The organism is Streptomyces sp. NPDC021356 (assembly GCF_040641015.1).
Lineage (GTDB): Bacteria > Actinomycetota > Actinomycetes > Streptomycetales > Streptomycetaceae > Streptomyces.
Genome location: NZ_JBFACU010000043.1, coordinates 1 through 54,411, shown reverse-complemented (window position 1 = coordinate 54,411; position 54,411 = coordinate 1). Strand labels below are relative to the sequence as shown.

General features: G+C 72.0%; 59 protein-coding genes, 5 tRNA genes, 1 other RNA gene and 1 pseudogene. 38 read left to right on the top strand and 28 right to left on the bottom strand.

The window, feature by feature from the left end:
• Nucleotides 1-57: 57 nt before the first annotated feature.
• From AB0G56_RS36660 to AB0G56_RS36630, 7 genes are all read right to left on the bottom strand, one after another.
• Complete coding sequence (locus AB0G56_RS36660) at nt 58-897, bottom strand: RNA polymerase sigma factor SigF (RefSeq protein WP_360978819.1); 840 nt, start codon at nt 895-897, stop codon at nt 58-60.
• A 187-nt stretch (nt 898-1,084) separates the two neighbouring features.
• Nucleotides 1,085-1,378 (bottom strand): Dabb family protein, encoded by a 294-nt coding sequence (locus tag AB0G56_RS36655; RefSeq protein ID WP_360978794.1) that lies wholly within the window; start codon nt 1,376-1,378, stop codon nt 1,085-1,087.
• Nucleotides 1,378-1,554 (bottom strand): hypothetical protein, encoded by a 177-nt coding sequence (locus tag AB0G56_RS36650; protein WP_360978791.1) that lies wholly within the window; start codon nt 1,552-1,554, stop codon nt 1,378-1,380. The genes AB0G56_RS36655 and AB0G56_RS36650 overlap by 1 nt, the downstream gene beginning before the upstream one ends.
• Nucleotides 1,555-1,687: 133 nt before the next feature.
• Nucleotides 1,688-1,772 (bottom strand) — tRNA-Ser (locus tag AB0G56_RS36645).
• A 190-nt stretch (nt 1,773-1,962) separates the two neighbouring features.
• On the bottom strand, nt 1,963-2,394 hold the full coding sequence (tadA, locus tag AB0G56_RS36640) for a tRNA adenosine(34) deaminase TadA (protein WP_360978816.1): 432 nt from the start codon (nt 2,392-2,394) through the stop codon (nt 1,963-1,965).
• 170 nt (nt 2,395-2,564) lie between these two features.
• Complete coding sequence (locus AB0G56_RS36635) at nt 2,565-3,101, bottom strand: hypothetical protein (protein WP_360978788.1); 537 nt, start codon at nt 3,099-3,101, stop codon at nt 2,565-2,567.
• Nucleotides 3,102-3,443: 342 nt separating this feature from the next.
• Nucleotides 3,444-3,647 (bottom strand): hypothetical protein, encoded by a 204-nt coding sequence (locus AB0G56_RS36630; RefSeq protein WP_360978812.1) that lies wholly within the window; start codon nt 3,645-3,647, stop codon nt 3,444-3,446.
• Between the two features lie 417 nt (nt 3,648-4,064).
• Between AB0G56_RS36630 and upp the strand changes: the two genes are divergently transcribed.
• Nucleotides 4,065-4,700 (top strand): uracil phosphoribosyltransferase, encoded by a 636-nt coding sequence (upp, locus tag AB0G56_RS36625; protein ID WP_037862716.1) that lies wholly within the window; start codon nt 4,065-4,067, stop codon nt 4,698-4,700.
• A gap of 69 nt (nt 4,701-4,769) precedes the next feature.
• On the opposite strand, the gene AB0G56_RS36620 is transcribed toward upp, so the two are convergent.
• On the bottom strand, nt 4,770-5,399 hold the full coding sequence (locus AB0G56_RS36620) for a LytR C-terminal domain-containing protein (RefSeq protein ID WP_360978809.1): 630 nt from the start codon (nt 5,397-5,399) through the stop codon (nt 4,770-4,772).
• Nucleotides 5,400-5,608: 209 nt separating this feature from the next.
• A complete protein-coding gene (locus AB0G56_RS36615) occupies nt 5,609-5,905 on the bottom strand; it encodes a type II toxin-antitoxin system VapB family antitoxin (RefSeq protein ID WP_003986294.1) in 297 nt (98 codons plus the stop codon).
• Nucleotides 5,906-6,020: 115 nt separating this feature from the next.
• Here AB0G56_RS36615 and AB0G56_RS36610 point away from each other — a divergent pair, with 115 nt between their 5' ends.
• On the top strand, nt 6,021-7,643 hold the full coding sequence (locus AB0G56_RS36610; protein WP_360978785.1) for a helicase HerA-like domain-containing protein: 1,623 nt from the start codon (nt 6,021-6,023) through the stop codon (nt 7,641-7,643).
• A 48-nt stretch (nt 7,644-7,691) separates the two neighbouring features.
• On the opposite strand, the gene AB0G56_RS36605 is transcribed toward AB0G56_RS36610, so the two are convergent.
• The 4 genes from AB0G56_RS36605 to AB0G56_RS36590 all read right to left on the bottom strand — a co-directional run bounded on the left by AB0G56_RS36605 (nt 7,692) and on the right by AB0G56_RS36590 (nt 10,102).
• Nucleotides 7,692-7,877 carry a hypothetical protein gene (locus AB0G56_RS36605; RefSeq protein ID WP_360978822.1) on the bottom strand — a complete coding sequence of 62 codons (186 nt, stop codon included), beginning with the start codon at nt 7,875-7,877 and terminating at the stop codon, nt 7,692-7,694.
• 91 nt (nt 7,878-7,968) lie between these two features.
• Nucleotides 7,969-8,511 carry a hypothetical protein gene (locus AB0G56_RS36600; protein WP_360978782.1) on the bottom strand — a complete coding sequence of 181 codons (543 nt, stop codon included), beginning with the start codon at nt 8,509-8,511 and terminating at the stop codon, nt 7,969-7,971.
• A gap of 92 nt (nt 8,512-8,603) precedes the next feature.
• A complete protein-coding gene (locus AB0G56_RS36595; protein ID WP_360978779.1) occupies nt 8,604-9,431 on the bottom strand; it encodes a DUF308 domain-containing protein in 828 nt (275 codons plus the stop codon).
• A 77-nt stretch (nt 9,432-9,508) separates the two neighbouring features.
• Nucleotides 9,509-10,102, bottom strand: coding sequence for an HhH-GPD-type base excision DNA repair protein (locus AB0G56_RS36590; protein WP_360978776.1), 594 nt, complete (start codon nt 10,100-10,102; stop codon nt 9,509-9,511).
• 676 nt (nt 10,103-10,778) lie between these two features.
• Between AB0G56_RS36590 and AB0G56_RS36585 the strand changes: the two genes are divergently transcribed.
• The 3 genes from AB0G56_RS36585 to AB0G56_RS36575 all read left to right on the top strand — a co-directional run bounded on the left by AB0G56_RS36585 (nt 10,779) and on the right by AB0G56_RS36575 (nt 12,372).
• Entirely contained in the window at nt 10,779-10,997 is a 219-nt protein-coding gene (locus AB0G56_RS36585; protein ID WP_360978773.1) for a hypothetical protein, read from the top strand.
• A gap of 124 nt (nt 10,998-11,121) precedes the next feature.
• Nucleotides 11,122-11,385 (top strand): hypothetical protein, encoded by a 264-nt coding sequence (locus AB0G56_RS36580; RefSeq protein WP_360978770.1) that lies wholly within the window; start codon nt 11,122-11,124, stop codon nt 11,383-11,385.
• 12 nt (nt 11,386-11,397) lie between these two features.
• Complete coding sequence (locus AB0G56_RS36575; protein ID WP_360978767.1) at nt 11,398-12,372, top strand: DUF2637 domain-containing protein; 975 nt, start codon at nt 11,398-11,400, stop codon at nt 12,370-12,372.
• Here AB0G56_RS36575 and AB0G56_RS36570 read toward each other — a convergent pair.
• Complete coding sequence (locus tag AB0G56_RS36570) at nt 12,358-12,711, bottom strand: hypothetical protein (protein ID WP_360978764.1); 354 nt, start codon at nt 12,709-12,711, stop codon at nt 12,358-12,360. The genes AB0G56_RS36575 and AB0G56_RS36570 overlap by 15 nt on opposite strands.
• 49 nt (nt 12,712-12,760) lie before the next feature.
• On the opposite strand from AB0G56_RS36570, the gene AB0G56_RS36565 reads away from it, so the two are divergent.
• From AB0G56_RS36565 to AB0G56_RS36555, 3 genes are all read left to right on the top strand, one after another.
• A complete protein-coding gene (locus tag AB0G56_RS36565) occupies nt 12,761-12,907 on the top strand; it encodes a hypothetical protein (protein WP_360978761.1) in 147 nt (48 codons plus the stop codon).
• 485 nt (nt 12,908-13,392) lie between these two features.
• Entirely contained in the window at nt 13,393-13,854 is a 462-nt protein-coding gene (locus AB0G56_RS36560) for a GntR family transcriptional regulator (RefSeq protein WP_360978758.1), read from the top strand.
• A 1-nt stretch (nt 13,855) separates the two neighbouring features.
• Nucleotides 13,856-14,422, top strand: a complete 567-nt coding sequence (locus AB0G56_RS36555) for an HD domain-containing protein (RefSeq protein WP_360978755.1) — start codon at nt 13,856-13,858, stop codon at nt 14,420-14,422.
• On the opposite strand, the gene AB0G56_RS36550 is transcribed toward AB0G56_RS36555, so the two are convergent.
• A complete protein-coding gene (locus tag AB0G56_RS36550; protein ID WP_360978752.1) occupies nt 14,410-14,883 on the bottom strand; it encodes an NUDIX domain-containing protein in 474 nt (157 codons plus the stop codon). The two genes, AB0G56_RS36555 and AB0G56_RS36550, sit on opposite strands and share 13 nt — an antisense overlap.
• A 2-nt stretch (nt 14,884-14,885) precedes the next feature.
• The gene (locus tag AB0G56_RS36545) at nt 14,886-15,644 is read right to left on the bottom strand and encodes a helix-turn-helix transcriptional regulator (protein WP_360978749.1); all 759 of its coding nucleotides are present in this window, start codon (nt 15,642-15,644) and stop codon (nt 14,886-14,888) included.
• 451 nt (nt 15,645-16,095) lie between these two features.
• On the opposite strand from AB0G56_RS36545, the gene AB0G56_RS36540 reads away from it, so the two are divergent.
• The 16 genes from AB0G56_RS36540 (at nt 16,096) to AB0G56_RS36465 (ending at nt 27,409) form a co-directional block, all read left to right on the top strand.
• Nucleotides 16,096-16,524, top strand: a complete 429-nt coding sequence (locus tag AB0G56_RS36540; protein WP_360978746.1) for a protein kilB — start codon at nt 16,096-16,098, stop codon at nt 16,522-16,524.
• Nucleotides 16,525-16,727: 203 nt separating this feature from the next.
• Nucleotides 16,728-16,982: a DUF6284 family protein gene (locus AB0G56_RS36535; RefSeq protein ID WP_360978743.1), complete on the top strand. Its 255-nt coding sequence runs from the start codon at nt 16,728-16,730 to the stop codon at nt 16,980-16,982.
• The gene (locus tag AB0G56_RS36530; RefSeq protein ID WP_360978740.1) at nt 16,982-17,425 is read left to right on the top strand and encodes a hypothetical protein; all 444 of its coding nucleotides are present in this window, start codon (nt 16,982-16,984) and stop codon (nt 17,423-17,425) included. The genes AB0G56_RS36535 and AB0G56_RS36530 overlap by 1 nt, the downstream gene beginning before the upstream one ends.
• Nucleotides 17,422-18,273 (top strand): protein spdB, encoded by an 852-nt coding sequence (locus AB0G56_RS36525; RefSeq protein WP_360978737.1) that lies wholly within the window; start codon nt 17,422-17,424, stop codon nt 18,271-18,273. The genes AB0G56_RS36530 and AB0G56_RS36525 overlap by 4 nt, the downstream gene beginning before the upstream one ends.
• Nucleotides 18,273-18,632: an RRQRL motif-containing zinc-binding protein gene (locus tag AB0G56_RS36520; RefSeq protein WP_360978734.1), complete on the top strand. Its 360-nt coding sequence runs from the start codon at nt 18,273-18,275 to the stop codon at nt 18,630-18,632. Before AB0G56_RS36525 ends, AB0G56_RS36520 begins: the two co-directional genes overlap by 1 nt.
• Nucleotide 18,633: 1 nt before the next feature.
• Nucleotides 18,634-18,951, top strand: a complete 318-nt coding sequence (locus AB0G56_RS36515) for a hypothetical protein (protein ID WP_360978731.1) — start codon at nt 18,634-18,636, stop codon at nt 18,949-18,951.
• The gene (locus AB0G56_RS36510; protein ID WP_360978806.1) at nt 18,948-19,124 is read left to right on the top strand and encodes a pRL2-8; all 177 of its coding nucleotides are present in this window, start codon (nt 18,948-18,950) and stop codon (nt 19,122-19,124) included. Before AB0G56_RS36515 ends, AB0G56_RS36510 begins: the two co-directional genes overlap by 4 nt.
• Nucleotides 19,125-19,260: 136 nt before the next feature.
• Nucleotides 19,261-21,387 carry an ATP-binding protein gene (locus AB0G56_RS36505; protein ID WP_360978728.1) on the top strand — a complete coding sequence of 709 codons (2,127 nt, stop codon included), beginning with the start codon at nt 19,261-19,263 and terminating at the stop codon, nt 21,385-21,387.
• A 204-nt stretch (nt 21,388-21,591) separates the two neighbouring features.
• Complete coding sequence (locus AB0G56_RS36500) at nt 21,592-22,056, top strand: hypothetical protein (protein WP_360978725.1); 465 nt, start codon at nt 21,592-21,594, stop codon at nt 22,054-22,056.
• 15 nt (nt 22,057-22,071) lie between these two features.
• Complete coding sequence (locus tag AB0G56_RS36495) at nt 22,072-22,509, top strand: hypothetical protein (protein ID WP_360978722.1); 438 nt, start codon at nt 22,072-22,074, stop codon at nt 22,507-22,509.
• Between the two features lie 54 nt (nt 22,510-22,563).
• A complete protein-coding gene (locus AB0G56_RS36490) occupies nt 22,564-23,256 on the top strand; it encodes an SAM-dependent methyltransferase (RefSeq protein WP_360978719.1) in 693 nt (230 codons plus the stop codon).
• 11 nt (nt 23,257-23,267) lie between these two features.
• On the top strand, nt 23,268-24,146 hold the full coding sequence (locus AB0G56_RS36485) for a bifunctional DNA primase/polymerase (RefSeq protein ID WP_360978803.1): 879 nt from the start codon (nt 23,268-23,270) through the stop codon (nt 24,144-24,146).
• On the top strand, nt 24,143-24,499 hold the full coding sequence (locus AB0G56_RS36480; RefSeq protein ID WP_360978716.1) for a hypothetical protein: 357 nt from the start codon (nt 24,143-24,145) through the stop codon (nt 24,497-24,499). The genes AB0G56_RS36485 and AB0G56_RS36480 overlap by 4 nt, the downstream gene beginning before the upstream one ends.
• The gene (locus tag AB0G56_RS36475) at nt 24,496-25,644 is read left to right on the top strand and encodes a DUF3631 domain-containing protein (protein WP_360978713.1); all 1,149 of its coding nucleotides are present in this window, start codon (nt 24,496-24,498) and stop codon (nt 25,642-25,644) included. The genes AB0G56_RS36480 and AB0G56_RS36475 overlap by 4 nt, the downstream gene beginning before the upstream one ends.
• 169 nt (nt 25,645-25,813) lie before the next feature.
• Nucleotides 25,814-26,047 carry a helix-turn-helix domain-containing protein gene (locus tag AB0G56_RS36470; protein WP_360978710.1) on the top strand — a complete coding sequence of 78 codons (234 nt, stop codon included), beginning with the start codon at nt 25,814-25,816 and terminating at the stop codon, nt 26,045-26,047.
• An 81-nt stretch (nt 26,048-26,128) separates the two neighbouring features.
• A complete protein-coding gene (locus AB0G56_RS36465; RefSeq protein ID WP_360978707.1) occupies nt 26,129-27,409 on the top strand; it encodes a site-specific integrase in 1,281 nt (426 codons plus the stop codon).
• A 63-nt stretch (nt 27,410-27,472) separates the two neighbouring features.
• Here the strand turns inward: AB0G56_RS36465 and AB0G56_RS36460 are convergent.
• A tRNA-Ser gene (locus tag AB0G56_RS36460) sits at nt 27,473-27,560 on the bottom strand.
• A 72-nt stretch (nt 27,561-27,632) separates the two neighbouring features.
• Here AB0G56_RS36460 and ffs point away from each other — a divergent pair.
• The 6 genes from ffs to AB0G56_RS36430 all read left to right on the top strand — a co-directional run bounded on the left by ffs (nt 27,633) and on the right by AB0G56_RS36430 (nt 36,737).
• Nucleotides 27,633-27,731: signal recognition particle sRNA small type (gene ffs, locus AB0G56_RS36455), an RNA gene on the top strand.
• Nucleotides 27,732-27,789: 58 nt separating this feature from the next.
• The gene (locus AB0G56_RS36450) at nt 27,790-30,219 is read left to right on the top strand and encodes a DNA polymerase III subunit gamma and tau (protein WP_360978704.1); all 2,430 of its coding nucleotides are present in this window, start codon (nt 27,790-27,792) and stop codon (nt 30,217-30,219) included.
• Nucleotides 30,220-30,334: 115 nt separating this feature from the next.
• Entirely contained in the window at nt 30,335-31,588 is a 1,254-nt protein-coding gene (purD, locus tag AB0G56_RS36445; protein WP_360978701.1) for a phosphoribosylamine--glycine ligase, read from the top strand.
• Between the two features lie 414 nt (nt 31,589-32,002).
• Nucleotides 32,003-33,961, top strand: coding sequence for a hypothetical protein (locus tag AB0G56_RS36440; RefSeq protein ID WP_360978698.1), 1,959 nt, complete (start codon nt 32,003-32,005; stop codon nt 33,959-33,961).
• A 284-nt stretch (nt 33,962-34,245) separates the two neighbouring features.
• Entirely contained in the window at nt 34,246-35,769 is a 1,524-nt protein-coding gene (locus AB0G56_RS36435; protein ID WP_360978695.1) for a N,N-dimethylformamidase beta subunit family domain-containing protein, read from the top strand.
• A 68-nt stretch (nt 35,770-35,837) separates the two neighbouring features.
• Nucleotides 35,838-36,737, top strand: a complete 900-nt coding sequence (locus AB0G56_RS36430) for a phosphoribosylaminoimidazolesuccinocarboxamide synthase (protein WP_360978692.1) — start codon at nt 35,838-35,840, stop codon at nt 36,735-36,737.
• A gap of 53 nt (nt 36,738-36,790) precedes the next feature.
• On the opposite strand, the gene AB0G56_RS36425 is transcribed toward AB0G56_RS36430, so the two are convergent.
• The 8 genes and pseudogenes from AB0G56_RS36425 to AB0G56_RS36390 all read right to left on the bottom strand — a co-directional run bounded on the left by AB0G56_RS36425 (nt 36,791) and on the right by AB0G56_RS36390 (nt 41,934).
• Nucleotides 36,791-36,863: transfer RNA gene (locus tag AB0G56_RS36425), tRNA-Gly, on the bottom strand.
• 23 nt (nt 36,864-36,886) lie between these two features.
• Nucleotides 36,887-37,510 (bottom strand): response regulator transcription factor, encoded by a 624-nt coding sequence (locus tag AB0G56_RS36420; RefSeq protein ID WP_360978689.1) that lies wholly within the window; start codon nt 37,508-37,510, stop codon nt 36,887-36,889.
• A pseudogene (locus AB0G56_RS36415) lies at nt 37,507-38,795 on the bottom strand (histidine kinase). Before AB0G56_RS36415 ends, AB0G56_RS36420 begins: the two are co-directional and overlap by 4 nt.
• 481 nt (nt 38,796-39,276) lie before the next feature.
• Nucleotides 39,277-40,086, bottom strand: a complete 810-nt coding sequence (locus AB0G56_RS36410; RefSeq protein WP_360978686.1) for an ABC transporter permease — start codon at nt 40,084-40,086, stop codon at nt 39,277-39,279.
• Entirely contained in the window at nt 40,083-41,054 is a 972-nt protein-coding gene (locus tag AB0G56_RS36405; protein ID WP_360978683.1) for an ABC transporter ATP-binding protein, read from the bottom strand. The genes AB0G56_RS36410 and AB0G56_RS36405 overlap by 4 nt, the downstream gene beginning before the upstream one ends.
• Nucleotides 41,055-41,198: 144 nt before the next feature.
• Nucleotides 41,199-41,271: transfer RNA gene (locus AB0G56_RS36400), tRNA-Gly, on the bottom strand.
• Between the two features lie 80 nt (nt 41,272-41,351).
• Nucleotides 41,352-41,423, bottom strand: a tRNA-Gly gene (locus tag AB0G56_RS36395).
• Nucleotides 41,424-41,616: 193 nt separating this feature from the next.
• Entirely contained in the window at nt 41,617-41,934 is a 318-nt protein-coding gene (locus tag AB0G56_RS36390) for an Lsr2 family protein (RefSeq protein ID WP_037862750.1), read from the bottom strand.
• Between the two features lie 365 nt (nt 41,935-42,299).
• Between AB0G56_RS36390 and purS the strand changes: the two genes are divergently transcribed.
• The 6 genes from purS to purM all read left to right on the top strand — a co-directional run bounded on the left by purS (nt 42,300) and on the right by purM (nt 49,725).
• A complete protein-coding gene (purS, locus tag AB0G56_RS36385) occupies nt 42,300-42,572 on the top strand; it encodes a phosphoribosylformylglycinamidine synthase subunit PurS (protein WP_360978679.1) in 273 nt (90 codons plus the stop codon).
• Nucleotides 42,569-43,273 carry a phosphoribosylformylglycinamidine synthase subunit PurQ gene (gene purQ / locus AB0G56_RS36380; protein WP_360978676.1) on the top strand — a complete coding sequence of 235 codons (705 nt, stop codon included), beginning with the start codon at nt 42,569-42,571 and terminating at the stop codon, nt 43,271-43,273. Before purS ends, purQ begins: the two co-directional genes overlap by 4 nt.
• Nucleotides 43,270-45,528 carry a phosphoribosylformylglycinamidine synthase subunit PurL gene (gene purL, locus AB0G56_RS36375; RefSeq protein WP_360978673.1) on the top strand — a complete coding sequence of 753 codons (2,259 nt, stop codon included), beginning with the start codon at nt 43,270-43,272 and terminating at the stop codon, nt 45,526-45,528. Before purQ ends, purL begins: the two co-directional genes overlap by 4 nt.
• Before the next feature lie 468 nt (nt 45,529-45,996).
• Nucleotides 45,997-46,794: a sterol carrier family protein gene (locus AB0G56_RS36370; RefSeq protein WP_360978670.1), complete on the top strand. Its 798-nt coding sequence runs from the start codon at nt 45,997-45,999 to the stop codon at nt 46,792-46,794.
• A 292-nt stretch (nt 46,795-47,086) separates the two neighbouring features.
• Nucleotides 47,087-48,616: an amidophosphoribosyltransferase gene (purF, locus tag AB0G56_RS36365; RefSeq protein WP_360978667.1), complete on the top strand. Its 1,530-nt coding sequence runs from the start codon at nt 47,087-47,089 to the stop codon at nt 48,614-48,616.
• A 44-nt stretch (nt 48,617-48,660) separates the two neighbouring features.
• Nucleotides 48,661-49,725 (top strand): phosphoribosylformylglycinamidine cyclo-ligase, encoded by a 1,065-nt coding sequence (gene purM, locus AB0G56_RS36360; protein WP_360978665.1) that lies wholly within the window; start codon nt 48,661-48,663, stop codon nt 49,723-49,725.
• 107 nt (nt 49,726-49,832) lie between these two features.
• On the opposite strand, the gene AB0G56_RS36355 is transcribed toward purM, so the two are convergent.
• Nucleotides 49,833-50,084 carry a DUF3073 domain-containing protein gene (locus AB0G56_RS36355; protein WP_360978662.1) on the bottom strand — a complete coding sequence of 84 codons (252 nt, stop codon included), beginning with the start codon at nt 50,082-50,084 and terminating at the stop codon, nt 49,833-49,835.
• Between the two features lie 307 nt (nt 50,085-50,391).
• Complete coding sequence (locus AB0G56_RS36350) at nt 50,392-51,492, bottom strand: Glu/Leu/Phe/Val dehydrogenase dimerization domain-containing protein (RefSeq protein WP_360978659.1); 1,101 nt, start codon at nt 51,490-51,492, stop codon at nt 50,392-50,394.
• Between the two features lie 232 nt (nt 51,493-51,724).
• On the opposite strand from AB0G56_RS36350, the gene AB0G56_RS36345 reads away from it, so the two are divergent.
• On the top strand, nt 51,725-52,648 hold the full coding sequence (locus AB0G56_RS36345) for a hypothetical protein (protein ID WP_360978656.1): 924 nt from the start codon (nt 51,725-51,727) through the stop codon (nt 52,646-52,648).
• Nucleotides 52,649-53,194: 546 nt separating this feature from the next.
• Nucleotides 53,195-53,401 (top strand): developmental transcriptional regulator BldC, encoded by a 207-nt coding sequence (bldC, locus tag AB0G56_RS36340; RefSeq protein WP_003949541.1) that lies wholly within the window; start codon nt 53,195-53,197, stop codon nt 53,399-53,401.
• A 464-nt stretch (nt 53,402-53,865) separates the two neighbouring features.
• On the opposite strand, the gene AB0G56_RS36335 is transcribed toward bldC, so the two are convergent.
• Entirely contained in the window at nt 53,866-54,162 is a 297-nt protein-coding gene (locus AB0G56_RS36335; protein ID WP_360978653.1) for a DUF6274 family protein, read from the bottom strand.
• Between the last annotated feature and the right edge of the window lie 249 nt (nt 54,163-54,411).

Here is a 54,411-nt window from a genome sequence, read left to right as displayed (position 1 = left end):
GGCCTTTCGGGCCGAAGATGTCGGGATCCGACCTGGTGAGCGATTCGCTCGTGACGGTTACGCCTCGATCCTGTTTGCGGATCGCAGTCGCTGGAAGCTACGCGCGAGTAGGCGCGAGACATGCATCTGGGAGACGCCGAGTTCCGCACTGATCTGCGACTGGGTGAGATTGCTGTAGTAGCGCAGCAGCAGGATTCTCTGCTCCCGCTCGGGGAGTTGGACGAGGAGGTGGCGGACCAGGTCGCGGTGTTCCACGCCGTCGAGCGCCGGGTCCTCGTAGCCGAGCCGGTCGAGCAGTCCTGGCAACCCGTCGCCCTCCTGCGCGGCCTCCAGTGAGGTCGCGTGGTACGACCGTCCGGCCTCGATGCAGGACAGCACCTCCTCCTCGCTGATGCGCAGCCGCTCGGCGATCTCGGCGGTCGAGGGGGAGCGTCCGAAGGCGGTCGTCAGGTCCTCCGTCGCGCTGTTGACCTGCACCCACAGCTCGTGCAGCCGGCGTGGGACGTGGACGGTGCGGACGTTGTCGCGGAAGTACCGCTTGATCTCGCCGACGACCGTCGGCATGGCGAAGGTGGGGAACTGCACGCCCCGGTCGGGGTCGAAACGGTCGATGGCGTTGATGAGCCCGATGGTGCCGACCTGGACGACGTCCTCCATCGGCTCGTTGCGGGAGCGGAAGCGGGCGGCCGCATAGCGCACGAGCGGGAGGTTGGCCTCGATGAGCGCCCCGCGCACGCTGGCGTACTCCGCCGTGCCCGGTTCCAGCCCCTTCAGTTGGGTGAAGAGCACCTGCGTGAGGGCCCGGGTGTCGGCGCCGCGCCGCTTCTCGGGGGCCGGGGCGGAGGCAGGCGCGGGAGCTTCCTCCTGGGGCGGCGCAGTACTGGCCGACACGGTCAACGCCACCTCTTCGTCGATCAACTCATCCGTCAAAAGCGGTCATAGCATCACAAGACATGCGCTAAGTGTTCAAGCACCGCATATGCACGTGTTGAGGAATGAATTAGCTCTAAAGGTGCGTACAGCTGCGACAAAGCCCCGCACCATCCCGGTGCGGGGCCTGGCACGGCTCCGTGTGGCCGTACCTCTAGAACTCGTAGTCCGCGATCACCCAGGTGGCGAACTCCCGCCACAGGGCCACGCCCGCCTGGTGCGCCGGGTGCTCCAGGTAGCGCTTCAGGGCGTCGGCGTCCTCGACCGCCGAGTTGATCGCGAAGTCGTGGGCGATGGGCCGGTCGCTGATGTTCCAGCCGCACTCCCAGAAGCGCAGGTCCTCGATCTGGCCGCCCAGGGCCCTGAACGCCCGCACGCCCTCCTCGACCCGCGGATCGTCGCGCCGGACGCCCTCGTCGAGCTTGAAGAGGACCAGGTGTCGGATCATCACTTTCCTCCGTTCGCGGCCCACGTCATGAAGTCGCCGATGGCCTTGGCGGCGTCCGATATGCCCTCGAAGCCTATCTGGACGTAGTCGGCGGCCTTGGCCGGGTCGGTGATGATCACGTACAGCACGAAGACCACGAGCACATAGACGACGATCTTCTTGGCGTTCACCGCCATCGCGGTCTCCCCCTGTCGCTGGTTGCCCCTGTCGCCGGCCGCCCCGTCGTCGACCGCTGCGAGCCGAGCGCCGTCGATGATCGCACGATGATCGCACGAAGGGCCCCGTCCGATGGACGGGGCCCTTCACAAGCGGTAGCGGAGGGATTTGAACCCTCGGTGACTTGCGCCACACTCGCTTTCGAGGCGAGCTCCTTCGGCCGCTCGGACACGCTACCGAGACAGACCCTACAACACGGGGGGCCGTGGTCCGAAATCCGTTTACCGGCCGGTCCGGCGGCCCGTCGCCCGGCGGCCCGTCGCCCGTCGCCCGTCGCCCGGCGGCCCCGTGACCGTCGTCCGACGTTCGTGGCAGCGGTCCGGCGGCCGCGGAACGAAAACGGTCAGCGGGTGCGGAACGAAGGCGGGTCAGCGGGTGCGGAAGAAGTCGGTGAGGAGTCCGGCGCAGTCCTCGGTGAGCACGCCTGCGATCACCTCGGGCCGGTGGTTAAGCCGCCGGTCGCGTACGACGTCCCAGAGCGAGCCCGCGGCACCCGCCTTCTCGTCGCGCGCGCCGTAGACGATCCGGTCGACGCGGGAGAGGACGGCCGCCCCCGCGCACATCGTGCACGGCTCCAGCGTGACCACCAGCGTGCAGCCGGACAGCCGCCACCGGCCCACCCGCTCGGCGGCCCGCCGGATGGCGAGGACCTCCGCGTGGGCGGTCGGATCGCCGGTCGCCTCGCGCTCGTTGTGCCCGGCGCCGAGCACGGTCGTGCCGTCGCCGGACAGCACGACGGCACCGACGGGCACGTCCCCGCCCCGGACGGCCGCTCCGGCCTGCTCCAGGGCGAGCCGCATCGCGTCCCGCCAGCGGTCGCGGACCGGGTCGGGCACGCCGGACGGCCGCCCCGGCGCGCCGGGAACGGACGCGTCGGGGCCCGACGTGCCGGGGAAGGATGTGCCGGCCGGGCGGGGCGGCCCGGCCGGATGCGGCATGTCGTCGGTCGGTTCCGGGTTCGGGGCCGGGGTCAGCGGACGGTCTCCAGGACCTCCGCGGCGCCCAGGACCTCGGCGATCGCGCTCAGCGCGTCCTCCGCGTCCAGGGCGCGCAGCTCCTTCTCGCTGATGCCCAGGTCGTCGAGGATCTCGCCGTCGCCCAAGGGGCTGTGCGTGATGGCCTCGGCGGAACCGGGCTCCTCCTCGTCGTCCTCGCCGGAGGCGGGCTCGCCGTCCTCCGTGCCGTCGAGGTCGAGGGTGTCGAGATCGGGGCCGTCGTCACCGGGCTCCCGGCCGAGCAGTTCGTCGGTGAGCAGGATCTCGCCGTACGAACTGCGGGCCGCGGCGGCGGCGTCCGAGACGTAGATGCGAGGGTCGTCCTCGCCGTCCACGCGGACGACACCGAACCACGCGTCCTCCTGCTCGATGAGGATGAGCACCGTGTCGTCCTCGGCCGAGGACTCACGGGCCAGTTCTGCCAGGTCGGACAGCGTCTCCACATCGTCGAGCTCCGTGTCGCTCGCTTCCCACCCGTCTTCGGTGCGCGCGAGCAGTGCGGCGAAGTACACCGTGACTCTCCCACTGGTCTTAGGCGTGCCGGTTGGGGGTCCCCCCGGCGGAGGTTCTGGGCGGGAAGAGCTGGGCTCCGAGCCCCACCCACTCGGAATCGTGACAGAAACAAGGCGTTCAGGGGACGTCTTCGGCTCCCTGTGTCCGGCTGTTTTGCGGCTCGTCGGTAAAGGACTCACCAGCGCACTCGTTGCCGCCACCTGCGGATCGTACGCGGCTTTGCCCGGCGGCCACGCAGGCCCACCTCGGAACGTCGGCGCGGGTTTCCTTTCTTCCCCCGTCTCTCCCGCGCCCTCGGCGCCGGCTCCTCCCGGGCGCGGCTCGGGTCCCGCCGGGCCGGCCTACCAGCGGAACGTACGCATCCGCATCGCGTGCCGCAGCCGCGCGGCCTTGGCACGCCGGGGCTGGACGCGGTCGCGCAGCTCGCGGGCCTCGGCGAGGTCGCGCAGGAACTGGGCGCGGCGCCGACGGCGTTCGGTCTCCGGGTCGGTGTGGGGGTCGGGGCCCGTGCCGGTGCTCGGGGCGGGGCGGAGTCCGGTGCCGATGCGGGTGCCGTCGGGGTCGCCGGTGCCGGTGCCGGTGTTCCGGCGCAGGCCGGCGCGGCGCGTGCCGCCTGCCTCCGGGCGGCTCCTCGGTACCGGGGCCGCGGCGGGGCCGCCGGCCGTACCGGTGTCCCCCGCTCCACCGGTACGCGTGGCCGCCCCGCCGGCCGTGGTTCCGGCGGTCTTTGTGGGCGCCGTCGTCGCCGGTGTGTCCGCCGCGTCGGGCCGTGCGCCCGGCGACGGATGCTTGCGGGATTGCCGGTCAGGCATCGGTCCACCACCCCAGTCCGTCCCTACCGCTTTCCCCCGGACGGCGGGTTTGATGCCACGACGGCGCCGGAGCGGGCGGGCGCGGGCGCCGTCGCCGCGAGGACGGTGGCGGGCGGGCGGCCGCCTTCGGCGCCCGGTTACTGTTGGCACATGCGTCTCCACGTCGTCGACCACCCCCTGGTCGCCCACAAGCTCACCACTCTGCGCGACCGGCGCACCGACTCCGCGACCTTCCGCCGGCTCGCCGACGAGCTGGTCACCCTGCTCGCCTACGAGGCGACGCGGGACGTGCGGACGGAACAGGTCGACATCTCCACGCCGGTCGCGCAGACCACCGGCGTCAAGCTCTCCCACCCGCGCCCGCTGGTCGTGCCGATCCTGCGCGCCGGACTCGGCATGCTGGACGGCATGGTGCGGCTGCTGCCGACCGCCGAGGTGGGCTTCCTGGGCATGATCCGCAACGAGGAGACGCTGCAGGCCTCCACGTACGCCACGCGCATGCCGGAGGACCTCTCCGGCCGTCAGGTCTACGTCCTCGACCCGATGCTCGCCACCGGCGGCACGCTGGTCGCGGCCATCCAGGAGCTGATCAAGCGCGGCGCCGACGACGTGACGGCGGTGGTACTGCTGGCCGCCCCGGAGGGTGTCGCCGTCATGGAACGCGACCTCGCGGGCACCCCGGTGACGGTCGTGACGGCGTCGGTCGACGAACACCTGAACGAGCAGGGCTACATCATCCCGGGCCTCGGCGACGCGGGCGACCGGATGTACGGCGCGGCCGAGTAACCGCACGCCGCGGCGCGGGGCCGCGGTACGAAGGGGCCGGCCCCGTCCGCCGGTGACCGGCCGCTCGCCTCAGCAGCCCTTCTGCGGTGTGCCGGCCGGCTGCTTCGGCGCGGCCAGGGCGGCCAGCGCCTTCTCGGCGGCCGGCCGCGACGCCAGCTGCTTGAACCCGTCGCCGATGATCAGGTCCACGTCGGTGCCCTTGCGCGTGTCCGTACGGCTCTGGGCCCCCGGCAGCTGGGTGGCGAGCACGGGCAGCGAGCTGTCGAGGGCCGACGCGGGACCCAGGAGCAGCCCGGCGCCCTTGACCTTCTTGTCGAACTCCTTGGTCGCGTTGCCCACGTGACCGATGCGGAAGCCGCGCTTCTTCAGCTCGTCAGCGGTCTGCTTGGCCAGTCCGCCGCGCGGCGTGGCGTTGAGGACGTTGACCGTGATTCCGCCCGGCTTGGGCAGCGCCCGGGCCGTGGCCGCCGGGGAGGGATCGGACCTGGCCGCCGCGCCGGTCGCGCAGTGCGTCCTGGCACCGGCCGCCGAGGCCTTCGTGTCACCGCCGGTGAAGACGTCGATGAGCTGCAGCGTGCCCCAGCCGATCACCCCGAGCGCGACGACGGAGGCGGCGGCCACGAACGCGAGCCTGCCGTGCCGCCGGGGCCGGCGCATCCGCGGGTACTTGTTCCCGGTGATCCGGTACTTCCCGCCCATGCCGGGGGGAGTCAGCATGCTCATGGGCGCAGCGTAGTGCGCCGGGGCGGCGATTCCTACTAGATGATCATTGGATATCGCCCAGTAGAACCCGAAAGGTCCAAACCGTTACCCGGCAGGCCGCGGTCGGGGCCGGGTCAGGCCCGGAGCGGAGACCCGGGTCGTGGGGCCGAAGACGCGGATCGGTCCGGAGGTGAGGCCCGCCCGGCTCAGCCCAGTTCGAGCACGCGCGCGTGCAGCACCTGGCGCTGCTGCAGCGCCGCCCGCACCGCGCGGTGGAGCCCGTCCTCCAGGTACAGGTCGCCCTGCCACTTCACGACGTGCGCGAAGAGGTCGCCGTAGAAGGTCGAGTCCTCCGCCAGGAGGGTCTCCAGGTCGAGCTGCTGCTTGGTCGTCACGAGCTGATCGAGGCGGACCGGGCGCGGCGCGACGTCCGCCCACTGCCGGGTGCTCTCCCGGCCGTGGTCGGGGTACGGCCGGCCGTTTCCGATGCGCTTGAAGATCACACGGAAAGCCTACCGGCCCAGAGCTTGCGGGCGCAGCCTCGGCAGCGCAGTGCGACGCTGGAAAAGCCGCGGCAAACCGGGCGAATCAGGACCACGGGCTGAACAGGGGTTTGAGATGAGGGACAGCGAGACCGCGCCCGGGGCGCCGGGCGACGACCCGAAGCTCCCGCCTGAGGCCCGGCGGATCGCCTCCGGATACGCCTTCACCGGTCCCGCCCTCGACCTGGGCGCCCTCCTCTGGGACGGCGACTGCCTGCCCGAGGCCCAGATCCGCATCCCGCTGGCGATGCTCAACCGCCACGGGCTGGTCGCCGGCGCCACCGGCACCGGCAAGACCAAGACGCTCCAACTCGTGGCCGAACAGCTCTCGGCCCAGGGCGTGCCCGTCTTCCTCGCCGACGTCAAGGGCGACCTGTCGGGCATCTCGGCGCCCGGCGCGGCGAACGACCGGATCAGGTCGCGGGCCGCCGAGGTGCGCCAGGAGTGGGCGCCGGCCGGCTTCCCCGCCGAGTTCTACGCGCTCGGCGGCACGGGACACGGCGTACCGCTGCGTGCCACGGTCACCAGTTTCGGCCCGGTCCTCCTGTCCAAGGTGCTCGAACTCAACCAGACCCAGGAGCAGTCGCTCGGGCTGATCTTCCACTACGCCGACACCAAGGGGCTGGAGCTGATCGACCTGAAGGACCTCAGGGCGGTCGTCGCCTTCCTGACCTCCGAGGAGGGGAAACAGGAACTGCGGGGCATCGGCGGGCTGTCGGCCGCGACGGCCGGGGTGATCCTGCGGTCCCTCACCGCCTTGGAGGCGCAGGGCATGGCGGACTTCCTCGGCGAACCGGAGTTCGACACGAGCGAGTTCCTGCGCACGGCGGCCGACGGCCGCGGCATCGTCTCCGTCCTCGAACTGCCCGCCGTGCAGGACCGGCCGCGGCTCTTCTCGACCTTCCTGATGTGGCTGCTCGCCGACCTCTTCCACGACCTGCCGGAGGTGGGTGACGCCGACAAGCCCAAGCTGGTGTTCTTCTTCGACGAGGCGCACCTGCTCTTCGACGACGCCTCGAAGGCGTTCCTGGAGTCGATCACGCAGACGGTGCGCCTCATCCGCTCCAAGGGCGTCGGCGTCTTCTTCGTGACCCAGACCCCGAAGGACGTGCCCGCCGACGTCCTCGGCCAGCTCGGCAACCGCGTCCAGCACGCCCTGCGCGCCTTCACCCCCGACGACCAGAAGGCCCTGAAGGCGACGGTGAGGACCTTCCCGAACTCGGCGTACGACCTGGAGGAGGTCCTGACCGGGCTCGGCATCGGCGAGGCGGTGGTGACGGTGCTCAGCGAGAGCGGCGCCCCGACGCCGGTCGCGGCCACCCGGCTGCGGGCGCCCGTGTCCCTGATGGGCCCGGCCGACGGCCCCGCCCTGGACCGCGCGGTGCGCGGATCCCCTCTCCACCTACGTTATGCACAGGCTGTGGACCGCGAGTCGGCGTACGAGAAGCTGACGGCGGCGCAGGCGGCGCAGGCCTCGCGGGCGGCCGAGGCCGAGCGGCCCGCGCCGGCCGGGGAGCGGGCAACGGGGCGGGGCAGGGCGCCCGAGAAGGAGCACGGGAAGGGGCACGGGAAGGAGCCGTCGCTCGTCGATCAGGTCGTCAGCAGCGGGGCGTTCAGGTCCCTGGCCCGGTCCGTGGGCACCCAGCTCGGCAAGGAGATCACCCGCTCCCTCTTCGGCACGGCCCGCAGGAGGCGGTGAGCCGGGCGCCGGCACCCCGACGCCCGGCCCGCGGAGGACCCCGCGGACTCAGCCGCCTTCCCGGTCGGGGGTGGCGGTCTCGGGTGGCGGCGGGGGCCGGTGGTGGGCGTCCTGCTCGGGGCGGTGCGGTTTTCCGGCGGGTTCCCCCGGGGGCGGGCACGGGGGTTCGGGGGTGCTGCGGGCGGCTTCCGCGCGCACGAGGGCGCGCAGGACCGCGTACGGGTCACTGGGCATGGCTGCGCTTCACTTCCTCGACGGTCGTGTCGGTCTGGCTGACTGCCGGATGAGGAGCGGCCCGCGGGGGCGGCTCCCCGGTCGGCCCGGCTCAGCAGCGCAGGACCACGCAGCGCAGCATGTCGAGGGGCTGGAGCGGGCGGGGCGGCACGCGGCGGCCCCGCCCGGAGGGGCACCAGGCCGCCGCTGCCGCCGTCGGCGCGGCGGCCCGCCCCGGCGCCGGTGCGGTCAGAGGCGCGCGCCGGGACGGCGTACCGCCGCGCGCGTCACCGCAACCGTTGTCACGCCCGTCTTCGCGTCCGTCTTCGTGTACCGGCGGCCGGGGCGTGGGGGCCGCGTCGGGGACCTCCTCCTCGGCACCGGCCGCGACACCACTCTTTCCCGCGCCGGTCCAGTTCCCGCCCCCGCCTGCGGGCCCGGGGCCCGTGGTGGGTGCCGTCCCGGCACGGGAGCCCGCGGACGCCGCCGCGTACCCGCCGGGAACCAGCAGGACGAGCACCGACACGAGCAGCGAGACGAGCAGTGACCCGAACGCGGGCACGAGGACCGGCACCAGGATCCGAGGTCGGGCTCGGCAGGTGCGGTCCTCGACGCGCCGCCCAGGAGCGGCGCGCTGCGCGCGTACGGGGCTCACGCCGGTCATCTCCCCGGCGGCCGTACGCCGTTCACCGCGCCGACCGGGTAAACCGCCCGCACGGCGTAGGCGCCGGGCGCCGTGCTGACGTCTCAGACGGTGCGCGGCACGTGCTGGGCGTGGCGGCGGATGCGGAAGGCGGTGACGATCTCCATGACGCCGACCACGACCAGCCACCAGCCGCCCAGCAGGGTGAGGACGGCGACCGACGCGAGCGGCGAGTCGATCAGCACGATGCCGGCGATGAAGGTGAGCACGCCGAGGAAGATCTGCCAGCCGCGGGCGGGCGCCGTACGGTCGTGCACGGCGGCGATCGTCTGTGTGATCCCGCGGATCAACCAGCCGATGCCGATCCAGAGGGCCAGCAGCAGGATCGACTGCATGGCGCCGCGGAAACAGAACAGGCCCAGCAGGATCGACAGGGCACCGCTGGCGAAGGCCAGCACGCGCAGCGCCGTCGACTTGTGCGTGCCGAAGGCGGAGACCAGTTGGAGCACCCCGCTGACCACGAGGTAGACGCCGAAGAGGATCCCGGCGGCCAGCAACGAGGCACCCGGCCAGAGCAGCACGAGGATGCCCAGGACGAGGGCGGCCACCCCGGTGGCGAGGACTGCCTGCCAGGCGGCGCGGGAGAGCAGGTGCAGGGGCCCTTCCAGCGGTGGTTCGTAGCGGGGATCGGTGCGCGGCGGAGGCGTCGTCTGCGGGCCCCCGGCGCTCCCGGCGCCGCCGGGTCCCCCAGGGGCCTGTGGTTCACGTGGGTCGCTGGGGTCCCGGCCGCCTCGGGGGTCCTGTGGCTCCCGTGACTCCCCTGGCTCCCGTGGCTCCTGTGGTTCTCGGGGGTTTCGTGGGTCTCGCATCGCGTGGACGCGGCGGTCGTCGTAGCCCGGCCCGCCGGGGCCGTCGCTCGGTGGCTCGGTCATGGTCCATGCTGGGACCGGGCGCGGGGCGGTCGCCACCGCTGTAGGCCGTCCGGCTGACGGAGCGCCGCCTCCTCGCGTCACTTCCCGGCGGACTTCGCCGCCTTCGCCGCGGCCTTCATCTCCTGCTTGTGCGCCCGCACCTTGGCGAGCGACTCGGGGCCGGTGATGTCGGCGACGGACCGGAAGGCCTCCGGTTCGCCGTACGCCCCGGCGGCCTCCCGCCAGCCCTCGGGGCGGACCCCGAGCTGCTTGCCGAGCAGAGCGAGGAAGATCTGCGCCTTCTGCTTGCCGAAGCCGGGCAGTTCCTCCAGGCGGCGCAGCAGTTCCGGCCCGTCGGCCACGTCCCGCCACAGGGCCTCGGGATCGCCGTCGTAGTGCTCGACGAGGTAGTGGCACAGCTGCTGGATCCTCTTGGCCATCGACCCCGGGTAGCGGTGCACGGCGGGCTTGTCCGACAGCAGACGGGCGAAGGTCTCCGGGTCGAACGCCACGATCTCGTGCGCGTCCAGGTCGTCGGTGCCCATGCGCCGGGCGATCGTGGCCGGTCCCTTGAACGCCCACTCCATCGGAATCTGCTGGTCCAGCAGCATCCCGACCAGTGCGGCGAGCGGGCTGCGGCCCAGGAGCGCGTCGGCTTCGGGGTCCTGGGCGAGGTGCACGGTGACGTTCATGTCCCGATGATCGCCCGCCGGAGGACGGCCCGCACGGGCTGTGGTGAGCGATTCGCCCTACGCGTCCGTACGTCCTGGCGTCCTGGCGCCACGTCCTGGCGTCTTGGGAAGCCGGCGAGTCCGGGAAGGTGGAACGACGTGGCCCGACGGCGGGGTGAGGGGGCGAAGGGGACGGGCGGTGCCGAGTACGGGTACGGGGTGAACAGGGCCGAGTACGAGTACGGGGGGCGCTGCCGAGGACGGGTGCGGGGTGGGCGGTGCCGAGTACGGGTGCGGGAGACGTGTCACGCATGTCCGCGCGGCCGTGGTCTGCAGCGGCTGCTGTTCCCCGCTCTGTCCCTCTCCCTGTTCCTCGTCCTGCTCCTCCTCGGCGGCGCCGGGCCCGCCTCGGCCCGCTCGACGCCCGGCTCACCGACCGGGGCGGCTACTGGGGGACCGGCTCCCTCACCGTTCCGATCGCCGGAGCCTGGAGCGCGAGGGTGACGGTGCGGGTGTCGGAGCTGGAGCAGGCGAGGGCGGCGAGGACCGTATGGATCAAGAATTAGTCGTATTTCGCGAACACGTTTCGCCGAGCCGTGAATCGGACCACCCGAGGCTTTTTTGTTCCTGTTCCGTAACCTTGCATATTCCGGGACGTTATGCGGGTGTCGCGCCGCCGCGCCAACGGAGAAAAATCATGTGGAACTTCACCCTTTGGACGCTGGTCGTGTGTGCTTCAGCCTGCACCGCAGGCTCTATTCTCGTGCCGCCCTACCAGTGCAGAATGTGGCGGGTCGACGCCGAGGAGTTGCGTCGCCGTCGGCACATGGTTGCGGTACTGAAGAACAATACCCGCCCGACCGAGGGGGACCCGACCGTCGAGGAGCCGGCGCCGGACGTCCATCTCGTCGGCTGAACGGATGAAGCATCCGATCGCACATATAGGTCTAATCAGGGAATTCCTTCACCCGTTTGCCGCGCATCCGGGGAAGTCGGGTGGCGTTAGTCGGGATATGACTAAGGCATCCAGGGAAGGGTACTTGGGTCTGCTCGTGGGCCGCGAGCGCGAGGACGCGAGTGCCGGGCACGCGGTGGCGTTGGATCCCTACACCTACCTACCCGCCCCCGTGCGCTCGCCGTCCGCCGTCAACGGCACCCTGAGCAGGGGCGGTTCCCCCGTCGCACTGAAGGCCACCGAATCGCTGCTGCGGGATTTCCTGGACGCGATGAGCGCACTCGAAGCCGACCTCGCCCGCCGCTGGGTCGGCTCGGACGGCCGCCCCGTCTTCTCGCGACCCGAATAGCCGGGTCGCGGCATGTATGACGAACGTATCGACCGACGTCCGGGCTACTCCCCCGATTATCCCTACGCGGAACCGGCAGGTTTCGACGAGCCCCGCCCCCGTACCGGCACCGGCCGGCACCGGGCCCCGACCCAGTTCTTCTCGGGCACCCTCGGCCCCCTGGTCCCCCCGGACTCGGCGTGGGACCCGGCCGAGGAACTGGCTTTCATGCTCCAGGACGCCATGGAGCGACAGTCGCCGCAAAATCCCGTAGAGGCCGAATTCCCGGCGCCATCGACGAGCCCGGCTGACCCGGCGGCCCCGGTGGCAATGGGAAGCATGGAAAATGCGGGAAATGCGGCGGAACCGCACGAAGCGAAGCCCTCCCGCGGAACGCCGAACACGCCATTGGAGAACCTCCAGGAAATCACGGCGGAACTTCCTCCCTTGCGGGCCGGCTCACGGGGGCACCGCAGAGTCCGTGAACGCAGGCGGCCGAGCGGCGTGCGCACCGCCAGCCATGTCATCGGCGCCCTGGCGGCGGTGACCGCCTCCACGGTGAGCTTCTTCGGCGGCATGGTCGCCTACGACCCGCTGCGTCTCGTGGCCGTCGCCCGGATGCAGGACGGCCTCGCGTCGTGGTGGCCGCTGCTGGTGTACGGGCCCTGGCTGGTGGCCTCGCTGTCCGTCCTGCGCGCCGCACTGCACCGCCGCCGTGCCGTCCACTCGTGGTGCGTGGTGCTGCTCTTCTCGTCCATCGCGATGCTCCTGTGCGTGGTCCAGGCACCCAAGACGATCGTGGACATGGCGGCGGCGGCCCTGCCGGGCCTGGCGTCCCTGGCCTGCTTCCAGCAGCTCGTACGCCAGATCACCCTGACCCGTCCGCCCCGCCGCACGGCCCCCCGCCACCGCGTGCGCCGCCCCTTCCCGCCGGACCCCGCCCAGGACGAGCCGACGCCATCGGCTTCCGCCCCGCCCTCCCGCGCGTCCGCCTCACCTTCCCCCTGAGGGGCGCACCTCCCCTCTGAGGGGCCCACCTCCCCCCGAGTCGCTCACCACGTCCCGGACGGCCGCCAGGAAGTCTTCCGTCCGCGGATGGGTGGGACGGGCGGGGCGGGCCAGGTGGACCGGGGCGTCGGGGGCGTCGGAGACCGGGACGGAGCGGACACCGGCATGGCCGTGGCTCTCCGCCGTGCCCGCCGCGCCGAGGTCCCGGCCCGCGGTCAGCTCGGCCGGCAGCACCCGGTCCCGGTCTGCGAGGAGCTGGTCGTCCGGGAGCGCGGCGACGCGGTCCTCCCTGTACAAGGCCGGGTCGGCGGCGTCCGCGGCCAACGGCGCGGTCGACACGTTCGTACGGGCCGCCGCGACCGAACTCCCGCCGCAGCGGATCAACGCGGTGCGTCCGACGGGGGTCGAGGAGGCCTGGGCCGCCCACGGCCCCTTCTTCCCCGGCATGGAGGCGGTCCCGGCGTCCCGCGTGGCGACGGGGTACGTCCGCTCCGCCCAGGGCGTGCAGACGGGGCAGATCCACCGGGTCCGCTGACCGGCCGGTCCCGGGTCCGCTGGCCCGCCGGCCACCCGCTCCCCGCGTGCCTCCCCGCACCACGTCCTATTCCGCGCCCACGCGCCGCCCGGGACATGCCGGAAGGCCCGGACCCGACGAAAGTCTGGACGCGACCGAAGCCGGACGCGACGAAGGCCCGGACCGTCTTTGCGGTCCGGGCCTTCAGCCTGGCGGAGGATACGAGATTCGAACTCGTGAGGGGTTGCCCCCAACACGCTTTCCAACTGTCCGCGTCGCCGTCCGGGGGCGTTCATAGGGGTCCGCGCGCCAGGTCAGACAAGGTGCGCGTACGGGGCTGAACGTTGGCGGCCGTTGGCGGACTGGACAAAGACCAGGACAACGAGCGGTGCGGAAACTGACGCGGGTCAGCGTGCCGGGGTGCGCACTCATACGCGCCTATCTGCAGCCGCCGCCGGGCATGCGACTCTTGAGGGCGACGACGGGTGAACAGAGAGGGAGAACGAGTGTCGCAGCAGGCCAGTCCTCGGGGAACCTTCCTGAAGATCGCCGATGCCGTCAAGGCGCGAGTTGAGGCGGACCCGGGCATGACGGAGCTTCCGTCCGCTGTGGATCTCATGAGTGAGTACAAGATCTCGCGCGGGGTCGCTCTCCGTGCGTTCGCGGCTCTCCACAAGGATGGTGTAGCCGAACCGGTGCCGGGTGGCCGCTGGCGTGTCGTACGGGCGGGGGAGCGGACGGACCGCCGCCCGCTGGAAGAGCGCATCGCGGACATCGTCGCGGAGGAGCGTCTGGAAGTCGGGGCAGCATTCCCTAGCGCTTCGGCTCTTGCTGAACGGTTCGGGGTCTCGCGTCCGACCGTGACCAAGGCCCTCGACAGGTTGGAGGCCGCCGGCGTGCTCGCGAGTGGAGGACAAGGCAGGGTGCGGACACTTCGCGCCATGCCGATTCGAGAGGAGCGTTCCTAGCTTGTCGGAGCTGACAGAGTGGGCCTATCCCCTGGCTGAGTCTCTCCTTGCCGCGCCGCTACCGCGCCGCTGGAAGCACTCGCTGGGGGTCGCCGCGCGGGCACGCACCATTGCCCCCACCCTGGGACAGGACGCGGCGCTACTGGAAGCCGCTGCCGTCCTGCACGACATCGGTTACTCGCCAGACCTCGTCAAGACCGGCTTTCACCCACTCGACGGCGCTCGCTACCTCCGCGAGATCGCCCAGGCGGACGAACGGGTCGTGAACCTCGTTGCCCACCATTCCTGCGCCTGGATGGAGGCTGAGGCCCGCGGGCTGCGTGCGGAGTTGGAAGGCGAGTTCCCCCGCGAGAGCGGGCACCTGAATGACGCCCTCTGCTACTGCGACATGAACACGACGCCGGACGGTGCCCCGACGAACCCTGTTGACCGGATCGACGAAATCGCTGGCCGCTACGGGCCGGACAGCCTGATCGGTACGTTCATCCGCCGCGCCGAACCGGAGATTTGCGCAAGCACGGCGCGTGTCCTCGAACGGGTCGCAGCCGCCAAGCGTCAGCCGATGTAAGGGGTTGCCCTCGTCCGGTCCATGGCGTGCTCGATGCGGAGCCGCATCGTGGGATGGACGTCAAGTTCCGGCAGGTCTGTGGGGCTCACCCAACGGACCTGCGTCGTCTCGTTGCTCGTACGCAGGTCACCGCCGACCGGGCGGGCCCGGAAGCAGATGCTGAACTGTTGGCGGACCTCGCCATCGTCGTACTGCATCACGTGCCCGGGGTCGGTGTAGATCCCGGTTACGTCGATGACTTCAGCCTTGATGCCGGTCTCTTCCCAGACTTCGCGCACGACGGTGTCACTGATGGACTCGCCTACGTCGTGCCCGCCGCCGGGCAGTGCCCAGCGCCCGTTGTCGGACCGCTGAATCATGAGCACCTGCCCCGCGTCGTTCTGGACGAACGCCACGACGGAGGGCACGACCGAGTTGGCCGGCGGGGCGTCAGGGTCGTGCAGGTAGTCAATCCGTCCCATGATCAGGCTCCTGTGATGTCGCGGTCCGAGACCAGGCGAGCGCCGCCCCAAGTCTGTTCGATGCTATTTGCGTACGTGTCGAACAGGCTGCTCCCCGGCATCCGGCGCAGGTGGTAGACGGGGGCCATGTAGGCACCGATGCCGTAGACGTGAGGGTTGACGAGCATCTCGTCATCGGCTCGATAGATGGAGTTGTAGAGCGTCGTGGCGTGCAGCCGAAAGCTGATCTCAGGGTGGCTCTTGAAGAGCGGTCGGTAGTTCACCAACGCGTTCCGGATCTTGCCATCCATGACCCGGTGGCCCTCGTCTATGCCGCGCTGCCGCACGGCTTCACAGTCCGGATCTCCGAGCAGGATGCGCACCTGGGTGGTCCCTTCGACCTTGCGCTTCAGAAGGTCGAGGAACAGGGGGTCCTCCGACAGGAAGAGACCGGAGTAGACGAGCACGTCAACGTTCGTCTCGGCACGCGCGTACATCTCACGCCACAGGTTCGGGGGCACTGTGTGGCGGTGTGGGTAGACGGCCACAATCTCCGCCTTGGCCAGGTCTGCCGCGCTCTCCAAAGTCCGACCGTCGTCCCACAGCGTGGTGACATCGACCTTGAGGGCTGCGGCGGTGGCGTACTGGTGTCTGCGATACGGCACCTTCCCTTGCGTGATCCAACGCTCGACCGTTTTCGGGTTGACCGCGATGGCGTCGGCCAGGTCTTGGACGCTCATGCCCCGCGCGAGCAGGGCTGACCGTAAGCGCTCGTTGGACATCTACACCCCCCGGTGGGACGTCTAGGGACCTCTTGACCGTAGCCAGAACTCCCTGAGCTGTCCACGTATGGGGTAACCAACGCCCCTGACCAGCAGCGATTCTGATGGTGCGCCAAGAAGTTCAGGCGCAAGACCAGAGAGATTCCGTCGCTGCACTTGACGGACCCCTATGCAGTACCTGTAAAACAGGTACTGCACCCCGGAGGAAAGCCCGCAGGGGTGAGTACGAAGGAAGCGTCTGTTGGTTGACAACTCAACAGTGTGTCGAGGGAAGCCCGCCTCACCTCTGCAAACAAGAGGGCGGGCGCGCACGGGTTCAGTCCCATGCGCGAGTACAGCGCAACCCCAGCTTCCGCAGCATCGCTGCGGCCGGTTGCCTCCGCTGCTCGTCTCGTACGAGCAGCGCCGAGGGGAGCCGGAATCACCGGACACCGTTTCAAGGGGGTAGCTCATGTGGGAAAGCCTGATCGCTGTGGTGGGGACTCTGCTCGGGTCCGTGACCATGTACGTGCTTCAGCAGCGGGGCACGGACCGGACGGCGCTGCGGCGTGACCGTCTGGCGGCCGTGACCGCGTTGACGGTGGCTCTGGCCGACCACCGCCGCGCGATGTGGGTCCGGGAAGACCTGCGGCTCACCGGTACGGACTCGGCCGGCTACGAGGCGGCGCGGGCGGAGAGCCACGCGACCCGCAGCGCGATCACCGCGCCGCTGACCACGCTGTCCATCCTCCTTCCGGGGCTCTCCCGGGTCGCGGAGGATGCGGCCACGGCCACCTACCGCCTGCGCGGCGCCGAGTCCCCCGAGGCTCTGAACGGGGCCCGGGAGGCGGCTATCACCGCGTGCGAGCGGCTGACCCGCGAAGCCTCCAAGCTCTTCTGACCCGCCCTGCGCCCTCTGCCCCGGTCCCGTCTTCCGGCGGGGTCGTGAGGGCGCCGGATCGGATCCGGCCCGGGGCACCGGCCGCCCTTCGCGCGGCCCACCGCACCACTCGTGCGGCCATCCCATCTCAACGGCGCGCGGCTCCCGGGGTGCCTCCCGGGAGCCGCTGTCGGGCCGTTCCTGTGCGAGAGGAACAAGACCCAATGGACCACATCGTCACTGTTCAGGACGCTGTTACCGCGTTCGCTCCGTGGATGGAGCCGACGGACGCGGAGTTGGACGCGATCGAGCGCGAGATGCCCGTGATCCTGGCGGACGTCGAGCTGCTGGACGCGCACATCGTCACGCTGGACCGCACCCCGTCCGAGCTGGACGCGCGCCGGATCCGCCGGGCCCGGCGGCGGGCGCTGGCCGCGCGGGTCGCGCTGGTCAACCGCACCCCGGGGGAGGTGGCGTGATGACCCGCTTCGCCCTGAGCCGCTTCGAGCGGTACCGGGTCGCGGCGGCCCGCGAGACGCTGGCCGCCGCCCAGGACGTGGACCTGCTGGACGGGACCGCCATGGCCCGGATCATCGGCCAGCTGGAGACCTCCCTGCGCGACCTGGTCGACCTGGTCGAAGGGGACGGTGGGCAGACGGCCGGGCCGGGGCCGGTGGCGTCCCGGTGCCCGGCCGCACACCCCGAGGACCCCACCCCGTGCAGCGGCCCGGTCGTCGTGACCGTCCTGGACAGCACGAACGCCGGCGCGGACGGCTGCGAGCACCACGCCGTCAGCCTGCTCGCCTCGGTCACCGGGTCCCGCCCGGTGCCCAAGCCGGACACGCCCGTGGGGCTCGCCGTGCGGCTCTTCCGCGCCGCCGACCACACCCGGCCCTTCCCGTGGCGGGAGGGCCGGTCGTGAGCGCGAAGACCGTACTGCCCGCCGTCGCGATGACGGCCGTCTCGATGGTCCTCACTCTGGCTGTGGTCGTGATGTGGCTCGGTGGGGCCGTGCCGTGGCCGGTCGCGCTGGTGGTCGGGCTCGGCATCGACGGGGGATGGCTGGCCACCCTCGCCTACGAACGCCGACTCGCCGCGCAGGGCGATCACAACCGGGCCGTCACCGCGGTCGGCTGGGGTTTCGGCCTCATCGCCGCCGGCGTCCTGATCGCCCACGCCCTCACCGCCGACGGGTCCGCCGCATGGCTCGCAGTCGCGTGGCTTCCGATCGCCGCGAAGGCGTTGTGGCTCGTGCACGGCCTGTGGGAGCGGACCGCGCTCACCGACTCCGCCCTGAAAGCGATCCGGGGAATTCAGCAGGAAGCTCGCGACGAAGCGGCCGTGGCCCGCGCCCGGCTGCGGGCCGAAGCCACCACCGAGGAGACCCGGCTGACGGCCGTGACGGCGGCCGGGGCACGCGTCGCACACGTCCAGGCACGCACCGCCGAGAAGCTGTCCAAGGCGTGGTCGACGCTGGAGACAGCGCGGGCCGGGGAAGAGACCGGCAGGGCGCTGACCAGCGTGACGGCCCCCGTCACGCCCGGCGTCACGGCCCGCTGGGAACTGCCCGTGTGGGGGCCCACCGAGCCCGTTCCGGCGCTGGAAACGGCGCCCGCGCTCACCGATGACACGCTGGACGTGCTGGTCGACCAGATCCGCCTCAGCCAGACACCCCCGCTGTCCTACCGCGAGATGGCCACCCGCTTCCGCGCCGCCGGCCACTCCGCATCCGAAGTCCGCCTGCGTGCCGCGTGGAAGCGCGTCGCCTGATGGGCGCCCTTCCCGTCTTCCGGTGGCGCCTGGCCCCGGACGGCTACGCCACCCGCCGCCAACTCCGCGCCGCCGGGCTGCGGCCCGGCGGGCAGGACCCCGCCGCCCAGCTCGAACGCCCCCGCCGCCGACGCGGCCCGCTCATCGCCTACCTCTACCGCATCGACGCCGCGAAGCCGGTCCGCCCGATGACGCCCGCCCGGTGGGCCGCGCTGGAGAGGGCGAACGCCGCCCGCCGTACCTGCCCGCAGTGCGGGCGGGACGCCGGATACGTCATCCCCGCCGCCCTCGGCATGTGCGTGCCCTGCGCCTACCCCACCCCCGTTGACCTGCACGACGACTCCTTGAGGAGTGCCTGACATGGGCAAGCCCGACACCCGCCGCCTGGACCGTGCGATCCGCGAGACGACCCGCAAGCTGGACGCGGTCCGGCAGAAGGAACTGTGGCCGCTGGACGGCCGCGAGCGCCGCACCATCCTCGCCGCCATGGCCGGCGGCTCCTACTCGGTGCTGCGGGGCCGCAGCACCGACCGCGCCGACCGCCGCCTGGAGACGGCCTGGACGAGCGCCGAGACCCGGCTGATCGCGGAGATCACCGCCCTGCAGACGGAGCGTCAGCGGATCGTGAACGAGGCCGCCGCCGCCAAGTCCGCCAAGAAGTCCACCGGCTGGTGGTGACCGTGTCCCGTCTGGTCGCGCCGCCCGGTGAGTGCCCGCAGTGCTGGCAGCACGCCCACGACCGGAGCATCCACCGCAAGCTCAAGCCGCGCGAGGACTGCCCCCAGTGCGTGGACCACATGCGCAACGGCCACCCGCACCTCGTCCCCGGCAAGCCGTCCCGCTGGTGGTGACCGCCCCCCACCGCGCCGCCGTCCCCGCCGCGTGACCTGCGCGGCTGCACATCTCGACCGCCCGGGGCCGCTACGGCCGCCCCGGGCCCCTCATCTTCCGCCCCCTGCCCCGGGGGCAGTCAGGAGTGTGTCCGTCATGAGCGGCACCGTCGTTCACCTGCACAAGAACCCCGACCCGCCCGAGGAATCCCCTCGCCCCGACCTGAGCGTCGTCCCCGACCAGCCCACCCCGCCGGCCGTGCCGTTGTGGGTGCGCTCCGGGCGTGCGGTCCGTACCGCTCTCAAGCACGAGAACACCCGCACGGCCGCACGGCTGGTGGCCCGGCACTCCCTCTACGTCGCCGGCGGGGCCCGGATCGTCGCACGCCGCACGTGGGACGGCCGCACGGCCGCCCGCTATGAGCGCATGCTGCGTGCGGCGGAAGCCGCGGGCAACTACGAGGCGGCGGCCGAGTGGGAGGAGCGCGGGCAGCGCTACCGCGAGGCACGCCACCGCCGCCGCATGGACCTGCTGCACTCCCCGCTCGCCGCCGCCAAGGGCGCCGCAGTCGGCACCGGCGTGGGGATCGGGGGCCTGGTCCTGCTCGGTATCGCCATGGCGGTGGCCACCAAGCACCCGGCCGACGTGATCACCCCGCTCATGGCCGTGGTCGAGTTCATCAACCTGATGATCACGATCGTCCGTGTGGTGTGGGGACCGCTCGTCTCGGTCGGCCCGTTCCTGGCCCTGCTGGCCCTGTGGGCGGTGGGCAGCAAGCAGCAGGCCGCACCCCAGTGGGCCCTGCCCGTCACGGCACGGTCCGGGGAAGGGGAACCGATCACGCCGTCCATCGTGGTCAAGGCCCTGCGCGACCTCGGCGTCCCGGCCCTGGCCCGAGCCATCAAGGAGATGGGCGACGCCGGCGCGGCCATGCTCGGACCCATCCGCATCGCCGGATGCGGCGTCGAGGTCGATGTCACCCTTCCCTCGGGGGTGGCCACGAACGAGGTGCAGGGACGGCGGCGCAAGCTCGCGGAGAACCTGACCCGACACGAGCACGAGGTGTTCATCACGATCCCGGAAGCCGCCCGCACAGTCCGCCTGTGGATCGCGGACTCGGGCGCGCTGGACGAGCCGATCGGGCCGTCCCCGCTGGTCACGGACGAGACGCTGACCGCGAACTACAAGACCGGCCGCGCGCCGTGGGGGCAGGACCTGCGCGGCGACGCCGCTCTGATCAGCCTGTATCAGCGGCACCTGCTGGTCACGGGCCTGTCCAACCAGGGCAAGACTGCCTCGCTGCGGGCGCTGGCCCTGTGGCTGGCGCTGGACCGCTCCGTGCAGTTCTGGATCGCTGACCTCAAGGGCATCGGGGACTGGGCCATGTTCGATGGCATCGCCCAAGTGCTGATCGAGGGTCCCTCCGATGGCCACGTGATCCAGGCGACCGAGATGGTCGAGGACGCGGTGGAGGAAATGAACCGGCGGATCGAGGAGCGACGCCGGGACCCGGCTGCCGTGTTCCAGCCGCTCATTGTCCTGGTGGACGAGGCACAGTTGGCGTTCATGTGCCCGGTCGTCGGGGACGACAAGCGGCCCTACGGCGGCTCCAAGGCCACCTCCCGGTACTTCATGGCCGTCCGCAAGATCCACAACCAGGGGCGTGCGGTCGACGTGCTGATGTGGCAGGGCACGCAGGACCCCACCGACCAGAACCTTCCCAAGCTGGTCCGCGAGGGCGCCCACACCCGCGCCTCCCTCGTCGTGGGCACCGAATCCCAGTCCCGGATGGCACTGGGGGACAAGGCCGTCAACGGTGGCGCGGCCCCGCACCTGCTGCGCCAGGGGCTCGACAAGGGAACCCTGGTCGTCGCCTCCGACGGCATCGCGATTCCCGCCGGGCAGGCGTCCATCACCGTGCGGACCCACTTCATCGACGACGAGCCGGCCGCCGAAATCGCCGCCCGGGCCAAGGCCCTGCGCGACGGCGTCACCACCCTGCGCGTCATCGACCAGGCCGAGGAGCGCGACGCGCTCGCAGACGTCGCCACCGTCATCGGTGACGCGGCCCGGCTGCGGACCAACGAAGTCCTCAAGCGGCTGCACTCCCTGGCCCCGCAGGTCTACGGGGACCAGTGGACCAACGACCGGCTCAAGAGCCTGCTGGAGGAGCACGGCGAGGAGCCGAAGAAGTCCCACGGCGTCATGGTCATCCACCGCGATCACGTCCTGCGGGCCCTCGCCAACCGCGACACGGACGGTTCCGCTTCCGCCGCCGAGTAACGGGGAGGCACCGCCGTCCGGTCCGGGGAGGCGGGGAGAACTCCCCAACCCCCTCCCCGGACCGCCTCCCCCGCCTTGATCAGCGAAAACACCGTTTCGGGGAGGCGGGGAGGCACCCCAACTCAGGGCCCGGAACCCCCCTCCAGAAGCCTCCCGGCAGGGTGTCTCCCTGCCTCCCCCGACCCGTACCGGAAGGGATTCCGCATGCACCCCGAACACGCACCGCACCCGCCCGTGATCCGGGCCACACAGGTCCACCAGCCGACCCTGTTCCCGCCCGCCGCCACGGCGCCGGCGCCGCTCGTTCCCGTCCAGCCGGACCAGGTACCGGCGGTCGCGAGCATCGTCCTGCCGGACGGCAGGATCGTCACCGGCTACGCCGTCCACCCCGCACAGCCCGAACCCCTCACCGCCAAGCCAGCCGTGTCCCGCACGGCCGTGAACATCGCCCTCGGCGGCATCGGGTTCGCCGCGGTCTGCGGCGGGCTGTTCCTGCTGACCGCGTTCATCGCCGCCCTCACCGCGTTCATCACCCAGCTCATCATCCTGGCCGCCGTCATCTTCGGCGGCTTCATCGCCGTGCGGGTCCTCGGCTCGGGCGGGCACCGGGGCGGGACCACGGTGAACATCCGCAAGGCCGTCTTCAAGCGCAACCACTTCCACGGCTGACCGGGGACAGGACGCATGTCCGGGCTCCACTGGCACGCCTACGCGTACAACGGCAGGGAACTGCCACCGGACAGGGACCGCCGCGACCCCGGCTGCCCCGTCCCCCCGCTGGAGATCAGGCAGTGGCTGCTCAAGCCCGCCCGGCTCCTGGCCGCCACCTACCCCGCCCCCGACACCGACCAGAGCGCGTACGGATGGCTGCGGACGGAACTGGACGCCTTCCCGCGCGGCCCCCGGGACCTGTCACCGGCTACCCAGCTCGCCTACGCCCGTGACTGCCTCAACCGCTCCACGGACGTGGTGTGGGGCTACTGGTCGGCCACCGGGCTCTACATCTCACGGGCCCTGATCACCTGCCCCCGCGCCGACACCCCGTGCCCCCACGGCGCTGGGGGAACAACCCACCACCACAGCATCAGCACACCAAGGGCGGCCCCCACCTCACGCCAATGAATGTGGGGCCGCCCTTGCCAGCCAGAACCAACCAAGGAACTGGAGAAACCCAGCATGACCCAACCGACCCTCATCCGGCGAGTGCCCGGCCACCGGCCGCGCTTACTGGACCTGTACTGCTGCCAGGGCGGCGCCGCCAAGGGCTACGCCGACGCCGGGTTCGACGTGACCGGCATCGACAAGGACCCGCAGCCCCGCTACCCCTACCGGTTCATCCAGGCCGACGCGATCGCGTTCGTGCTGGAGCACGGGGCGGAGTTCGACTTCATCCACGGCTCGCCGCCCTGCCAGCACGACAGCGACTGCCAGCGCATCCAGGGCAACAGCCACCCCGACCTGATCGCCCCCACCCGCACGGCGCTGGAAGCCACGGGGCGGCCGTGGGTGATGGAGAACGTGGGCGGCGCCCTACCCAAGCTGCGCGCTCCGGTGATGCTGTGCGGGCAGATGTTCCGTCTGGCGAACTACCGGCACCGGTTCTTCGAGACCGGCGGCGGCTTCCGCCTGGTCCAGCCGGACCACCCCGCACACCTGGTCCCCCAGGCGAAGATGGGGCGCCCGGTCCCGCCCGGCCACTACGGCCAGTTCGTCGGCAACTTCTCCGGCGTCGACCTGGCCCGCCGGGTGCTGGGGGTGCCGTGGATGAACCGCGACGGCATCCGCGAGTGCATCCCCCCGGCCTACGCCGAGCACATCGGCCGCGCCGCCCTCACCCACCTCGCTTCCTCCCTGGAGGTGGCCGCGTGAACGAGGACCTGATGCGCGCCGCCCTGAACGCGGCCGAACGCGGCTGGCACGTCTTCCCCCTGCGCCCCGGCACGAAGCGCCCCGCCCTCCACGGGGAGGCCGCCTGCCCCCGTACCGGCTCGTGCGCCGACGGGCACCTGAAGTGGGAACAGCGCGCCACCACCGACCCGGAGCGGATCCGTGCGGCGTGGTCGCGGGCGCCGTTCAACGTCGGGATCGCGACCGGCCCGTCCGGGCTGCTGGTCGTCGACCTGGACATGCCGAAGGACAAGAGCAGTTCGGACGCGCCTGGCGGCGCGACAACCTTCCGAGCGCTCTGCGAGCGCGCCGGACACGCCGTCCCCGACACCTACCGGGTGCGGACCGCGAGCGGCGGGACCCACCTGTACTTCACCGCCCCGGACAGTATCCGGCTGACCAATACGGCCGGGACCGTGGGGGCGTTGGTGGACACCCGGGCGTGGGGCGGATACGTCGTCGCCGCCGGCAGCATCACCCCCACCGGACCCTACGAAGCGCTGTGCGGCGCTGAGAGCGTCCCGGTGCCCGGATGGCTGCTGAGCATCCTGCGGCCCGCCCCCAAGCCCTCACAGGCCCCCTCGGTGGCCGTAGTGGGGCAATCCCGCTCATACGCTGACACCGCACTGGCCAACGAGACCCGGAACGTCGCCACGGCCCAACTCGGCTGGCGGGAGTCGGCGTTGTTCCGGGCGGCGCGCGCTCTGGGACGGTTCGTCGCGTGGGGCGACCTCCCCCGGCACGTGGTTGAACAGGCTCTTCAGGAGGCGGGGGAGGCGGCCGGCCTGTCCGCGGCCGAGTGCCGCTCGACCCTCCGCAGCGCACTCAACTGGTCCATCGCCCACAACCAGGCAAGGCGGGATGCGGCATGAACCCCCGTCCCCGCCCCTGCCTGAAGAGCATCACCCCCACCCCGGACCGCCCGCGCCCCGCCGCACCGGCCAAGCCCCGGACGAGCGTGGGCGAGCCGGAAGGCGTCGCCCGTCAGGGCGTCCCTACTGCTCTTCGCCCTGACCCGCGCACGGGCGACGGCCGCTACCCCATCGCATGGCTGACCATCAGCGCACCGCGCGGCGCCACCCCGACCGCGACGTCGCGGTGCCTGTGCGGCTGGGACCGCAGCGCCGTAGGACAGCGCCGCGTCCTCGCCCTGATCGACGCCCACACCGCCCACCGCGACACCTGCCCGCTCCGCACCCCCCAGGAAGGAAGGGCCGCAGCATGACCCCCACTCCCATGGACGGCGCCGCGCTGCTCGACGAGGTGGAAGCCTTCCACCGCCGGTTCAACGTCTTCCCCACCGAAGCCGCCTACGTCGCCGTGGCCCTGTGGGACGCCCACGCCCACCTGCTCGACTGCTTCGACTCCACCCCGCGTCTCGCGTTCCTCTCGCCCGAGCCGGGGTCGGGGAAGTCGCGGGCGCTGGAGATCGTGGAAACCCTCGTGCCGCAGCCCATGACGGCGGTCAACGCGTCCGCCGCCGCCCTGTTCCGGTCCGTGTCCAGCCCCAACGGGCGCCCCACGATCCTGTTCGACGAGATCGATACGATCTTCGGGCCCAAGGCGGGGGACAACGAGGAACTTCGCGGGTTCCTGAACGCCGGCCACCGCCGGACCGGTGTCACCTACCGGTGCATCGGGGACGGGGGCAACCAGACCGTTCAGGCGTTCCCCTCGTACTGCGCGGTCGCGGTCGCCGGACTCGGATCCCTGCCGGACACGATCATGACGCGGTCCGTCGTCATCCGGATGCGCCGCCGGGCACGCAACGAGCAGGTGGAATCCTTCCGGGCCCGCGTGCATGAGGCCGAGGGGCACAAGCTCCGTGACCGGCTCGCCCAGTGGACGGAGCAGGCACGCGACTCCGTCATGGGGGCGTGGCCGCAGATGCCCGACGGGGTCACCGACCGGCCGGCGGACGTGTGGGAACCCCTGCTCGCCATCGCGGACGCCGCCGGTGGCGACTGGCCGGACCGGGCCCGCGCTGCGTGCGTGCACCTGGTGACCGCGTCCAAGGCCAACGACAAGGGCAGTCTCGGGGTCCGGCTGCTGTGCGACCTGCGCGACCACGTCATGGTCGGGATCGACCGCCTTCCCACCGTCGCGGTTCTGGACCGGCTCAACGCCCTGGACGACGCCCCGTGGGCCGACCTCCAGGGCAAGCCGCTCGACAACCGGCGCCTGTCCCGGATGCTCGCGGAGTACATGACGGCGGACAACGAGCCCATCGCCTCCCGCAACATCAAGACCGCCGGGAGCGTCCTCAAGGGCTACTACGCCGCCGATCTGCACGACGCGTGGGCCCGCTACTGCCCCCCTCCCCCGGAAAGTCCGCTACTTCCGCTACCCGGCACCGAAAACGCTGCCTGACCAGCACCGATGAGGTAGCGGGAAGCAGCCCCGCGGCCCGCTACCCCGCCGCTACCGCTACCCCTTCCCGCTACCCCCGACAGGCCCCTGACCTGCACGGTAGCGGCGGTAGCGGAAGTAGCGGCCCTCAGAGAGGCACCCCCAAGGACAGCCCAGAGGAGACCTTTCCATGAGCATCGCCACCGTGGACCTCGCGCCGCCCACCGAGACCGGCGACCTGCCCCCCGTTCTGCTGACCGTGGAAGAGGCCGCCCGCTGCCTCCGCGTTGGTCGTACCACCTGCTTCGCCCTCATCCGCACCGGCGAACTGGAGTCCCTGACCATCGGCGGACTGCGGCGCGTCCCCGCCGACGCTCCCGCCGCCTATCTCGCCCGCCGCCGCGCTGAGCAGCGCGCCGCCTGATCGCACCGTTCCGGGGCGCCGCCCGACTGTCGGGCGGCGCCCCCGGGTTTGTCTGCTTCGCACCGACCGGAGGAACTGCCAGTGGCAGAGGAGAAGAAGCGCACTCGCCGGGCCAATGGCGAATCGGCCCTTTACCTGGGCAAGGACGGCCGATGGCACGCCCGTGTCCCCATGGGCTACAAGGACAACGGGGAGCCGTACCGCCGGCACCTGACGCGCCCCACGCGCAAAGAGCTGGTGGACGAAGTCCGGCGCCTGGAGAAGCAGCGCGACGAAGGGTCTGCGCGCCAGCCCGGAAAGCCGTGGACGGTGGCGAAGTGGCTTGAGCACTGGGTCGAGAACATCGCCAAGCCCGTCGTGAGCGAGAACACGTACGACGGGTACGAGGTGGCGGTCCGAGTGCACCTGGTGCCGGGCATCGGCAAGCACCGCATCGACCGCTTGGAGCCTGAACACCTGGAGAGCCTGTACCGCCGGATGCAGAGCGCCGGCAGCAAGGCAGGCACCGCCCACCAGGCTCACCGAACGGCCCGCACGGCTCTGGGGGAAGCGGTGCGGCGCGGCCACGCAGCGAAGAACGCTGCCGCGCTCGCGAAGCCTCCCAGGATGGAAGAGGACGAGACCGAGGTAGAGCCCTACTCGGTCGATGAGGTGCAGAGCCTCCTGCTCGAAGTGAACAAGCGTCGCAACAGTGCTCGCTGGATGCTGGCCCTTGCGCTCGGGCTGCGGCAAGGCGAGACGCTCGGCCTGCGCTGGTCGGACGTGGACCTGGACAACGAGTACCTGAAGCTTCGCCGAAACAGGCTGCGGCCGAAGTACGAGCACGGGTGCGGTGAGGCAGCGCCGTGCGGCCGGAAGGCCGGCTACTGCCCGGCCCGGGTGCAGGTGCGGCGCGAGACGAAGAACACGAAGTCACGCGCCGGGCGTCGCGCCGTGCCGCTCCCGGGCCCGCTGGTCGTGATGCTCCGCTCCCACCGAGAGGCGCAGGCCCGGGAGCGCGCGGCGGCCGGGAACCTGTGGGCCGAGTCCGAGTACGTGTTCACCAAGCCGTTGGGCGGGCCGCTCAGTCCCAACACGGACTACCACGATTGGAAGCGGCTGCTGGGAGACGCCGGCGTCCGGGACGGGCGTCTGCACGATGCACGGCACACCGCGGGCACCGTGCTCATGCTGCTCGGGGTGCCAGACCGGGTCATCGACCAGATCATGGGATGGGAGCCGGGCGGCGCGGCACGGATGCGCGCGCGGTACCTGCACGTGACCGATCCCATGCTCAAGGAGGCGGCCCGCAAGATCGAGCGCGCCATCTGGGGAGCCCCGGAAAATCTCGCTGTGGACAAAGACCAGGACAACGGGGTCTGAGGACAACGCCGAAGGGCCCCCTGTTTCCAGGGGGCCCTTCGGCGTATTGCCCGGTGAGAGCAATGGCGGAGGATACGAGATTCGAACTCGTGAGGGGTTGCCCCCAACACGCTTTCCAAGCGTGCGCCCTAGGCCTCTAGGCGAATCCTCCGCCGGAAACATTACATGACGCGGAGGAGTGCTCGCGAACTCGTTCCCCGGCCCCGGGATCGGGTAGTCTTTCGGAAGCCCCTCACGCGGCGCTATCTGACTGAACTCCCCCAGGGCCGGAAGGCAGCAAGGGTAGGTCGGCTCTGGCGGGTGCGTGGGGGGCGCTTGCGTGGGGCGGCGGGTTCCACGGGCCGGGCCGGTTGTCAGTGGGCGCCTATAACCTCGTATGCGTGTCGTCTCTCGCGCTGTACCGCCGCTACCGACCGGAGTCCTTCGCCGAGGTCATCGGGCAGGAGCATGTCACCGACCCGCTGCAGCAGGCGCTGCGGAACAACCGGGTCAACCACGCGTACCTGTTCAGCGGTCCGCGCGGATGCGGCAAGACGACCAGCGCGCGGATCCTCGCCCGCTGCCTGAACTGCGAGAACGGCCCGACGCCCACGCCCTGCGGCACGTGCGACTCCTGCCGGGACCTGGCGCGCAACGGCCCCGGTTCCATCGACGTCATCGAGATCGACGCCGCTTCGCACGGCGGTGTGGACGACGCCCGTGACCTGCGGGAGAAGGCCTTCTTCGGGCCCGCCCGCAGCCGCTACAAGATCTACATCATCGACGAGGCCCACATGGTCACGTCGGCGGGCTTCAACGCGCTGCTCAAGGTGGTGGAGGAGCCGCCGGAGCACCTGAAGTTCATCTTCGCGACCACCGAGCCCGAGAAGGTCATCGGGACGATCCGCTCGCGGACCCACCACTACCCCTTCCGGCTGGTCCCGCCGGGAACCCTGCGGGACTACCTGGGCGAGGTGTGCCAGAAGGAGGACATCCCCGTCGAGGACGGGGTGCTCCCGCTGGTCGTGCGGGCCGGAGCCGGTTCCGTGCGTGACTCCATGTCCGTCATGGACCAGTTGCTCGCCGGTGCGGGAGAGGCCGGTGTGACGTACGCCATGGCCACCTCCCTCCTCGGGTACACCGACGGCTCGCTGCTCGACTCCGTCGTCGAGGCGTTCTCGTCCGGGCAGGGCGCGAACGCCTTCGAGGTCGTCGACCGCGTCATCGAGGGCGGCAACGACCCGCGGCGCTTCGTCGCCGACCTGCTGGAGCGGCTGCGGGACCTGGTGATCCTTGCCGCCGTGCCCGACGCGGCCGAGAAGGGGCTCATCGACGCCCCCGCCGACGTGATCGAACGCATGCAGGCCCAGGCCGCCTCCTTCGGGCCCGCCGAGCTGAGCCGCGCCGCCGACCTGGTCAACGAGGGCCTGACCGAGATGCGCGGCGCCACCTCGCCCCGCCTCCAGCTCGAACTGATCTGCGCGCGCGTGCTGCTGCCCGCCGCGTACGGCGACGAGCGGTCCGTGATGGCCCGCCTCGACCGGATCGAGCGGGGCGTGAGCTTCAGCACAGGCGCGGGAGCGCCCGCGATGGGCTACGTGCCCGGGCCCGAGGCGCACGGCGGAGCCGGTCCGGTCGCCGCCGTGGGTCCGGTGCCGCCCGGCGCCGGCCCCGCGGCGGCCAGGGCGGCGGTACGAACCGCCGGGCCCCAGGGCGGGCAGGGGGCGCAGGGTGCGCCGGGTGCGCAGGCGTCGGGTGCTCAGGCGGTGCAGGCGGTTCCCGGTGCTTCAGGTGCTGCCGGTGGCTCGGCCCGGCCGGAGGCCGCCCCAGTGGCTCCGGCCGCCTCCGCCGCTCCGGTGGCTCCGGCCGCCCCTGCCGCCGGTGACCGTACCCAGGAGGCGCCCGCGGGCCCGCCGCCCCCGCCTGCCTCCTCCCCGACCCCGACGGCTCCGCCTGCCGGTCCGTCCGCGGGCGGTGCGCCCGGTGCCTGGCCCACGGCCGCGTCGGCCGGTGCCGGGGCCAGGCGGCCCGGTGGCTGGCCCACGGCGGCGGCACCGGGCGGCGGTCAGCCCGCGCCCGGGACCGGCGCCGCAGCGGCAGGCGCCCCGGTGGGCGGGCCGGGGAGCGCACCCGCCGCCCGGGCCACCGCTCCGGCCGCCCCCGCATCCGCACCCGCACCCGCGGGCGGCGGACTCGACCCCCGCCAGCTGTGGCCGAACATCCTGGAGGCGGTGAAGAACCGCCGCCGCTTCACCTGGATCCTGCTCAGCCAGAACGCCCAGGTCACCGGCTTCGACGGCACCACCCTCCAAGTCGGTTTCGTCAACGCGGGCGCGCGGGACAACTTCGCGAGCAGCGGCAGCGAGGACGTACTGCGGCAGGCCCTGGCCGAGCAGTTCAGCGTCCAGTGGAAGATCGAGGCGGTCGTCGACCCGACGGGTGGCGGCGCCCCCGCGCCCGCGCCCTCCGGCGGTTACGGAGGCGGTGGCGGTTACGGAGGCGGTGGCTACGGCGGTGGCGGCAGCGGCGCCCACCCGGGCGGCCCGGCGGCCCCGCAGCGTACGGCGGCCCCCCAGACCGCGTCCGTGGCTCCGGGCCCCGGCGCCCCGGCCCCCGACCGGCCCTCGGCGACGCGCACGGCCTCCGCAACCGGCCCGGCCACGGCGGCCCGGCCCGGCAGAGCCTCCGCACCGGAGCCCGCCCCCGTCGCCCCCGAGGACGACATCCCCGAGGACGACGACCCCGACCTCGACGAGTCCGCCCTGTCCGGCCACGACCTGATCGTGCGGGAACTGGGCGCGACCGTGGTGGAGGAGTACCCCACGGAGTAGCGGGGGTGCGGGGCCTGGATACGGTCCCGCCTCGGAGGAACGTACGAGCGGCCCGTTCCCGGCCCCCCGGCAACCCGCACAAAACGGGGCCGCGCCCTGCCGTTAGGCTGACCCCGTGAAGGTCCTCGTCATCGGCGGCGGCGCTCGTGAGCACGCCCTGTGCCGTTCCCTGTCCCTCGACCCCGACGTCACCGCGCTGCACTGCGCGCCCGGCAACGCCGGCATCGCCGAGGTCGCCGAGCTGCACCCGGTCGACGCCCTCGACGGCGCGGCCGTCGCCGCGCTGGCCGGCCGGCTCGGTGCCGACCTGGTGGTCGTCGGCCCCGAGGCGCCGCTGGTCGCCGGGGTCGCCGACGCCGTGCGCGAGGCGGGCATCCCCGTCTTCGGCCCGTCCGGCGAGGCGGCGCGGCTGGAGGGCTCCAAGGCCTTCGCGAAGGACGTGATGGCGGGAGCCGGTGTCCCGACCGCCCGGTCCTACGTCTGCACCACGGCGAAGGAGGTCGACGAGGCGCTGGCCGCCTTCGGCGCCCCCTACGTCGTCAAGGACGACGGACTCGCCGCGGGCAAGGGCGTCGTCGTCACCGACGACGTCGAGGCGGCCCGGGCGCACGCCGCCGCCTGCGACCGCGTGGTGATCGAGGAGTTCCTGGACGGCCCCGAGGTCTCCCTCTTCGCCATCACCGACGGCGAGACGGTGCTTCCGCTCCAGCCCGCCCAGGACTTCAAGCGCGCCCTGGACGGCGACGAGGGTCCGAACACCGGCGGCATGGGCGCGTACTCCCCGCTGCCCTGGGCCGACCCCAAGCTGGTGGACGACGTGCTGCGGAGCGTGCTGCAGCCCACCGTCGACGAGATGCGCCGCCGGGGCACGCCGTTCTCCGGGCTGCTCTACGCGGGCCTCGCGATCACCGGCCGCGGTGTCCGGGTGATCGAGTTCAACGCCCGCTTCGGCGACCCCGAGACGCAGGTCGTCCTGGCCCGCCTGCAGACCCCCCTCGCGGGCGTCCTGCTGGCCGCGGCCACCGGCTCCCTCGCCGACCTGGCACCCCTGCGCTGGAGCGACGACGCGGCCGTCACGGTGGTCCTCGCCTCGCACAACTACCCCGGCACCCCGCGCACCGGCGACCCGATCACCGGCCTCGACGAGGTGGCCGCCCAGGACGCCCCGCACGCGTACGTGCTGCACGCGGGCACTCGGCGCGAGGACGACGCCGTCCTGAGCGCGGGTGGCCGCGTCCTGTCCGTCACGGCCACCGGCAAGGACCTGACCGAGGCCCGCGAACGGGCGTACGCCGCTGTCGGACGCATCCGCCTCGACGGGTCCCAGCACCGCACGGACATCGCCGCCGAGGCGGCCGCGGGCGCGTAGGAACGCCCGGAGTGCCCGAAGCGCCCGCCGCGCGCGTAGGAACGCCCGGAACACCCGCGGCGGGTGCTCGGCACCGATCAGCGCCCGCGGCGGGTGTTCGGCGCCACTCAGTGCCCGCGGCGGCTGCTCGGCACCGCTCAGGACCAGGCCTTTCGAGGCACCTTCCGAAGATCAGGCCCCGGACAGGATCCGGGGCCTGATCTTTGCTGTGCGTCATCCACCTCTGACCAAAGCCATTCCATCGAGTGAGCAATGGCCCATCCGGCTGACGTGGGCCGGGCCCCCAACTAGGGTGCGGCGCAAGCGTTCCGGCACTTGGCCCACCGGCATTGCGATGTCAGTGGCGGGTGCCACAGTGGGGGAGTGAGCAACACAGGGCAGTTCGAGGCAGTCGGGAGGGGGTGACGTCAGGTCGTGACCGGAACCGGTGCGGAGGTCGGCGCGCAGTCGGCGCGCTCCCGGGCCCTGGCCGTGCTGCGCGTCCGCGGCCGGGCGCTGGCCGTCGCCCTGCTGCCCGCCGCCGTCGCCGTGATCCTGCTCGCGGGCGGATCCACGGGCCACCTCGTCGGCCCGGGCTGGGGCCTGGCCCGGTGGGTGGTGGGCGCCGTGGCGGTCGTCGTCCTGCTCGCCGCCGCGGGCGTCGGACTGGTCGTGGCCCGCGCCCGCCCCGCCATGAGCCCGACGGTCCCGGTCCCGGAGGAGTCCGCGCCGGACCTGTACCGCCTGGTGCGCGACCTCGCCGACCGGCTGGACGTCCCTGCCCCCTCCGCCATAGCGCTCACCCCGGACTGCGACAGCTGGCTGGAGGACCGCACCCATCCGGCCCACGCGCCTCCCGCGGGCGGCGACCGGGAGGAGCCGGAGGGGCCGAGCGGCCCGTCCGTGGTTCGTCCGCGCCGCGCGGCGGCGCCCGTCCTCGTCATCGGCTCCCCGTTCCTGTGGTGGATGCGCGTCGGCGAACTGCGGGCCGTCCTCGCCCCGGTGGTGGCCGGTACGGGCCCGTCGGCCCACCCCGACATAGCCGCGGCCCGCCGGTTCGTCCGCGGGCTGGACGCGGCGGTGGCCGCCGCCTCCACGGCCGGCCGATGTCCCCTGTCGCACGCGGTGTGCGCCGGCGTCGGCTGGGTGGCCCGGCTGATGCTGCGCGGCTGCCGCGAGGACGCGGCCCAGATGGAGCGGGGCGTGGCGGCAGCCGCCGCCGAGCGCGCACAGGCTGTGGACTACGGCCTGCGCATCGTCGCCCAGGAACAGGTGGGCCTGGCCTACGCGGGCTGGGACCGGCTGCTGACGCGGGTCGCGCTCCCCGCCTGGCGCATGGGCCGCTGGCCGTCCCGGCTGGACGCGGGCGTCGTCGCGGCGCTCACCGAGCTGTCCCGCCGGGACCGCCTGGCCGAGGGCTTCGCCTCCCGGCTCGGCGAGCGGCCCGCCTGCGACCTGCTGGAGGAGCCCGGCACGGTGGACGAGGCCGCCTCGCTCCTGGCCGCGCGACTCTTCCACGGCGGCCCGGCCGAGCGCGGCCCGAACTGGGCCCCGGTGGCCTGGCAGGACTACCCCGACGAGGTCGTCGACCGCAAATGGCGCACCGACGCCGCCCGGCTGCACCGCGTCCTGGACACGATGGGCGTCCGCCGCTCCCCGGACTCCCCGGCGCAGGATCCGCACGGCACGACCCTGGCCCGCGTCCTGGATCACCTGTCCGGCCCGGCGCAGTCCCCTTCCGGCCATCCGCCGACCTCCACCGACGCCCTCGGCCCGGCCTCGGACCCGGCCCCGGGGACCGCGGCGGACCACGGCACGAGCCCCGCCCCGGATCCCGCACATCCGGCAGACCCCGTCCCTCCCGCAGACTCCGCAGACTCCGCAGGCCCCGACGTCCCCGCAGTCCCCATAGCCTCCGCGCCTTCCGCGGGCCCTGCTGCTCCTGCCGATCTCGCCGACCCGGACGAAGAGGCCGGTCTGGGCAACGAGCGCAGCGCCGCGCTCGCCGCCGGCCTCAGCGCGGAACTGGCCCGCGAGGAGACCACCGGGCCCGGGACCCGCGCGGCCACGGCGGAAGCCTCCGGCCAGGCCCAGGGCGCGCTTCCCTGGGACGAGGGCGCGCTGCCCCTGTTCCCCCTCCAGCCGCCGCGCACCGGCCGTGAACTCCTCGCCGACCATGTCACCGCGATGGTCTGCTGCGCCGCGATGGACACGGCGGGCGCCACCCCCGGCCTCGACTGGCTCGACGGTCCCGCCCTCCTGATCGACGGCGAGAGAGCCGCCGACCTGGGCCCCCGGGTCCTCGCCCTGGTCGAGGACGGCAACCCCCTGCCGCTGCGGACCTGGCTCATCGACGCGGGCATACGCCCGGAGAAGCCCGTACGGCTGGCCTGACTCCGACGGGCGCCGAACCGGAGGAAGAACTACCGGATCTCCTCCTTCCACTTTCGGTCAATTCGCAACGAGTAGTGACAACATGCGTGCGTTATGTGATGTGCTGGGACCGACCGCGCACGTGGCAAAGGCGTACGACATACGACAACCGCGCAGCCGTACGGTCAGCCACTCAGCGGACTCAGCGGACCCGGCGCGTCGCACCGACGCACCGACGCACCGCCGCCGACGCTTTCGCACCGCCGTACGACAGAGCACGGGGGCACGAGGGAGGGGGACAGCCAATGGGATCGGACCGCGTCCGCCGCTGGGAGTCGGGAGCACTCGCGCACGCCGTCACGGACCCGTTCGGCCAGGGCCCCGTCCCCTGGCTGCGCGGCAGTGAGACGTACTTCGACGACACCGGCCACGTCGTCCCCTGGTACGTCGACCCGCCCCCGCAGGCCGCGCCCGGCACGGGACACGGCGGCGGTGCGACCGCCACCGCGCCCCGCGTCCCCGCCCCCCGCGCCGCCGAGGTGGGCCCCCGCTCGGCCGACGACGTGCACCGCCAGATCAAGGGCTTCGCCTCCACCGGCGCCGTCACGCCAGGCGAGGCGATCGACTTCCACATCACCGTGGACCCGCCGCAGGAGTTCGGCGTCGACGTGTACCGCATCGGCCACTACGGCGGCGACGGCGCCGCGAAGATCACCACCAGTCCGCGGCTCTCGGGCATCGTCCAGCCCCCGCCGCTCACCGCCGACCGCACCGTGTCCTGCCACCACTGGTGGCTTTCCTGGCGGCTGCAGATCCCGTCGTACTGGAGCATCGGCGCGTACGTCGCCGTACTGACCACCGCCGACGGCTACCGCTCCCACATCCCGTTCACCGTCCGCGACTCCCACCCGGCGGACCTGCTCCTGCTGCTGCCCGACATCACCTGGCAGGCCTACAACCTCTACCCGGAGGACGGCCACACCGGCGCCAGCCTCTACCACGCCTGGGACGAGGAGGGCCGGCTGCTCGGCGAGGCCGGCGCGGCCACCACGGTCTCCTTCGACCGGCCGTACGCGGGCGCGGGCCTGCCCCTGCACGTCGGCCACGCCTACGACTTCATCCGCTGGGCCGAGCGCTACGGCTACGACCTCGCCTACGCCGACGCCCGCGACCTGCACGCCGGCCGCGTCGACCCCACCCGGTACCGCGGCCTGGTCTTCCCCGGCCACGACGAGTACTGGTCGGCCCCGATGCGCCGCACCGTCGAACTCGCCCGCGAGCACGGCACCTCCCTGGTCTTCCTCTCCGCCAACACCATGTACTGGCAGGTCGAGCTGGGCCCTTCCCCGGCCGGTGTCCCCGACCGCCTGCTGACCTGCCGCAAACGCAAGGGCCCCGGCCGGCCGGTGCTGTGGCGGGAGATCGACCGGCCCGAGCAGCAACTGGTCGGCATCCAGTACGCGGGCCGCGTCCCCGAACCGCACCCGCTGATCGTGCGCAACGCCGGCCACTGGCTGTGGGAGGCGACCGGAGCGCGGGAGGGCGACGGGATCGAGGGGCTGGTCGCCGGCGAGGCCGACCGCTACTTCCCCCGCACCCCGCTCCCCGACCACCAGGACCGCATCCTCCTCGCGCACTCCCCGTACACCGACGCCGAGGGCGCCCCGCGCCACCAGGAGACGTCCCTGTACCGGTCCCCGTCCGGCGCCCTGGTCTTCGCCTCCGGGACGTTCGCCTGGTCACCGGCGCTGGACCGGCCCGGCCACGTCGACCCCCGCATCCAACGCGCCACCGCCAACCTCCTGGACCGCATCTGCAAGCGCGACTGACCCGCTGTCCTCGCCCCACCCCCGATACGGGAGAATCAGGGCATTGGACAGAACCACGGGGAGGAACCGTGTCCGGATTCGTCGAAAAGCCCGAGCCGATCCAGGTTCCGGGTCTGGTGCATCTGCACACCGGCAAGGTGCGCGAGCTGTACCAGAACGAGGCGGGCGACCTCGTGATGGTCGCCAGCGACCGTATGTCCGCCTACGACTGGGTGCTGCCCACGGAGATCCCCGACAAGGGCCGCATCCTCACCCAGCTCTCCCTGTGGTGGTTCGACCGCCTCGCGGACCTCGCCCCGCACCACGTCATCAGCACCGACGTCCCCGAGGGCGCCCCCGCCGACTGGGCCGGGCGCACGCTGGTGTGCAAGTCGCTGCGGATGATCCCCGTGGAGTGCGTGGCCCGCGGCTACCTCACCGGCTCCGGCCTGGCCGAGTACAACGCCTCCCGCACGGTCTGCGGCCTCGCCCTGCCCGAGGGCCTCGTCGACGGCTCCGAGCTGCCCGCGCCGATCTTCACCCCGGCCACCAAGGCCGAGGTGGGCGAGCACGACGAGAACGTCTCCTACGAGGAGGTGGCCCGCCAGATCGGCGCCGAGCCGGCCGCCCAGCTGCGCCAGGCGACCCTCGCCGTCTACGGCCGGGCCCGGGACATCGCCAAGGACCGGGGGATCATCCTCGCCGACACCAAGTTCGAGTTCGGCTACGACGGCGACACGCTCGTCCTCGCCGACGAGGTGCTCACGCCGGACTCCTCCCGCTTCTGGCCGGCCGACCAGTGGCAGCCGGGACGCGCGCAGCCCTCGTACGACAAGCAGTTCGTCCGTGACTGGCTCACCTCGGCGGAGTCCGGCTGGGACCGCGCCGGTGAGCAGCCCCCGCCGCCGCTGCCCGAGCGGGTGGTGGAGGCGACCCGCGGCAAGTACGTGGAGGCGTACGAGCGGCTGACGGGAACGACCTGGTCGTAGGCCCTGGCACACGAAGAAGCCCCCCGGTGGTGGACCGGGGGGCTTCTGTGCGGAGCGGACGACGAGGCTCGAACTCGCGACCTCAACCTTGGCAAGGTTGCGCTCTACCAACTGAGCTACGTCCGCGTTGCGCCGTGGCGCGAGAGCAACTATACCCAACCTCGCTCGCGTGCGAGGCGCACCGCGGCATGCCGGTTCTCCGCGCCCAGCTTGGTCACGGCCGACGACAGGTAGTTGCGGACGGTTCCGGGGGAGAGCGCGGCCCGCTCCGCGATCTCCGTGACCGGCGCACCGTCGGCGGCCAGCTCCAGCACCTCGGCCTCCCGCGCGGTCAGCGGGGAGTCCCCGGCGGAGATCGCGTCGGCGGCCAACTCGGGGTCGACGTAGCGGTTCCCGGTGTGGACGGTGCGGATGATCTCGGCGAGCCGCTGGGCGCTGACGGTCTTCGGGACGAACCCGCGCACCCCCGCCGCGAGCGCCCGCTTCAGGTGTCCCGGCCGTCCGTGGCTGGTCACGATCAGCACCCGGCAGCCGGGCAGCTCCGCGCGCAGGGATGTGGCGACCTTCACACCGTCCGCCCCAGGCATCTGCAGGTCCAGTACCGCGACGTCGGGCTCGTGCGCCCGGGCCATCGCCAGCGCCTCCGGTCCGCTCGCCGCCTCCGCGACGACCAGGAGGTCGTCCTCCAGCGAGAGCAGCGCGGCGAGCGCCCCGCGGATCAGGTGCTCGTCGTCGGCCAGCAGCAGCCGTACGGGGGCCGGTGGCGTCGTCATGGGGTGACCTCGCTCAGGGTGGTGTCCTCGGGCGCCGGGCCGGAGGGCCGCGGCGGGGCGTCGGGTGGCAGCGGTACCTCGGCGGTCAGGCGGAAGCGGCCGGGGTCCGCCGGGCCCGCCCGCAGCAGGCCGTCGAGGTCCGCGAGCCGTTCGCGCAGCCCGGCGAGGCCGGAGCCCGGCCGGCCGGCGGCCGGGGTGTCGGGCACCCCGTCGTTCTCGACCGTCAGCTCGGCCCGGCCGCCGGTCACGCGCAGGGAGATCGAGCATTGGCGGGGGTCGCCGTGCCGCAGCACGTTCGTGGCGGCCTCGCGCACCACCCAGCCGAGCGCCGACTGCACCGGGGCGGGCAGCCCGGGGGCCGAGCCGGTGACGGTGCAGTCGATGCCCGCGGCGGCCAGCACGCCCTGGGCACCGGCCAGTTCCGCGCCGAGGTCGGCCTCCCGGTACCCGCGCACCACCGCGCGCACCTCACGCTGCGACTCCTGCGCCAGCCGCTGCACCTCGATCATCTGGTCCACCGCCTCGGGCCGCCCGCGCCGGCCCAACTGCACGGCAAGCTCGGCCTTCAGCGCGATCACGGCGAGATTGCGGCCCAGGACGTCGTGCAGGTCCCGCCCGAACCGCAGCCGTTCCTCGGCGACGGCCAGCCGGGCCTCGGTCTCGCGGGCCCGCTCGGCCTCCCACAGCACGGAGAGGGTCCACGCGCCGCAGCGTGCGGCCAGCAGGGAGAAGCCGATGGAGAAGGCGACCAGCAGACCCACCATCAGGACGTCGGGGGCACTTCGGACGGCGAGCGCGTCGCCGCCATGAGGACCAGCCCCACCGCGGCGGAGCGGCGCAGGAACACCGGGACGGACACGATCATCGCGTACAGCAGACCGAACGACACCAGGGCGGCGCCGAGGGCGAGCCGGGCCGTCCAGGGCGCGAGCGCCCCGACGGTGGACAGCACGAGGGGCAGGGCGATGGCGGCCACCAGCAGGCCGAAGGGGGCGGCCAGCGCGCGTCCGGGCAGCCGGACGCGGCCCAGGTAGTGCTCGAAGGAGGGCCGGGCGAGCCGGTTGGCCGCCACGCACTGGAGCACGCCGACGACGACCAGCAGGCCCGCCAGGGTGAGCGGCAGCGGCCGGTGACGCACTCCCGCGGCCACCGGCAGCACCAGCCAGGTGAGCATGAACACCCACTCAGCGGCGCACAAGGTGATCACGCTGTGCAGCTGCACGCGTTCCGCCTTGCTCCGCTCCCGCCACTCGCGCCGCTGCCACCGCCGGATGCCGTCGAGCACCGCGCCCCTCCAGTCCGTCCGTTCCGCAACCAAGCCCCCGGCGTGGGGCCCATCCCCGCGCCCGACGCCGGGTCTGTCCCGTCTCTCGGGACCGCCCCCGCCCACGAGCCCGCCGCCGGACCTGTCTCCGCGCCCGGCACCGGACCCGCCCCGCCACTCGCCGCCGGACCTGTCTCCGCGCCCGGCACCGGACCCGCCCCGCCGCTCGCCGCCGGACCTGTCTCCGCGCCCGGCACCGGACCCGCCCCGCCACTCGCCGCCGGGTCTGTCCCACCTCTCGGGGCCGCGCCCGCCCGCGAGCCCGGCACCGGACCCGCCCTGCCGCTCGGCGCCGGACCCGTCTCCGCGCCCGCTCCCGCGCCCGGCGCCGCGCCCGTTCCGCCGCCCGACGCCAAGCCCGTTGCTGTGCCCGGCGCCGAGCCCGTCTCCTCGCCCGGCACCGCCTCCGCTCCCCCGCCCAGCGTCGGCTCCCTCCCCCCGCTCAGCGTCGTGGTTCCCAGCGGAACCAACGCCGTACAGCAAACACCGCGAGCGCCAGCCAGACCAACGCGACGGCCACGGCCCGCAGGATCTCGGGACCGCTCAGCTCTCCGGTCCAGCCGCCGCGCACCAGGGTGAGGGCGGGTGTCAGCGGCAGCAGTTCGCACAGGTGGGCCAGCCGGTCGGGGAGGATCTCCAGCGGGACGGCGATCCCCGAGCCCATCGCCGAAACCATGATCAGCGGGATCGAGGTGACCTGGGCGCTCTCCGTGGTGCGGGTGAGGCCCGCCGTGACCGCCGCGAGGGTCAGGCACAGGGCCAGCCCGAGCAGCAGCCCGAGCACGGCCAGGTGCGGTGCGCGCGGGGCGGGCACGTGCAGGAGAGCCGTGCAGGCGGCCGTGAGGATCAGTGACTGTCCCAGGCTCGTGGCGACGGCGGGCAGCGCGGCGCCGGCGAGGATCTCCGCGTCCCGCGGTTCTCCGGTGCGCAGCCGTTTGAGGACGAGCTGTTCGCGGCGGGCGACGAACACGCCGACGAGCGTGGAGTACACGGCGAAGAGCAGCGAGAAGCCGATGGCGGCGGGCAGCATGACGAGCCCCACGGTGAGCCCGGCGTCCTTCAGGTTCATCTGCCCGGCCGCCGAGTGGAGGCTGAACGGCAGGACCAGCGGGACGAAGAAGGCGGCGACGAGAGTGCTCCTGCTCCGGGCGAACAGGGTCAGTTCGGCGCGGGCGAGGGCGGTCATGCGGCTCAGCGAGGTGCTGGGGCCGCCCTGTGCGCGGGCCGCCCGGGGAGTGAGGGTGCTGGTCATGCGGCGTACTCCGTCTCCTTCGGTGCGGACGCGGTCCGCGCGGAGGCCTCCCGTGCGATCCCGAGGAACGCCTCCTTCAGGGAGGCCGACCGGACGTCCAGGCCGCGCAGTTCGAGCCCGGACCGCCGGGCCCAGAGCAGCAGTTCCGTGGCGGTCCGCTGCAACTCCCGCGTGCGCAGCCGTACGACGCGCCCGTCGGTCTCGTGACCGCACACGCCCAGCTCGGCGAGTGGCGGCAGGTCGCCCAAGAAGTGACCCTGGGGCAGTTCGAAGGAGATCCGGGACGGCTGAGCGGCCGTCACCTCGGCTGGGGTTCCCGCGGCGGCGATGCGTCCCTCGTGCAGGATCGCCAGCCGGTCGGCGAGACCTTCGGCCTCCTCCAGGTGGTGCGTGGTGAGCAGCACGGTCGTGCCCGCGTCGCGCAGTGCCCGCACCAGGTCCCAGGTGTCCCGGCGGCCCTCGGCGTCCAGCCCGGTGGTCGGCTCGTCCAGGAACAGCACGTCGGGATCGCCGAGCAGGGCGAGGGCAAGGTCCAGTCGGCGCCGCTCACCCCCGGACAACTGCTTGACCCGTACGTCCGCGCGCCGCTCCAGACCGACCAGGGCGAGCGCCTCGCGCGGTTCGCGGGCCCCGCTCACGCAGCCGGCCCACATCCGTATCGTCTCGGCGACGGTCAGCTCGGACGGGAAGCCGCCCTCCTGGAGCATGACCCCGGTGCGCGGCCGTACGGCGGCGCGTTCGGTGTGGGGATCGTGGCCCAGCACTCGTACGCGCCCGGAGGCCGGGACTGCCAGTCCCTCCAGCAGTTCGACCGTCGATGTCTTTCCGGCGCCATTGGTGCCGAGCAGCGCGAAGATCTCGCCGTGTTTCACGTGAAACGTGATGCCGCGTACGGCCTCGAACCCGCCCCCGTACACACGCCGCAGGTCGGTGACCTCTATCACGTGTTCGTGTTCGTTCCTGTCCATGGGACCAGCGTCGCGGCCGGCAAGGACGCGCAGCAGTGCGCGGTGTCATCGACCGGAATGACAAATGTCAGTCGAACGCGCCGAGAGAGGCATACGGGCGGACACGAAAAGACCCCGGTCCGAAGGACCGGGGTCTCATTCCTGAGCGGACGACGAGGCTCGAACTCGCGACCTCAACCTTGGCAAGGTTGCGCTCTACCAACTGAGCTACGTCCGCATTGCCTCCGACCGGCTTCCACCGATCGGTGCGAGCACCAGCCTACCTGATCCACTCGCGTGGTCGGATCGGCGGTGCAGAGCGGGTGACAGGAATCGCACACTGCGCCTTCCCCCTGGAAGGGGGATGTTCTACTACTGAACTACACCCGCATGTACTCCGTGGGTCTCGGCCTTCCGGCCTCGCCCCTCGGCGTGCTCCAGACATTAGCTGATCAGCAGGGGGGTAGCGCAAGTCGGCTGCTCCCAGGGCCCGCTGACGGTCCCTGGACCGCATCCGGGAGCGCTCGGGCATGCCGCGCGCTCCCGGTGCGCCCCGGGCGTGTGCGCCCGGGCCGCGCGTCCGTCACTGGGCCGCGCTGAACGCCTCGTAGACCTTCTTGGGGATGCGGCCCCGCGCCGGCACGTCCATCTTGTTGGCCTGGGCCCAGGCACGGACGGCCGCCGGGTCGGGGGCGACCTCCGTCTGCCGGTAGGCCTTGCCGGACCTGGACCGCTTGCGGCCCGCCTCGACGTAGGGCGCGAGCGCCTTACGCAGTTTCTTGGCATTGGTTTGGTTCAGGTCGATCTCGTAGAACCTGCCGTCGAGTCCGAAGGCGATCGTCTCCGCCGCTTCCGAGCCGTCGATGTCGTCAAAGAGAGTGACCACGACACGCTGCGCCACGAATATCGGTCCCTTCGTGCGGCACCTCTGCGACCATCCGCTCCGCCATGACGTGGGGAGATGTTCGGAGATGCCGGCTGTTCGCCGGTTATCGGGAAAAGTATCGGCTGTTGCCAATTCATTTGTACAGTGCCGGGCATTGCGAAGTGAAGCCCCGACTAAATCTGTCTGCGTGTCCCGGGCGGCGCCCGGGCAATACCCGATGCGCGACGGAACGCCGAACTTTCCCAGAACTTTTCACGAAGCCCCCCGATCGATGCCGGATCGTGACGGGCGTCACGTAGTTTTCTACCAGTCTACCCGCGTAGAAATTTTGTACGGGTAGTCTGAAGGAACCTGCTCAGCACCACACACCGGGAGTGCCAGTGGCACGCGTCGTAGTCGACGTCATGCTCAAGCCGGAGATCCTCGACCCCCAGGGCCAGGCGGTGCAGCGCGCACTGCCGCGGCTGGGTTTCGAAGGCATCTCCGACGTTCGTCAGGGAAAGCGATTCGAACTGGAAGTGCACGGGCCCGTCGACGAGGCCGCGCTCGCCCGCATTCGCGATCTTGCCGAATCCTTCCTCGCCAACACCGTGATCGAGGACTTCACCGTCAAGGTCGAGTCCGAGGACGTGGTCGCGGGGGCCGCGAAGTGACCGCTCGTATTGGCGTCGTCACTTTCCCGGGCAGCCTCGACGACCGGGACACCCAGCGCGCGATCCGCCTCGCGGGCGCCGAACCGGTCGCCCTGTGGCACAAGGACAAGGACCTCAAGCAGGTCGACGCCGTCGTCCTGCCCGGCGGTTTCTCCTACGGCGACTATCTGCGCGCCGGTGCCATCTCCCGCTTCTCGCCGGTGATGGAGACCGTCATCGAGCAGGCGAGGGCCGGGCTGCCGGTCCTCGGCATCTGCAACGGCTTCCAGGTCCTCACCGAGGCCCACCTGCTGCCCGGCGCGATGCTCGGCAACGACCACCTGCACTTCGTCTGCCGCGACCAGAGGCTGCGGGTGGAGAACGCCTCCACCGCCTGGACCAGCGACTACAGCGAGGGCCAGGAGATCTCCATCCCGCTGAAGAACATGGACGGCCGGTACGTCGCCGACGAGTACACCCTCGACAAGCTGGAGGCGGAGGGCCGCGTCGCCTTCCGGTACGTCGTCCGCGGGGAAGCCGCCGAGGGGTATGGAAACCCCAACGGCTCGCTGCGCGACATCGCCGGCATCACCAACGAGGCCGGCAACGTCGTGGGCCTCATGCCGCACCCCGAGCACGCCACCGAGCCGCTGATCGGCACCGGCCGCACCGACGGCCTCCCGTTCTTCACCTCGATCCTCAAGAAGCTGGTCACCGCATGAGCAGGACGCCTCTGGACACGGTCGAGCACGCGGCCGCGACCCCCGACGTCGAGCTGCCCTGGGCCGAACTCGGCCTGAAGAAGGACGAGTACGAGAAGGTCGTGGAGATTCTCGGCCGCCGCCCGACCGGCGCCGAACTCGCCATGTACTCGGTCATGTGGTCCGAGCACTGCTCGTACAAGTCCTCCAAGGTCCACCTGCGCCAGTTCGGCGAGAAGGCCCCCGAGAACGACGCGATGCTCGTCGGCATCGGTGAGAACGCCGGTGTCGTCGACGTCGGCCAGGGCTACGCCGTCACCTTCAAGGTGGAGTCGCACAACCACCCCTCCTACGTCGAGCCCTACCAGGGCGCGGCCACGGGCGTGGGCGGCATCGTGCGCGACATCATCGCGATGGGCGCCCGCCCGGTCGCCGTCGTCGACCCGCTGCGCTTCGGCGCGGCCGACCACCCCGACACCAAGCGGGTGCTGCCCGGCGTCGTCGCGGGCATCGGCGGCTACGGCAACTGCCTGGGCCTGCCCAACATCGGCGGCGAGGTCGTCTTCGACGCCTGCTACCAGGGCAACCCGCTGGTCAACGCCGGTGCCATCGGCGTGATGCGGCACGAGGACATCCACCTCGCCAAGGCGTCCGGCGCGGGCAACAAGGTCATCCTGTACGGAGCCCGGACCGGTGGCGACGGCATCGGCGGCGCCTCGATCCTGGCGAGCGAGACCTTCGACGACGCCAAGCCCTCCAAGCGCCCCGCCGTCCAGGTCGGCGACCCCTTCCAGGAGAAGCTGCTCATCGAGTGCACCCTGGAGGCGTTCGCCGAGAAGCTGGTCGTCGGCATCCAGGACCTGGGTGCGGCCGGCCTGTCCTGCGCCACCTCGGAGCTGGCCTCCAACGGCTCCGGCGGCATGCGCGTCACCCTGGACGACGTCCCGCTGCGCGACTCCACGCTCTCGCCCGAGGAGATCCTCATGAGCGAGTCGCAGGAACGCATGTGCGCGGTCGTCGAACCGGAGAAGGCCGGCCGGTTCCTGGAGATCTGCGAGAAGTGGGACGTCATCGCCACCGTCATCGGCGAGGTGACCGACGGCGACCGGCTGGAGATCTACTGGCACGGCGGCAAGATCGTCGACGTCGACCCGCGCACGGTCGCCCACGAGGGCCCGGTCTACGAGCGCCCCTACGCCCGCCCGTCCTGGCAGGACGCGCTCCAGGCCGACGACGCGAACAAGCTGCCCCGGCCGCAGTCGGCGAAGGAGCTGAAGGCGCAGGTCCTCAAGCTCGTGGCGTCCCCGAACCAGGCGTCCAAGAAGTGGATCACCCAGCAGTACGACCACTTCGTACAGGGCAACACCGTGCTGGCCATGCCCGAGGACTCCGGCATGATCCGCATCGACGAGGAGAGCGGCCTCGGCGTCGCCCTCGCCACGGACGGCAACGGCCGCTACGCCAAGCTCGACCCGTACACGGGCGCGCAGCTCGCGCTGGCGGAGGCGTACCGCAACGTCGCCACCACCGGCGCGAAGCCGCTGGCCGTCTCCGACTGCCTGAACTTCGGCTCGCCCGAGGACCCGGCGGTCATGTGGCAGTTCGCGGAGGCCGTGCGCGGTCTGGCGGACGGCTGCCGGCAACTCGGCACCCCGGTGACCGGCGGCAACGTCTCGCTGTACAACCAGACCGGCGAGGCCGCCATCCACCCGACGCCGGTCGTCGCCGTCCTCGGCGTCATCGACGACGTGGCCCGCCGCACCCCGGTCGCCTTCCAGGAGGAGGGCCAGCTGCTCTACCTCCTCGGCGACACCCGCGAGGAGTTCGGCGGTTCGGCCTGGTCGCAGGTGGTCCACGACCACCTCGGTGGCCTGCCCCCCGAGGTCGACCTGGAGCGTGAGCGGCTGCTGGCCGAGATCCTGATCTCCGCCTCCCGCGACGGCATGGTCGACTCCGCGCACGACCTGTCCGACGGCGGCCTCGTCCAGGCGGTCGTGGAGTCCGCGCTGCTGGGCGGCAAGGGCGCGCGCCTGGTCGTACCGGACGGCCTGGACGCGTTCACCTTCCTCCTGTCGGAGTCGGCCGGCCGCGCGCTCGTCGCCGTGCCGCGCTCCGAGGAGGTGCGCTTCAACGACATGTGCGGCGCGCGGGGCCTGCCCGCCACCCGCATCGGTGTCGTCGACGGCGACTCGGTGGAGGTCCAGGGCGAGTTCGCGCTGAGCCTGGCCGAGCTGCGTGAGGCGCACGAGGGCACGATCCCGGCGCTGCTGGCGTAGTTCCCGCCGCAGGACGGCGTCACCGGCCAGGCAAGGACCGGTCGTTTCCGGCCAGGAGACGACCGGTCCCCTCGCGCGCGTCGGGACACCCCCGGGACCGGCCCGGTCCTCGGGCGATGACGGATTCCCGGGCCGGTGTGAACGGGGAGGAGCGGGAACACCGGTTCGGGCGCGCGCCTGACACCCCGGGAACAGTGCGAGGGCGGTCACGGCGGCCACGGCGAGGCCCCGGGCGGCCGGGGCGAGAACCACGCGTACCGGTCGGCCGGACGGCGTACCGCCGCCGCGGCTGTACCCGGCGCGCCCCTCGCCATGCCCTGACCGAGGAGAACCACCAGCCACCACCGCGTCGACGCCGGTGAACCGTCCGAGGACGCGCCGCCCATGCCCCGGAACGGGCCCGGCCCGCCTTCGAGCCGGTCGAAAAGGGCCTGAACGGCCGCACCGTGACGACATAGGCTCACCGCCATGCCCCCGGCCAGGAAACGTCCCAGGACCTACGACCCCGCCCGGACCCGTACGGCGGTCCTCGCCCAGCTCGACGCCGTACGGGAGGCCGTGCGCACACTGACCCCCGGACAACTCGCGCTGCCCACCCGGCTCGGCGACTGGACGGTGCGGGAGCTGGTCGTGCACATCGGGATGGCCGTCACGGCCATCGGCCGCGCCCTCGATCTGCCCGAACCCGCGCGGCAGGACACCGTCCTGCTCGACTGGCCGTTCGCGACCTCCGCCAACGCCGCGGCCATCGACGCGTTCACCCGGCGCCTCGCCGCGGAGATCCCCGACATCGACGCCCACCTCGCCGAGATCGGCCGGGCCCTGGGCCGGCAGCTCGACGAACACCCCGGTACCCGGCTCCTCGCCACCAACGCGGGCGCCCTGCCGCTCGCCGACTACCTCGTCACGCGCACCGTCGAACTAGTCGTCCACACCGACGACCTGAACGCCGCCGTGCCTGGCCTGGCGGTCCCCTGCGACCGGCAGGCCCTCGCCGCCGCCACCCGCCTGCTGGCCGACGCGCTCGCGGTGAAGGCGCCCGGCGGTTCGACCGAGGTGCGGGTGCCGCCGTACGCCGTCGTCCAGTGCGTCGAGGGGCCCCGCCACACCCGCGGCACCCCGCCCAACGTCGTCGAGACCGACCCGCTGACCTGGATCCGGCTGGCCACCGGACGGACGGCGTGGCGCGACGCCCTCGACCACGCCGCCGTCAGCGCCAGTGGGGAACGGGCCGACCTCGGCGGCCTGCTGCCGCTGATGTCCTGAACCGGCGCGGCGCCGACCGGAGCCGGACCGCCCCACCGCCCCGGCCCCGGCCCGCGCGCGCACCGCGCCCAGGACCCCACGGTGTGCGACACCTCACTCGCCCTGGACGGGGACGCGGCCTCCATACGGGCCGCATCGGCCGGGCGGGTCGCGACCACCCGCACACCAGCCGTCTGACCTGCGTAAATACAGAGAGTTCGGGGATCGTCGCGGACGAGTGACGCGGCGGCTCCGGGTTTTTTTGACATTCCCCAATTCGGACCAGTGGTCGACCTCGCCTACACTCGGTGGCGTGCCACGTGGTGACGGTCGACTCAATCACGATCTGCTCCCCGGCGAGAAAGGCCCCCAGGACGCGTGCGGCGTCTTCGGTGTCTGGGCTCCGGGCGAAGAGGTCGCAAAGCTCACGTACTTCGGGCTCTACGCCCTCCAGCATCGGGGCCAGGAATCCGCGGGTATCGCGGTCAGCAACGGCTCCCAGATCCTCGTCTTCAAGGACATGGGCCTCGTCTCCCAGGTCTTCGACGAGACCTCGCTCGGTTCGCTCCAGGGTCACATCGCGGTCGGACACGCCCGCTACTCGACCACCGGTGCCTCCGTGTGGGAGAACGCCCAGCCGACGTTCCGCGCCACCGCGCACGGTTCGATCGCGCTCGGCCACAACGGCAACCTGGTCAACACGGCGCAGCTCGCCGAGATGGTCGCCGAACTGCCCAAGGACACCAACGGCCGCTCGACCCGGGTGGCGGCCACCAACGACACCGACCTGCTGACGGCCCTGCTGGCCGCCCAGGTCGACGCCGACGGCAAGCCGCTGACCATCGAGGAGGCGGCCCATGCCATCCTCCCGCAGGTCAAGGGCGCCTTCAGCCTCGTCTTCATGGACGAGCACACCCTGTACGCCGCCCGTGATCCGCAGGGCATCCGCCCGCTGGTCCTCGGCCGGCTGGAGCGCGGCTGGGTGGTCGCCTCCGAGTCCGCCGCGCTCGACATCTGCGGCGCCAGCTTCGTGCGCGAGATCGAGCCGGGCGAGTTCATCGCCGTCGACGAGAACGGCCTGCGCAGTTCGCGATTCGCGGAGGCGAAGCCCAAGGGCTGTGTCTTCGAGTACGTCTACCTGGCCCGCCCCGACACCGACATCGCCGGGCGGAACGTCTACCTCTCCCGCGTGGAGATGGGCCGCAAGCTCGCGAAGGAGGCCCCGGTCGAGGCCGACCTCGTCATAGCGACCCCGGAGTCCGGCACCCCCGCCGCCATCGGGTACGCGGAGGCCTCCGGCATCCCCTTCGGCAGCGGCCTGGTCAAGAACGCGTACGTCGGACGTACGTTCATCCAGCCCTCGCAGACCATCCGCCAGCTCGGGATCCGGCTGAAGCTGAACCCGCTGAAGGAGGTCATCAAGGGCAAGCGCCTGGTCGTCGTCGACGACTCCATCGTCCGCGGCAACACCCAGCGCGCCCTGGTGCGCATGCTCCGCGAGGCCGGGGCCGCCGAGGTCCACATCCGGATCTCCTCGCCGCCCGTGAAGTGGCCGTGCTTCTTCGGCATCGACTTCGCCACCCGCGCCGAGCTGATCGCCAACGGCATGAGCATCGACGAGATCGGCACCTCGCTGGGCGCCGACTCCCTGGCGTACATCTCCATCGACGGCATGATCGAGGCGACCACGATCGCCAAGCCGAACCTGTGCCGTGCCTGCTTCGACGGCGAGTACCCGATGGAACTCCCCGACCCGGAGCTGCTCGGCAAGCAGCTGCTGGAGACCGAGCTGGCCGCAGGGCCCGCCGCCACGGCCGCGGCCGACGCCATCCGTCGCCCGTAGGCAGCCCGTCACCCCCGCAGTACGACACGAAAGTTCTCATCGTCATGTCTGAGACAACCGGTGCCAGCTACGCAGCGGCGGGCGTCGACATCGAAGCGGGCGACCGCGCCGTCGAGCTGATGAAGGAGTGGGTGAAGAAGACGCAGCGCCCCGAGGTCCTCGGCGGCCTCGGCGGCTTCGCCGGCCTCTTCGACGCCTCCGCCCTCAAGCGCTACGAGCGCCCCCTGCTCGCCTCCGCCACCGACGGCGTCGGCACCAAGGTCGACCTCGCCCGCCGGCTGGGCGTGTACGACACCATCGGCCACGACCTGGTCGCCATGGTCATGGACGACATCGTGGTCTGCGGTGCCGAACCGCTGTTCATGACCGACTACATCTGCGTCGGCAAGGTGCACCCCGAGCGGGTCGCCGCCATCGTCAAGGGCATCGCGGAGGGCTGCGTCCTGGCCGGCTGCGCCCTGGTGGGCGGCGAGACCGCCGAGCACCCCGGTCTGCTCGGCGAGGACGACTTCGACGTCGCCGGCGCCGGTACGGGCGTCGTGGAGGCCGACCGGCTGCTCGGCCCGGACCGCATCCGCGAGGGCGACGCGGTGATCGCCCTGGCGTCCTCCGGTCTTCACTCCAACGGGTACTCGCTGGTGCGGCACGTGCTGCTGGAGAGGGCGGGTCTGTCCCTGGACACGCACATCGAGGACTTCGGCCGCACCCTCGGCGAGGAGCTGCTGGAGCCGACCAAGATCTACTCGCTGGACTGCCTGGCGCTGACCCGCACCACCGAGGTCCACGCCTTCAGCCACGTCACCGGCGGCGGGCTCGCCGCCAACCTGGCCCGGGTGATCCCGGACAGCCTGCACGCCGTGGTCGACCGGGCCACCTGGACCCCGGCGCCGGTCTTCGGCCTGGTCGGCCGGAGCGGGAACGTGGAGCGGCTGGAGTTGGAGAAGACCCTCAACATGGGCGTGGGCATGATCGCGATCGTGCCGCAGGAGTCGGCCGACGCGGCCCTCACCACCCTGGCCGACCGCGGGGTCGACGCCTGGGTCGCCGGTGAGATCACCGCCCGGGGCGAGCACACCACGGGAGCCGCGCTGGTGGGCGACCACGCGTGAGCGGCGGGTGAACACAGCACGAAACCCGGTCCGGCGCTGGAAGCACCGGACCGGGTGAAGTGGAGGACCCTGCGACGCGCGTGGGACGGCAGAGCCGACCGTGGGTCTCAGGCGCCGCGACGGTGTTGCGAGGAGTCGTCCTGCTCGTCCTCGTCGTCGTCCTCATAGAGGTCGGCGTACCGTGCGTACAGGTCGTCGTCTTGCTCATCGTCCTCGAAATGGTCGCCGTTGGTCGGCGACGGATTCGACGTCGATGCGCCCAGCTCCTCGGCCAGGCGTGAGAGGTCAGTCCCACCGCTGTTGTACTTCAGCTGGCGGGCGACCTTCGTCTGCTTGGCCTTGGCCCGGCCGCGCCCCATGGCTCGACCCCCTCAACGACGGGGCTCAACGGCCCCAGAGTCTGACACGCGTTCATGTTCCGGCACGGGCTCTCCGCAGAGAGACCGGTCCGTAGGGCTTCCACGGTACCTGAGCCCGCGGCCATACGGTACGTCGCCCGCAGGACGCGCGTCCGCCCAGAACCTTCGAGGCGCCCCGTCCTCGCTGGTCAGTGGCGATTTTAACCACTTATCGGCGGGCGACCCGCCGGTGGAAGTGAGAGTTCTCTCCAACTGTCCACCGGCAGGTACCGGTCAAACGTGCGACGGGAGGCGCCGGCGCGCCGCCTCACCGCGTGTGCGCGGCGCGCGCCTCCGCCATCCGCTGCTCGGCGATCCGGTCGGCCGCGGCGGCCGGCGGAATCCCATCTTCCTTCGCACGTGCGAAGATCGCGAGCGTGGTGTCGAAGATCTTCGCGGCCTTCGCCCTGCACCGGTCGAAGTCGAAGCCGTGCAGCTCGTCGGCGACCTGGATGACACCGCCGGCGTTCACCACGTAGTCCGGCGCGTAGAGGATCCCGCGGTCGGCGAGGTCCTTCTCGACGCCGGGGTGGGCGAGCTGGTTGTTGGCCGCTCCGCACACCACCCGGGCGGTCAGCACCGGCACGGTCGCGTCGTTCAGGGCGCCGCCGAGCGCACAGGGGGCGTAGACGTCGAGCCCCTCGACGCGGATCAGGGCGTCGGTGTCGGCGACCCGGCGCACGGCGGGGTGCGCGGCGACGACACGCTCCACGGCCTCGCTCCGCACGTCCGTGATCACGACCTCGGCGCCCTCGTCCAGCAGGTGCCGCACCAGGTGGTGCCCGACCTTGCCCACCCCCGCGACGCCGACCGTGCGGCCGCGCAGCGTGGGGTCCCCCCACAGGTGCTGGGCCGAGGCCCGCATGCCCTGGTAGACACCGAAGGCGGTCAGCACGGAGGAGTCGCCCGCGCCGCCGTTCTCGGGGGAGCGGCCGGTGGTCCAGCGGCACTCGCGCGCCACGACGTCCATGTCGGCCACGTACGTGCCGACGTCGCACGCGGTGACGTAGCGGCCGCCGAGCGAGGCGACGCACCGCCCGTAGGCGAGCAGCAGCTCCTCGGACTTGATCAGCTCCGGGTCCCCGATGATCACGGCCTTGCCGCCGCCGTGGTCCAGACCGGCCATGGCGTTCTTGTACGACATCCCGCGGGCGAGGTTCAGCGCGTCGGCGACGGCCTCCTGCTCGCTCGCGTACGGGTAGAAACGGGTACCGCCGAGCGCGGGCCCCAGGGCGGTGGAGTGGATGGCGATGACGGCCTTGAGGCCGCTGGCGCGGTCCTGACAGAGCACGACCTGTTCATGGCCGCCCTGCTCCGAGCGGAACAGGGTGTGCAGTACGTCAGCGTGCGCGCCGGTTACGTCGGTCACGGTGGTGACTCCCAGGTAAGTAGCGGCGGGTGGTGGGGCGTCCCCGTGCGGGTGGCGGGGGCCGTGGCAGGAGACTAGACCCTGACCGTGCCCACCCGAGGGGCAGTGGTCCGGATCACCCTCCCAAGGAGTACCTTCCCGCCCGGGCGTGGGACGATTTGCAGTGGTTTTCCGTCCGTCCGGGCGCGGGCCGGGCGGGTTTCGGCCCCGGCCCGGTGGGGAGGGAGCAGGCGTGCCCAAGGTGTCCTCCGTGGTCGTCCCGTACGCGGCCTATCTGCGCGTCTACGAGCCGCTGGCCGCCTTCCCCGAGCCGGAGCGCAGCCACTGGGCGCGCTACGCCCGCCTCCCCGGCCGTCCCTCCTACCAGGACGAACTGCGACGCTCGCTGGCCGACCTGCTGCCCACCCCGCCGGTGGCGGTGCCGGTGCACGAGAGCAGGGACGCGTTCGTGCTGGATGTCGACGGAGTGGTGTGCGTCTGCCCCTGGCGCACCCGGCTGCGCGGCTGGCAGGCACTGGACGAGCTCGCCGAGGAGCTGTCGGCGGTGGTGCTGGACGCGGTGCTGCCCCCGCTCGTACGGCGCCAGGCCGCCCAGGACTACGAGCGCTGGCTGGCCCGCAACCCCGACGCCCGGCCCTGGATCCGCACGGCGACCTGGCAGGTGCCGCTGAACTGGTTCGTCCTGGTCTCCGACGAGGAGCGGGAGTACGTCAAGGGGGTGGGGGCCGCCGCGGCCGGCGCGGCCCCGAAGGCCGCCGGGGACGCCGGCGCGGGGGACGGGTTCGCCGCGCCGGGCGGCTTCGGGGACGAGCTTCCCTCGCTGCGGTACCGCACGCCGATGGTGCAGGCCAGGCGACGGGTGGCGCGGGCGCTGCGGGCGCTGCGGGACGCCGTCGACGAGGGGCCGCTGATCGACGGCCTGGTGGACGTCGGCCGCTGGCTGGAGGAGTTCCACCCGCGCTCCCTGGTGGAGCTGGACTACGGCGGCCTGGTGCACGTCCTTCCGGCCGGTGAGCTGGAGGGCGATCATTCCGCGGCCGATGTGGCCGAGGGGATCGAGGCGCTGCGCCGGGGGGACGGGACGGCCGCGGCGGAGGCCTACGGGCGGCTCGTGGAACGCTGGCGCGCGGTGCGGGACCGGCGCTCGGCCAACTGACCCGCTCACTGACGATTCCTCACCAAGTGACCTGCATCACGGCTCGAACGGCGTCGAACAGCGTACGGTCAGGGGTCTTAAGCGGAGCTGATGGGACGTAGTGCTCGATCCGGGCGTTTGCGTCAAGGGTGATGGACTGCACTTACCAGACCCTTGCCTTGGTTGCCCCTCCTCATGCCAAAATAGGACAAGGAGTCGGGGGAGAGCTCCTTCCGCCCGCTTATGCTCCGCCTTGGGTGGAATCTCAGCATTGCACGCTTTGGGGGGTCTGGTGACTTCCTGAGCACCCTGTGACTGATCGTCACGGCGGTGTGACTGTCCGCTATGGCATGGTCCATCGGCTTCCGTCGCTGATGAACACCTGGGAGGGCAATTCCATCGGTTTGGCCGACGCGGCTGGACAGATGGTGTAGTTGTAGTGCCGAGGACAAGCCGTTCGTCCTATAACCGACTCGACTCGCGTCCGCCATTTCGGGCAACGCGGGTCAAGGTGCAGAATTTAGAGGAAAGAACCGAGAAGGTTCGGTTCTCCCGAGGAGGCCGCTCATGACCGCTCGCACCCCTGATGCCGAGCCGCTGCTGACCCCGGCTGAGGTCGCCACCATGTTCCGCGTCGACCCGAAGACGGTCACGCGCTGGGCGAAGGCCGGCAAGCTCACGTCGATCCGCACGCTCGGCGGGCACCGCCGCTACCGCGAGGCCGAGGTCCGCGCTCTGCTCGCGGGCATCCCGCAGCAGCGCAGCGAGGCCTGAACAACTTCATAACCGGACAAACCGGCTGTCCCCCAACCAGCCAGGGCGTCCGGGCCCACAGCTCCAAGCGACGCGGGTCCTGCCCCAACAGGCCCCACGCCCAAGCCGTCAGAGCTCTACAGGCAAGTGAACAGGGTGCGTCGTCGATCGCGCTGGACTCCGCCGGGTCCAGCGCGATCTTTTTTGTGCGGTCGGCGAGGTCCTGTGGGTGGGTCTGTGAGCGGCCTTGTCCGAGCCTGGGGAGGGATGTCGGATCCCCTGTGGGCAGCGTCGGAGAGTGGTGCAATTGCACATATTAAATTGACTGCTTGTAGGAGGGGTGTAAGGAGAGCGGTTTCAGAAACTCGTGCGGTGACACCCGTCACATCGCGCGGAGCTTGTTGCGTGCCGCAACCGTGCGCTAAAGGAGGTTGTGGCTCCATCGGCCCCTGGGCGGACGGGAGTTCGCGAACCGGCCGGTGCGCTCACGTGGTCGAGGGCCGGTCGGGGTCGGCGGCTTCCCGCGCGAGGAGCGCTTCCAGGGGCTCCAGGTCGCCCAGTACCTGTAAGGCCGTCAGAGGGCCGCTGAGGGGCTCCTGTCCGGCTCCCGGGGGCGGGAGGGCGCCGGGAGCCGCGGTCGGCGGTCGGGGCGCGCTCTCCATCGCGAGCCGCAGCAGGCGGTGGCAGGCGGGGCAGCGGCTGGTGAGGTGGCCGTACGACGAGGCGGCCGCGAGGTGCGCGCGGAGCAGCGCCCGGGTCTCGTGCCTGGCCGATGCGGCCATACGCCACCTCCAGGGGGCCGCGGCGGAACGACCCTGCTTCTGAGGTACCGGCGGAATGTGACGCCGTCAAGGGACCGGGAAGCAGCCCTCGTGCACGGGAAAGGCCCGCGTCCGGAAACGGAGGCGGGCCTTCGGCTGCGGTCCTGACGGGGTCTGCTGTGTCCGACGGCGGCTGCCGCCGCGGGCGCGGCCAGGCGTCGGGGTGCGGTGATGTCGCATGGGAAAGGCCCGCATCCGTTTCCGAATGCG

Excerpts from the sequence above, each read along its gene's own strand:
- AB0G56_RS36655 (WP_360978794.1), bottom strand. The coding sequence starts at position 1,378 with ATGATCCGACACCTGGTCCTCTTCAAGCTCGACGAGGGCGTCCGGCGC.
- AB0G56_RS36650 (WP_360978791.1), bottom strand. The coding sequence starts at position 1,554 with ATGGCGGTGAACGCCAAGAAGATCGTCGTCTATGTGCTCGTGGTCTTC.
- tadA (WP_360978816.1), bottom strand. The coding sequence starts at position 2,394 with ATGCGGCTCGCCCTGGAGCAGGCCGGAGCGGCCGTCCGGGGCGGGGAC.
- upp (WP_037862716.1), top strand. The coding sequence starts at position 4,065 with ATGCGTCTCCACGTCGTCGACCACCCCCTGGTCGCCCACAAGCTCACC.
- AB0G56_RS36620 (WP_360978809.1), bottom strand. The coding sequence starts at position 5,399 with ATGGGCGGGAAGTACCGGATCACCGGGAACAAGTACCCGCGGATGCGC.
- AB0G56_RS36610 (WP_360978785.1), top strand. The coding sequence starts at position 6,021 with ATGAGGGACAGCGAGACCGCGCCCGGGGCGCCGGGCGACGACCCGAAG.
- AB0G56_RS36605 (WP_360978822.1), bottom strand. The coding sequence starts at position 7,877 with ATGCCCAGTGACCCGTACGCGGTCCTGCGCGCCCTCGTGCGCGCGGAA.
- AB0G56_RS36595 (WP_360978779.1), bottom strand. The coding sequence starts at position 9,431 with ATGACCGAGCCACCGAGCGACGGCCCCGGCGGGCCGGGCTACGACGAC.
- AB0G56_RS36590 (WP_360978776.1), bottom strand. The coding sequence starts at position 10,102 with ATGAACGTCACCGTGCACCTCGCCCAGGACCCCGAAGCCGACGCGCTC.
- AB0G56_RS36585 (WP_360978773.1), top strand. The coding sequence starts at position 10,779 with ATGTGGAACTTCACCCTTTGGACGCTGGTCGTGTGTGCTTCAGCCTGC.
- AB0G56_RS36575 (WP_360978767.1), top strand. The coding sequence starts at position 11,398 with ATGTATGACGAACGTATCGACCGACGTCCGGGCTACTCCCCCGATTAT.
- AB0G56_RS36550 (WP_360978752.1), bottom strand. The coding sequence starts at position 14,883 with ATGGGACGGATTGACTACCTGCACGACCCTGACGCCCCGCCGGCCAAC.
- AB0G56_RS36545 (WP_360978749.1), bottom strand. The coding sequence starts at position 15,644 with ATGTCCAACGAGCGCTTACGGTCAGCCCTGCTCGCGCGGGGCATGAGC.
- AB0G56_RS36540 (WP_360978746.1), top strand. The coding sequence starts at position 16,096 with ATGTGGGAAAGCCTGATCGCTGTGGTGGGGACTCTGCTCGGGTCCGTG.
- AB0G56_RS36535 (WP_360978743.1), top strand. The coding sequence starts at position 16,728 with ATGGACCACATCGTCACTGTTCAGGACGCTGTTACCGCGTTCGCTCCG.
- AB0G56_RS36530 (WP_360978740.1), top strand. The coding sequence starts at position 16,982 with ATGACCCGCTTCGCCCTGAGCCGCTTCGAGCGGTACCGGGTCGCGGCG.
- AB0G56_RS36520 (WP_360978734.1), top strand. The coding sequence starts at position 18,273 with ATGGGCGCCCTTCCCGTCTTCCGGTGGCGCCTGGCCCCGGACGGCTAC.
- AB0G56_RS36515 (WP_360978731.1), top strand. The coding sequence starts at position 18,634 with ATGGGCAAGCCCGACACCCGCCGCCTGGACCGTGCGATCCGCGAGACG.
- AB0G56_RS36505 (WP_360978728.1), top strand. The coding sequence starts at position 19,261 with ATGAGCGGCACCGTCGTTCACCTGCACAAGAACCCCGACCCGCCCGAG.
- AB0G56_RS36500 (WP_360978725.1), top strand. The coding sequence starts at position 21,592 with ATGCACCCCGAACACGCACCGCACCCGCCCGTGATCCGGGCCACACAG.
- AB0G56_RS36495 (WP_360978722.1), top strand. The coding sequence starts at position 22,072 with ATGTCCGGGCTCCACTGGCACGCCTACGCGTACAACGGCAGGGAACTG.
- AB0G56_RS36490 (WP_360978719.1), top strand. The coding sequence starts at position 22,564 with ATGACCCAACCGACCCTCATCCGGCGAGTGCCCGGCCACCGGCCGCGC.
- AB0G56_RS36485 (WP_360978803.1), top strand. The coding sequence starts at position 23,268 with ATGCGCGCCGCCCTGAACGCGGCCGAACGCGGCTGGCACGTCTTCCCC.
- AB0G56_RS36480 (WP_360978716.1), top strand. The coding sequence starts at position 24,143 with ATGAACCCCCGTCCCCGCCCCTGCCTGAAGAGCATCACCCCCACCCCG.
- AB0G56_RS36475 (WP_360978713.1), top strand. The coding sequence starts at position 24,496 with ATGACCCCCACTCCCATGGACGGCGCCGCGCTGCTCGACGAGGTGGAA.
- AB0G56_RS36470 (WP_360978710.1), top strand. The coding sequence starts at position 25,814 with ATGAGCATCGCCACCGTGGACCTCGCGCCGCCCACCGAGACCGGCGAC.
- AB0G56_RS36435 (WP_360978695.1), top strand. The coding sequence starts at position 34,246 with ATGGGATCGGACCGCGTCCGCCGCTGGGAGTCGGGAGCACTCGCGCAC.
- AB0G56_RS36420 (WP_360978689.1), bottom strand. The coding sequence starts at position 37,510 with ATGACGACGCCACCGGCCCCCGTACGGCTGCTGCTGGCCGACGACGAG.
- AB0G56_RS36410 (WP_360978686.1), bottom strand. The coding sequence starts at position 40,086 with ATGACCAGCACCCTCACTCCCCGGGCGGCCCGCGCACAGGGCGGCCCC.
- AB0G56_RS36405 (WP_360978683.1), bottom strand. The coding sequence starts at position 41,054 with ATGGACAGGAACGAACACGAACACGTGATAGAGGTCACCGACCTGCGG.
- purL (WP_360978673.1), top strand. The coding sequence starts at position 43,270 with ATGAGCAGGACGCCTCTGGACACGGTCGAGCACGCGGCCGCGACCCCC.
- AB0G56_RS36370 (WP_360978670.1), top strand. The coding sequence starts at position 45,997 with ATGCCCCCGGCCAGGAAACGTCCCAGGACCTACGACCCCGCCCGGACC.
- purM (WP_360978665.1), top strand. The coding sequence starts at position 48,661 with ATGTCTGAGACAACCGGTGCCAGCTACGCAGCGGCGGGCGTCGACATC.
- AB0G56_RS36355 (WP_360978662.1), bottom strand. The coding sequence starts at position 50,084 with ATGGGGCGCGGCCGGGCCAAGGCCAAGCAGACGAAGGTCGCCCGCCAG.
- bldC (WP_003949541.1), top strand. The coding sequence starts at position 53,195 with ATGACCGCTCGCACCCCTGATGCCGAGCCGCTGCTGACCCCGGCTGAG.
- AB0G56_RS36335 (WP_360978653.1), bottom strand. The coding sequence starts at position 54,162 with ATGGCCGCATCGGCCAGGCACGAGACCCGGGCGCTGCTCCGCGCGCAC.